General features: G+C 59.7%; 35 protein-coding genes. 16 read left to right on the top strand and 19 right to left on the bottom strand.

The window, feature by feature from the left end; all coding sequences use genetic code 11:
• Window positions 1-168 precede the first annotated feature (168 nt).
• Window positions 169-1,833 (bottom strand): energy-dependent translational throttle protein EttA, encoded by a 1,665-nt coding sequence (gene ettA, locus KGA85_RS24430; RefSeq protein WP_223459206.1) that lies wholly within the window; start codon window positions 1,831-1,833, stop codon window positions 169-171.
• Between the two features lie 482 nt (window positions 1,834-2,315).
• On the opposite strand from ettA, the gene KGA85_RS24425 reads away from it, so the two are divergent.
• Entirely contained in the window at window positions 2,316-6,194 is a 3,879-nt protein-coding gene (locus tag KGA85_RS24425; RefSeq protein ID WP_223459204.1) for a bifunctional diguanylate cyclase/phosphodiesterase, read from the top strand.
• On the opposite strand, the gene KGA85_RS24420 is transcribed toward KGA85_RS24425, so the two are convergent.
• Complete coding sequence (locus KGA85_RS24420) at window positions 6,181-8,532, bottom strand: glycoside hydrolase (protein ID WP_223543441.1); 2,352 nt, start codon at window positions 8,530-8,532, stop codon at window positions 6,181-6,183. The genes KGA85_RS24425 and KGA85_RS24420 overlap by 14 nt on opposite strands.
• Before the next feature lie 259 nt (window positions 8,533-8,791).
• Between KGA85_RS24420 and glyA the strand changes: the two genes are divergently transcribed.
• The 4 genes from glyA (at window position 8,792) to KGA85_RS24400 (ending at window position 13,095) form a co-directional block, all read left to right on the top strand.
• Window positions 8,792-10,045 carry a serine hydroxymethyltransferase gene (gene glyA, locus KGA85_RS24415; protein WP_223459200.1) on the top strand — a complete coding sequence of 418 codons (1,254 nt, stop codon included), beginning with the start codon at window positions 8,792-8,794 and terminating at the stop codon, window positions 10,043-10,045.
• Window positions 10,046-10,319: 274 nt separating this feature from the next.
• Window positions 10,320-11,633, top strand: coding sequence for a C4-dicarboxylate transporter DctA (locus KGA85_RS24410; protein ID WP_223459198.1), 1,314 nt, complete (start codon window positions 10,320-10,322; stop codon window positions 11,631-11,633).
• 48 nt (window positions 11,634-11,681) lie between these two features.
• Window positions 11,682-12,386, top strand: coding sequence for a FadR/GntR family transcriptional regulator (locus KGA85_RS24405; RefSeq protein ID WP_223459196.1), 705 nt, complete (start codon window positions 11,682-11,684; stop codon window positions 12,384-12,386).
• A gap of 25 nt (window positions 12,387-12,411) precedes the next feature.
• The gene (locus tag KGA85_RS24400) at window positions 12,412-13,095 is read left to right on the top strand and encodes a GntR family transcriptional regulator (RefSeq protein ID WP_223459194.1); all 684 of its coding nucleotides are present in this window, start codon (window positions 12,412-12,414) and stop codon (window positions 13,093-13,095) included.
• Between the two features lie 93 nt (window positions 13,096-13,188).
• On the opposite strand, the gene yjiA is transcribed toward KGA85_RS24400, so the two are convergent.
• The 3 genes from yjiA to KGA85_RS24385 form a co-directional block, all read right to left on the bottom strand.
• Window positions 13,189-14,163, bottom strand: coding sequence for a GTPase (gene yjiA, locus KGA85_RS24395; RefSeq protein WP_223459192.1), 975 nt, complete (start codon window positions 14,161-14,163; stop codon window positions 13,189-13,191).
• Window positions 14,164-14,325: 162 nt separating this feature from the next.
• On the bottom strand, window positions 14,326-14,523 hold the full coding sequence (locus tag KGA85_RS24390) for a YbdD/YjiX family protein (RefSeq protein WP_007895266.1): 198 nt from the start codon (window positions 14,521-14,523) through the stop codon (window positions 14,326-14,328).
• A gap of 15 nt (window positions 14,524-14,538) precedes the next feature.
• Window positions 14,539-16,605, bottom strand: coding sequence for a carbon starvation CstA family protein (locus KGA85_RS24385; RefSeq protein ID WP_223459190.1), 2,067 nt, complete (start codon window positions 16,603-16,605; stop codon window positions 14,539-14,541).
• Between the two features lie 161 nt (window positions 16,606-16,766).
• Here KGA85_RS24385 and KGA85_RS24380 point away from each other — a divergent pair, with 161 nt between their 5' ends.
• Window positions 16,767-17,135: a PilZ domain-containing protein gene (locus tag KGA85_RS24380; protein ID WP_223459188.1), complete on the top strand. Its 369-nt coding sequence runs from the start codon at window positions 16,767-16,769 to the stop codon at window positions 17,133-17,135.
• Between the two features lie 84 nt (window positions 17,136-17,219).
• On the opposite strand, the gene radA is transcribed toward KGA85_RS24380, so the two are convergent.
• Window positions 17,220-18,587: a DNA repair protein RadA gene (gene radA, locus KGA85_RS24375; protein ID WP_008004292.1), complete on the bottom strand. Its 1,368-nt coding sequence runs from the start codon at window positions 18,585-18,587 to the stop codon at window positions 17,220-17,222.
• A 638-nt stretch (window positions 18,588-19,225) separates the two neighbouring features.
• Between radA and mscL the strand changes: the two genes are divergently transcribed.
• A complete protein-coding gene (gene mscL, locus KGA85_RS24370) occupies window positions 19,226-19,639 on the top strand; it encodes a large-conductance mechanosensitive channel protein MscL (protein ID WP_008004290.1) in 414 nt (137 codons plus the stop codon).
• Window positions 19,640-19,686: 47 nt separating this feature from the next.
• Here the strand turns inward: mscL and KGA85_RS24365 are convergent, their stop codons facing one another.
• Window positions 19,687-20,463, bottom strand: a complete 777-nt coding sequence (locus KGA85_RS24365; RefSeq protein WP_223459186.1) for a ferredoxin--NADP reductase — start codon at window positions 20,461-20,463, stop codon at window positions 19,687-19,689.
• 303 nt (window positions 20,464-20,766) lie between these two features.
• On the opposite strand from KGA85_RS24365, the gene KGA85_RS24360 reads away from it, so the two are divergent.
• Together KGA85_RS24360 and KGA85_RS24355 are read left to right on the top strand one after the other, a co-directional pair.
• The gene (locus KGA85_RS24360; protein WP_223459185.1) at window positions 20,767-21,480 is read left to right on the top strand and encodes a helix-turn-helix transcriptional regulator; all 714 of its coding nucleotides are present in this window, start codon (window positions 20,767-20,769) and stop codon (window positions 21,478-21,480) included.
• Window positions 21,481-21,655: 175 nt separating this feature from the next.
• Window positions 21,656-22,780, top strand: a complete 1,125-nt coding sequence (locus KGA85_RS24355) for a methyltransferase (protein WP_223459183.1) — start codon at window positions 21,656-21,658, stop codon at window positions 22,778-22,780.
• A 64-nt stretch (window positions 22,781-22,844) separates the two neighbouring features.
• Here the strand turns inward: KGA85_RS24355 and KGA85_RS24350 are convergent, their stop codons facing one another.
• The 3 genes from KGA85_RS24350 to KGA85_RS24340 form a co-directional block, all read right to left on the bottom strand.
• A complete protein-coding gene (locus KGA85_RS24350) occupies window positions 22,845-23,012 on the bottom strand; it encodes a DUF2474 domain-containing protein (RefSeq protein ID WP_015096916.1) in 168 nt (55 codons plus the stop codon).
• Between the two features lie 100 nt (window positions 23,013-23,112).
• Complete coding sequence (gene cydB, locus KGA85_RS24345; RefSeq protein ID WP_223459181.1) at window positions 23,113-24,120, bottom strand: cytochrome d ubiquinol oxidase subunit II; 1,008 nt, start codon at window positions 24,118-24,120, stop codon at window positions 23,113-23,115.
• A gap of 3 nt (window positions 24,121-24,123) precedes the next feature.
• Window positions 24,124-25,560, bottom strand: a complete 1,437-nt coding sequence (locus tag KGA85_RS24340; RefSeq protein WP_223459180.1) for a cytochrome ubiquinol oxidase subunit I — start codon at window positions 25,558-25,560, stop codon at window positions 24,124-24,126.
• Window positions 25,561-26,087: 527 nt separating this feature from the next.
• Between KGA85_RS24340 and KGA85_RS24335 the strand changes: the two genes are divergently transcribed.
• Window positions 26,088-27,338: an MFS transporter gene (locus KGA85_RS24335; protein WP_223533658.1), complete on the top strand. Its 1,251-nt coding sequence runs from the start codon at window positions 26,088-26,090 to the stop codon at window positions 27,336-27,338.
• Window positions 27,339-27,344: 6 nt separating this feature from the next.
• On the opposite strand, the gene KGA85_RS24330 is transcribed toward KGA85_RS24335, so the two are convergent.
• Both KGA85_RS24330 and KGA85_RS24325 read right to left on the bottom strand, forming a co-directional pair.
• Complete coding sequence (locus KGA85_RS24330) at window positions 27,345-27,896, bottom strand: DJ-1 family glyoxalase III (RefSeq protein WP_223459176.1); 552 nt, start codon at window positions 27,894-27,896, stop codon at window positions 27,345-27,347.
• 68 nt (window positions 27,897-27,964) lie between these two features.
• Entirely contained in the window at window positions 27,965-28,411 is a 447-nt protein-coding gene (locus KGA85_RS24325) for a DUF4879 domain-containing protein (protein WP_223459174.1), read from the bottom strand.
• A 223-nt stretch (window positions 28,412-28,634) separates the two neighbouring features.
• Here KGA85_RS24325 and KGA85_RS24320 point away from each other — a divergent pair, with 223 nt between their 5' ends.
• Window positions 28,635-29,930: an NCS2 family permease gene (locus KGA85_RS24320; protein ID WP_223459172.1), complete on the top strand. Its 1,296-nt coding sequence runs from the start codon at window positions 28,635-28,637 to the stop codon at window positions 29,928-29,930.
• Window positions 29,927-31,006, top strand: a complete 1,080-nt coding sequence (trmA, locus tag KGA85_RS24315) for a tRNA (uridine(54)-C5)-methyltransferase TrmA (RefSeq protein ID WP_223459170.1) — start codon at window positions 29,927-29,929, stop codon at window positions 31,004-31,006. The genes KGA85_RS24320 and trmA overlap by 4 nt, the downstream gene beginning before the upstream one ends.
• A gap of 56 nt (window positions 31,007-31,062) precedes the next feature.
• Here the strand turns inward: trmA and KGA85_RS24310 are convergent, their stop codons facing one another.
• Together KGA85_RS24310 and KGA85_RS24305 are read right to left on the bottom strand one after the other, a co-directional pair.
• Window positions 31,063-31,509, bottom strand: coding sequence for a DUF2442 domain-containing protein (locus KGA85_RS24310; protein ID WP_223459169.1), 447 nt, complete (start codon window positions 31,507-31,509; stop codon window positions 31,063-31,065).
• Entirely contained in the window at window positions 31,506-31,934 is a 429-nt protein-coding gene (locus tag KGA85_RS24305) for a DUF4160 domain-containing protein (RefSeq protein ID WP_223459167.1), read from the bottom strand. Before KGA85_RS24305 ends, KGA85_RS24310 begins: the two co-directional genes overlap by 4 nt.
• 226 nt (window positions 31,935-32,160) lie before the next feature.
• Between KGA85_RS24305 and KGA85_RS24300 the strand changes: the two genes are divergently transcribed.
• From KGA85_RS24300 to KGA85_RS24290, 3 genes are all read left to right on the top strand, one after another.
• A complete protein-coding gene (locus KGA85_RS24300) occupies window positions 32,161-33,072 on the top strand; it encodes a LysR family transcriptional regulator (RefSeq protein WP_223459165.1) in 912 nt (303 codons plus the stop codon).
• Between the two features lie 140 nt (window positions 33,073-33,212).
• Complete coding sequence (aroQ, locus tag KGA85_RS24295; RefSeq protein ID WP_223459163.1) at window positions 33,213-33,653, top strand: type II 3-dehydroquinate dehydratase; 441 nt, start codon at window positions 33,213-33,215, stop codon at window positions 33,651-33,653.
• A 5-nt stretch (window positions 33,654-33,658) separates the two neighbouring features.
• On the top strand, window positions 33,659-34,513 hold the full coding sequence (locus KGA85_RS24290) for a shikimate dehydrogenase (RefSeq protein ID WP_223533660.1): 855 nt from the start codon (window positions 33,659-33,661) through the stop codon (window positions 34,511-34,513).
• A gap of 55 nt (window positions 34,514-34,568) precedes the next feature.
• Here the strand turns inward: KGA85_RS24290 and KGA85_RS24285 are convergent, their stop codons facing one another.
• The gene (locus KGA85_RS24285; protein ID WP_223533661.1) at window positions 34,569-35,246 is read right to left on the bottom strand and encodes a TetR family transcriptional regulator; all 678 of its coding nucleotides are present in this window, start codon (window positions 35,244-35,246) and stop codon (window positions 34,569-34,571) included.
• Window positions 35,247-35,348: 102 nt separating this feature from the next.
• Window positions 35,349-37,250, bottom strand: coding sequence for a 3-dehydroshikimate dehydratase QuiC (quiC, locus tag KGA85_RS24280; RefSeq protein ID WP_223534500.1), 1,902 nt, complete (start codon window positions 37,248-37,250; stop codon window positions 35,349-35,351).
• Window positions 37,251-37,756: 506 nt separating this feature from the next.
• On the opposite strand from quiC, the gene KGA85_RS24275 reads away from it, so the two are divergent.
• On the top strand, window positions 37,757-39,094 hold the full coding sequence (locus KGA85_RS24275; protein WP_223459148.1) for an MFS transporter: 1,338 nt from the start codon (window positions 37,757-37,759) through the stop codon (window positions 39,092-39,094).
• Window positions 39,095-39,156: 62 nt separating this feature from the next.
• Here KGA85_RS24275 and KGA85_RS24270 read toward each other — a convergent pair whose 3' ends face one another.
• From KGA85_RS24270 to KGA85_RS24260, 3 genes are all read right to left on the bottom strand, one after another.
• Window positions 39,157-40,035 (bottom strand): DMT family transporter, encoded by an 879-nt coding sequence (locus KGA85_RS24270; RefSeq protein WP_008052441.1) that lies wholly within the window; start codon window positions 40,033-40,035, stop codon window positions 39,157-39,159.
• Window positions 40,036-40,144: 109 nt separating this feature from the next.
• Window positions 40,145-40,960, bottom strand: coding sequence for a sugar phosphate isomerase/epimerase family protein (locus tag KGA85_RS24265; RefSeq protein ID WP_223533663.1), 816 nt, complete (start codon window positions 40,958-40,960; stop codon window positions 40,145-40,147).
• A 2-nt stretch (window positions 40,961-40,962) separates the two neighbouring features.
• The gene (locus KGA85_RS24260) at window positions 40,963-42,018 is read right to left on the bottom strand and encodes a Gfo/Idh/MocA family protein (protein WP_223459144.1); all 1,056 of its coding nucleotides are present in this window, start codon (window positions 42,016-42,018) and stop codon (window positions 40,963-40,965) included.
• Window positions 42,019-42,216: the final 198 nt, after the last annotated feature.

Below are 42,216 nucleotides of genomic sequence, written 5' to 3'. Positions count from 1 at the left end.
TTCGATTCACGCTTCCTCCCCACACTCGGTCGCCCTCATGCAGTTGCGCTTCACTTCGTTCGCTGTGGTCAGCTTACGACGGGACTTTCACCCGCAAGATTGCGCCCATGCTGGGCGCACAAAAAAACGGAGCCCGAAGGCTCCGCTCTTTATGCAACCAACCCGAAATCAGGCCAGCTTCTTGTAGCGTACACGATGCGGCTGGGCAGCCGCTTCGCCGAGGCGCTTTCTACGGTCGGCTTCGTACTCGGTGTAGTTGCCTTCGAAGAACACCGCTTGCGAGTCGTCTTCATACGCCAGGATGTGAGTCGCGACGCGGTCAAGGAACCACCGGTCGTGGGAGATCACAATGGCGGCGCCCGGGAAGTCCAGCAGGGCTTCTTCCAGGGAACGCAGGGTTTCAACGTCGAGGTCGTTGGACGGTTCGTCGAGCAGCAGGACGTTGCCGCCCTCTTTCAAGGTCAGGGCCAAGTGCAAGCGACCGCGCTCACCACCGGACAGGTCCTTGACGAACTTCTGCTGATCGCCGCCCTTGAAGTTGAAGCGACCGACGTAGGTCCGCGACGGGATCTCGTAGTTGCCGATGCGGATCTGGTCGGAACCGTCGGAAATCTGCTGGAACACGGTCTTGCTGCCGTCCAGGTCTTCGCGGCTCTGATCCACGCAAGCCAGTTGCACGGTTTCACCGACTTCGATACTGCCCGAATCCGGCGTTTCCTTGCCCATCAGCATACGGAACAGGGTTGACTTACCGGCACCGTTACCGCCGATCACGCCAACGATGGCGCCTTTAGGCATGGAGAACGACAGGTTGTCGATCAACACGCGATCGCCGTAGCCCTTGGTGACGTTCTTGAATTCGATGACCTTGTCGCCCAGGCGTGGACCGGCCGGGATGTAGATCTCGTTGGTTTCGCTGCGCTTCTGGAATTCCTGCGACTGCATTTCTTCGAAGCGTTGCAGACGAGCCTTGGATTTCGACTGGCGGGCCTTGGCGCCTTTGCGCACCCACTCCAGTTCTTCCTTCATGGCTTTTTCGTGGGCCGACTGCTGCTTGGATTCGGCAGCCAGACGATCGGACTTGGCTTCCAGCCAACCCGAATAGTTGCCCTCGTAAGGAATGCCCGCGCCGCGGTCGAGTTCCAGAATCCAGCCGGCAACGTTATCCAGGAAGTAACGGTCGTGCGTGATCGCGACCACTGTGCCTGGGAAGTCGTGCAGGAAGTGCTCAAGCCACGCAACGGAATCGGCGTCCAGGTGGTTGGTCGGTTCGTCGAGCAGCAGCATGTCGGGGGCGGACAGCAGCAGGCGGCACAGAGCCACACGACGCTTCTCACCACCGGACAGGAATTCAACCTTGGCATCCCAGGCCGGCAGACGCAGCGCATCGGCGGCGACTTCCAGCTGACGATCGAGGTTGTGACCGTCGCTGGCTTGCAGGATCGCTTCGAGCTTGGCCTGTTCAGCAGCCAGTTTGTCGAAGTCGGCGTCTTCTTCAGCGTAAGCCGCGTAGACCTCGTCCAGGCGCGCCTGGGCGTTCTTGATCACGCTGACCGCTTCCTCGACCACTTCACGCACGGTTTTGGTCGGGTCCAGGATCGGCTCTTGCGGCAGATAACCGATGTTCAGCTCCGGCATCGGGCGGGCTTCGCCGTCGAATTCGGTGTCAACGCCAGCCATGATTTTCAGCAGCGTGGACTTACCCGAACCGTTGAGGCCGAGTACGCCAATCTTGGCGCCAGGGAAGAAGGACAGAGAAATGTTTTTCAGGATTTCCCGCTTCGGCGGAACAACTTTGCCCAGCCGATGCATGGTGAATACGTATTGAGCCATGGAGAACCTAGGGTCAGTGACTGATGAATGATTGGAGCGCAGGCAATGCCCGGCCAGACCGTGCGCGTCGCTCGCTTGAGGCTATCAATACGTGCGCGCTGAAAAAGTCTGATTATGGGGGCGTTCTCAATTAGTTTCCACGCCGCGTTGTCGCCTTAAAGCGGACCAGGCAAGGCGCAGGCCGCTGGGAATGGTCGTTCCCTTTCCAAGGCCTGCAACGCAGCCTGGCCCGCTTTAAGGCACAACCCGAAGGGCCGGGCCTGCTGTTGTGCAGGCCCGGCGCGGTGCGGAAACTAATTGAGAACGCCCCCGGAGCTGGAACGCTCCCGCGTAACCGGCAAAGCTACCTTAATGACCGGTGGCAGTCCAGCCGACGGACAGGGGCTGGCACTTCGCCACAACTCAAGGCATGCTAGCCGCCCTTCGGGCGTCCGGCTTATAGTGCACGTCGCGCCAGTCCAGCCAAACCGCAGGATTACAGCTTGTCCAAAGTCCCTCCGCCTCTGACTTCCAGCGCGTCGGCCACAGCGCCCGGCTCTCCCCTGCGCGGGACCTTGAAGGGCACCTTGGCGACACTCGCATTATTGCTGCTGGCCCTGCTGTTCTGGCAGTTGCTCGACCAGTTGCGGGAAACCCAGAAGAACCAGCGTCAGTACACCATCGACTACGCCGCCGATCTGGCTGCGCAGGTCAGCCTGAACATGGCGCTCAACGCGCAGATCGCCCTCAACCTGTTGCCGATCGTCGAGCAACCGCAAGGCGCCGATGAACTGCAAGCCCTGCTGCGCAAGCTGCAACAGTCGCTGCCGGATCTGCGCAGCCTGGCGTTGCTCAGCCCCTCGGGAAGAGTCATCAGTGACAGCACTCCCGACAGCGATGACAGCGACTACCTGGGTGAACTGGTACGCCGCAGCCACGCCCAGTCGCACTACTTCAGCAACGCCACCGACGGTTCCGTGGTGCATTTATTGTTGCATCAGGCCAGCGGCAGTTCCCGAGGCTATTGGGTCTTGCGCCTGACACCCACCTTCTTTTCGTCCTTGACCAAGCAAAGCGAGGCCGGCCGCCGCCCGTTGTGGCTGGTTGAGAACCGCATCAATCATCAGATCATCAGCCGCGACGAAGCGCTGCCCTCGGTCAATCCGGGCACGCTGACCGAGGATGATGTCGCCAACAGCGTGCTGACCGTTGCGCTGAGCAGCAGCGATTGGCAACTGCGCGGCTTGTTCGACCGTCAGCGCGTGCTGGAAGAGCTGCTGCCGGCGTTCATCGGCAAATGCCTGCTGGGCCTGGCGTTTTCCATGCTGCCGTTCATCGCCTTGCTGAACACGCGCCGACGTCAGCGCCAATTGAGCGAAGGCCGCCGGCGTTATCAGGACATTTTCGAAGGCACCGGCGTGGCCTTGTGCGTCCTCGACATGTCCGGGCTCAAGGTCTTTTTCGACAAGGCACAACTGCAGGGCAGCGAACAACTGCAAGCGTGGCTGGCGATCCCGGATCAACGCCGGCAATTGCTCAAGGAACTGCGGATCACCGAGGTCAACCAGGTAGCGCTGCAACTGCTTAATGTCGATAGCGCCGACAAAGCCTGGCAACTGCTGATCGACGGCCATCCGCAGGACGGCACCGCCATCGGCAACCAGGTACTCGACGCGGTGCTCAACCAGCAGCAACAGCTTGAGCTGGAAATTAAACTGCAGGATGCCAGTGGTCGCGACCAGCACCTGTGGCTGGTGCTGCGCCTGCCGCAAACCCAGGACGACTATAACGCGGTGATCCTGAGCATCACCGACATCACCAGCCGCAAGCTCATCGAGTTGTCACTGCAGGAGCGCGAAGGGTTTTGGTCGGACGTGGTGCGCACCGTGCCGGATCACCTGTATGTGCAGGATGTGATCAGCCAGCGCATGATCTACAGCAACCATCATCTGGGCCAGACACTGGGTTACAACCGTACCGAACTGCACCAGATGGGCGAATACTTCTGGGAAATCCTCCTGCACCCCGAAGACGCCGACTATTACCACCGCTCCCGCCAGGTCCAGCGCCAGGCCGGCTATCGCCAGTTGATGCAGTGCCAGTTGCGCTTCCGCCATCGGGACGGCCAGTGGCGACGCTTCGAGATTCGCGAGCAGGCACTGGCGCGGGACAAGAACGATCAGGTCACGCGGATCATCGGCGTGGCCAAGGACATCACCGACCAGATCGAAGCCAGTGAGTCCCTGCGCGACAGTGAGCAGCGCTACCGGATGCTCGCCGAAAGCATCAGCGACGTGATCTTCTCCACTGACAGCCGCCTCAACCTCAATTACGTCAGCCCTTCGGTGCAAGCGGTGCTGGGTTACGACGCCGAGTGGATTTTCCAGAACGGCTGGCAATCGACCATCGCCAACCCGCAACAACTGACCGGCATCTACCACCTGATGGACCGGGTCAGTAAAGCGCTGGATCAACCGGACCAACTGGCGCTGTTACGCAGCCAGGTGCAAACCCAACTGTTCCTGTTCGATTGCCTGCGGGCCGACGGGCGCAAGATCCCGATCGAACTGCGTCTGGTATTGGTCTGGGACGAACAGGTTACGTTCGAAGGCGTGCTCGGCGTCGGCCGCGACATCAGCCAGCAACGCCGGGCCGAAAAAGACTTGCGCATGGCCGCCACGGTATTCGAACACTCGACCTCGGCGATCCTGATCACCGACCCGGCCGGCTACATCGTCCAGGCCAACGAAGCCTTCAGCCGTGTCAGCGGTTATGCCGTGGAGCAGGTCCTCGACCAGTTGCCGAACATGCTGACCGTCGACGAGCAGCAGGAAACCCATCTGCGTTACGTGCTCAAGCAATTGGGCCAGCACAGCACCTGGGAAGGTGAAGTCTGGCTCAAGCGCCGCAACGGCGAGCACTACCCGGCCTGGGTCGGGATCACCGCCGTACTCGACGACGAAGGCGACCTGGCCAGTTATGTGTGTTTCTTCAGCGACATCAGCGAGCGCAAGGCCAGTGAGCAGCGGATTCACCGCCTCGCCTACTACGACGCCCTGACTCACCTGCCCAACCGCTCACTGTTCCAGGATCGCCTGCACACGGCGTTGCAATCGGCCGAACGGCAGAAGTCGTGGGTGGTGCTGATGTTCCTCGATCTCGATCGCTTCAAGCCGATCAACGACTCCTTGGGTCACGCCGCCGGCGACCGCATGCTCAAGGAAATGGCCACGCGCCTGCTCGGTTGCGTCGACGATGACGACACCGTGGCGCGCATGGGCGGTGACGAATTCACTTTGCTCCTGCAACCGCGAGCCAACCGTGAAATCGCCCTGAACCGGGCGATCCATGTGGCCGAACAGATTCTCGCCAGCCTGGTGAAACCGTTCGTGCTCGAAGGCCGCGAGTTCTTCGTCACGGCCAGTATCGGCATCGCCCTGAGTCCGCAAGACGGCAACGAACTCAGCCAGCTGATGAAGAATGCCGACACCGCGATGTATCACGCCAAGGAGCGTGGCAAGAACAACTTCCAGTTCTATCAGGCGGACATGAACGCCAGTGCGCTGGAGCGTCTGGAGCTGGAAAGCGACTTGCGCCATGCCCTGGAACAGAACGAATTCGTGCTGTATTACCAGCCGCAGCTCAGCGGTGATGGCAAACGCCTGACCGGTGCCGAGGCGCTGCTGCGCTGGCGTCATCCACGCCGCGGGCTGGTGCCGCCGGGGGATTTCATTCCGGTGCTCGAAGAGCTCGGGCTGGTGGTGGATGTCGGCGACTGGGTGATCAGCGAAGCCTGCCGCCAACTCAAGGCCTGGCATCAGGCCAAGGTACGGGTGCCGAAGGTGTCGGTGAACATCTCGGCGCGGCAGTTCTCCGATGGCCAACTCGGCACGCGGATCGCCACCATCCTCAAGGAAACCGGCCTGCCACCGGCGTGCCTGGAGCTGGAACTGACCGAAAGTATCCTGATGTGCGAAGTCAGCGAGGCGATGCAGATTCTCGCCGGGCTGAAAAACCTTGGGCTGAGCATTGCGGTGGATGACTTTGGCACCGGTTACTCATCCCTGAACTACCTCAAGCAATTTCCCATCGACGTGTTGAAAATCGACCGCACCTTCGTCGATGGCCTGCCCAGCGGCGAGCAGGATGCACAAATTGCCCGGGCAATCATTGCCATGGCCCACAGCCTTAACCTGGCGGTGATCGCCGAAGGCGTGGAAACCCACGAGCAGCTTGATTTCCTGAGGGAGCACGGTTGCGACGAGGTGCAGGGTTACCTGTTCGGTCGCCCGATGCCGGCCAATCAGTTCGAGGCTCAATACAGTAACGATGCATTGTTCATGTTTGATTGTCCGCCGCCCAACCGTCTCAACGCGCCTTGAACACCGTACTCATTTCATGCACTCGCACAGGCTGCCCAGGTTCTTCGACACGCGCAGAGAGCGCAGGTAACATCGTACCTTCCACCACCATCGGCCCGCTGCTGAAGTTCGCGGTGATGCGCGTTCCATCCGCATAGCTTGATTGCTGGAGCGCGCGATCCTTCGACAACACCTTGAAATCCACCATCGCCACTCTGAACAGTCGCTCGTGCAGCGGGCGGAAGATACGGTCATAGGCCGCGATCACCGGCAGATCACGATCGAGCACTTCATCGGCGAGGTGATAAAGCGGCGGCACCATATACAACAGCTGCAGAAGTGCCGTCGCCTCCCACTCATTGCTGAACTTCAATGAGCCGTACTCCCAGTGATGGGTTGTCACGACGCTGTCATGCAAGGCGATCTGATAAAGCGGCAGGCGAAACCGTGGCGAGCGCACATAACGGGCGACTGAAGGCTTGAGCTGTACAGGCTTGAAGTAAAGACTGGGCGTTTCGTCGGGCCAGTAACGCCCTCGATAGTACGGCGAGCGTGAATCCTTCATATCAGGATCCATCCAGGCGAAGGGCTGTGTCGTCATGCCTTGGGCAAACGCGAATTGTGGGGCGTACCAGGACAACCCACCTTCCGTTCCGGTCACCAGGCCAAGTGCCTGGGTAGGATAGGCCAGCCTCTGGCGCACGCTCTGGCTGTCCTGCGACTCACTGGTCTCACGGCCGGGCGTATAGTCCTCACGCGGCGGGCCGGCGCCATCCACATCCAGAAAATAGCTGTTGAGCCCAGAGTTTTTTGCAATCGCATCGATGCGTTTTCGAGCATAGTCATGGACTGCACGAGCGCTGACATATACCCCCTTTCCAGCAAAACCGGTGACGATCTGGCCGTTTTTATCCCGGTAACCGGCATTCGCCAACTCGTCGCCCATCTGCGCGGTAGACCAGGTTTCCACAAGGTTTGAGGGGTGAGCGCTGCCATAGCTGTCGTAGACGCCGACCAGGTAACCCGCCGCCTTGGCTTGCTCAAGGGCTTCAGGGTGCCAAAGCGCCGTTCGCCACTCACTGACTCCCAGCCAGGCACGACGCAAACCTGCCGATTGCAGTGCGCTGACCAGGTCGGTCGACAGACCGCCCCCCCAACGCTGGTGGGGAGCCAACAGCGGACCGAAGGCCTGGTCCATGGCGATTCTCATATCCCGAGTCCACACAACTTCACCGCCAGGGTCATGTCCACCCGGCAGGGGTGTCACTTCAGGACGGGCAATCACTTTCAACAGTGCCGCGTTGAGCGCTCGAACCACCTCTTTTTTCAGCGATGGCTCAATATCGCCCTGGTTCCTCGCCCCCGCCTTGAACGCCATCTCGACGGTTTTGCGCTTTTCATCATCAAGTACCGCCCACAGTCGGCCCGCCAGTTGCGTGCCATCGCCTTTCTGGCGCTGGAACTGTTCCAGAAACGCTTGCCATTGAACAATGTCCGCGACTTTCAGTGGAGCGCTGCCCCATAGATAGATATGGGATGCCCCTCCTAACCGGGCGACCTCGGGTGTCATGGCAATCTTGTCGTTCAAGGAAACAAATTGGCCGTTTGCTTGCAGCCATCGCCGGTAACCATGCGCCCCCGCCAACGGATCCTGCAGGCCGGGCACAATACGCAGGGTATAAGCGGCATCGGGGGATAGGGAGGAGAAACTGTGAGTAAAACCAGGTCGTACACGATCAGCCCTGCGCTCTACATCAAACGTTGTATCCAGAGGTGTTTCCAACAGCCAGGTAACGGAAAGCCCCTCTCGCAACTCCGTCCAGAACGGCATGGAAAGAATACTCAGCACGCTTTCCGGTTCGTATCGACGCACCATCCAGTCAAGCCATCCGGGGTCGTCTGCCGGCACGTAACTGCCCTCGCCAAAAGGAAATGCATAGGCCTTGATGGCCCCGGGATCCGCGGTCCGAGGCCAGTTCAATACGGAGGGACCTCGTGACCGGACTGACACCCGTAATGCACCGAGCTCGATATTGGCTGTGACCTTGTAGTGGCCCGTGCCGGCAGCCACTTGCCATTCGCGATATGACAGCCGCTCAACCCTGATACCGCTGAAAGCCGGGGATGCCAATGCCAGGCGCTTGCCTTGTGAAGTCGTGAGCGAAATGGCCAACGTGTCCGGCTCAATTGCAAACTGCCCGGCGGGACTATCCAGCAGCACAGGGGCAACGTCCAAGGCGTACGTCGTACCGGGTACCATGCAAGCAAACACGATGCCCCAGACAGGGGCCATCCAACGACATGAGCAAGCATGCGCAAAAACAGGTGTGGTAGGTATCTGATTGGTCACGGGCTTCATCCATTGATTTCCTGTCCAATGTTCAGGGGCAAGACATTCGTCAGCTCAGCCTTCATCCCAGGCTTCCAGAACAAAGTGTGCCCCGCTAAAAACAAGGATGCCCAACTCGGCTCCGTGCTTCAGCGAAAATATGTGTCCCTATATTCTGCCGAGCACCGTGAATGCCACTTGTCTGCGACATGATGCCGTTTCATATGCCATCTAAAACCCATTGGGTTAGAATGCCCCCCTTTTCCGCCCCCGATCCCTGAGGACCGCCATGTTCAGCCGTGATTTGACTATTGCCAAGTACGACGCCGATCTCTTTGCCGCCATGGAGCAAGAAGCTCAGCGCCAGGAAGAGCACATTGAGCTGATCGCTTCGGAAAACTACACCAGCCCTGCGGTGATGGAAGCTCAAGGCTCGGTACTGACCAACAAGTACGCCGAAGGCTACCCGGGCAAGCGCTACTACGGTGGTTGCGAGTACGTAGACATCGTCGAGCAGCTGGCTATCGACCGCGCCAAAGAGCTGTTCGGCGCTGACTATGCCAACGTTCAGCCGCACGCTGGCTCCCAAGCCAACTCCGCGGTTTACCTGGCCCTGCTGTCGGCCGGCGACACCATCCTGGGCATGAGCCTGGCCCACGGTGGTCACCTGACCCACGGCGCCAGCGTTTCGTCTTCGGGCAAGCTGTACAACGCCATCCAGTACGGCATCGACGCCAACGGCCTGATCGACTACGACGAAGTCGAGCGCCTGGCCGTTGAGCACAAGCCAAAAATGATCGTGGCCGGTTTCTCTGCCTACTCGCAGATCCTCGACTTCCCGCGCTTCCGTGCAATCGCCGACAAAGTAGGTGCCTACCTGTTCGTCGACATGGCCCACGTGGCCGGTCTGGTCGCCGCTGGCGTCTACCCGAACCCGGTTCCATTCGCTGACGTGGTGACCACCACCACCCACAAGACCCTGCGCGGTCCACGTGGCGGCCTGATCCTGGCTCGCGCCAACGCCGACATCGAGAAGAAGCTGAACTCCGCGGTATTCCCGGGCGCCCAGGGCGGCCCACTGGAGCACGTGATCGCAGCCAAGGCGATCTGCTTCAAGGAAGCGCTGCAGCCTGAGTTCAAGGTTTACCAGCAACAAGTAGTGAAGAACGCCCAGGCCATGGCCAGCGTGTTCATCGAGCGCGGTTTCGACGTGGTTTCCGGCGGTACTGAGAACCACCTGTTCCTGCTGTCGCTGATCAAGCAGGAAATCTCCGGTAAAGACGCCGACGCCGCGCTGGGCAAAGCGTTCATCACCGTGAACAAGAACTCGGTGCCAAACGACCCACGTTCCCCGTTCGTCACCTCCGGCCTGCGCTTCGGCACCCCGGCTGTGACCACTCGTGGCTTCAAGGAAGCAGAGTGCAAGGAACTGGCCGGCTGGATCTGCGACATCCTGGCTGACCTGAACAACGAAGCGGTGATCGACGCCGTTCGTGAGAAGGTCAAGGCTATCTGCAAGAAGCTGCCGGTGTACGGCGCTTAATCAGCCCGCTAAACCGTAGCTATAAAAACCGGCCAGAGATGGCCGGTTTTTTTTCGCCCGTTTTTTTTATTCCGCCGGTGAAAGGCTCTAAACTGCGCTCACCAACCAACTGGTAAGACCGGTCATGCCAATTTTCTAATTTTTACTTGCGAACACCCAAAAATAACGCCTAGACTGCGCCTGCACTGGACATACCGGTAAGACCACAATAATTAAGTCCTGAATCTGATGTGCCCCGCACACGGAAGCCAGGACACCGACCAGGATTCCTCCCATGCTCAGATGGTGCTCGCGTTCAATCTTCCTCCAAGTGGTTCTCGGACTGGTGCTCGGCATCATCTGCGGGCTGACCCTTCCCGAATACTCCGCTCAGCTCAAACCGCTCGGTGACGGTTTTATCAAGCTGATCAAAATGCTCATCGGCCTGATTGTGTTTTGCGTAGTAGTTAGCGGCATCAGCGGTGCCGGCGACCTGAAAAAGGTCGGACGCATCGGCCTCAAATCGGTGATCTACTTTGAAGTACTGACCACCATCGCCCTGGTGATCGGTCTGGTGTTCGCCTTCAGCACCGGCATCGGCAGCGGCGCGAACATTCACCTGGAGCAGCTTTCCGCAGCCGACATGGGCGACATTGCCCAGCGCGGCCAGCACATGCACACCACCACACAGTTCCTGATGGAACTGATTCCGACTTCGGTGATCGGTGCCTTTGCCGATAACAATATCCTGCAGGTCCTGCTGTTTTCAGTGTTGTTCGGCAGTGCACTGAATCTGGTGGGCGAGGCGGCGTCGGGTATTTCACGGCTGATCAATGAACTCAGCCATGTGATCTTCCGCATCATGGGCATGATCGTGCGCCTGGCGCCGATTGGTGTGTTCGGTGCGATCGCCTTCACCACTAGCAAATATGGCCTGGACTCGCTGCAGCACCTGGGCAGCCTGGTCGGTCTGTTCTACCTGACCTGTACTGCCTTCGTGGCCTTGATTCTCGGCCTGGTGATGCGCCTCTCCGGCTTGAAGATGTGGCCGTTGCTCAAGTACCTGCGCGAAGAACTGCTGATCGTCATGGGCACTGCTTCGTCCGACGCTGTACTGCCACAAATCATGCGCAAGCTTGAGCATCTGGGCATCGGCAGTTCGACGGTCGGGCTGGTGATTCCAACGGGTTACTCGTTCAACCTCGACGGTTTCTCGATCTACCTGACCCTGGCCATCGTGTTCATCGCCAATGCCACCGGCACGCCGCTGGCGATGACCGACCTGCTGACGATTCTGTTGGTATCGTTGATCACGTCCAAGGGGGCCCACGGTATTCCGGGCTCGGCGCTGGTGATTCTGGCGGCCACCCTGACAGCCATTCCGGCAATTCCGGTGGTGGGTCTGGTGCTGGTGCTGGCCGTGGACTGGTTCATGGGCATCGGCCGGGCGCTGACCAACCTGATCGGCAACTGTGTGGCGACCGTCGCCATCGCGCGGTGGGAAAAGGACATCGATGTGGAGCGGGCGAACAAGGTACTTTCGGGCCAGGCGGGTTATACCTTCCAGCCGAGAAAACCGGTTGCTCAAGCGGCAGCCAAAGAATTCTGAATGACCGCCGTGCCTGCCGACCGCAGGCACGGCTCATGGAGCGAACTAGTGATTACCTCATCAACCGTCGTCAACTCAGTGGTAGAAAAACTTCGGGCCGCTTTGGCCCGAGGTCAGTGGCGCTCCGGCGAAATGCTGCCGGGGCAACGCGATCTGGCCGAACAATTGGGCATCAGCCGCCCGAGCCTGCGTGAGGCGGTCATTGTCCTGGAAACCCTTGGCCTGGTGCGTTCGATGCCGGGCAAAGGCGTGGTGGTGCTCGAAGCCAATCTCGCTGACAGCCAGACGCATGACAGTGCAGTGGCCGCAGCGAGCCTGGAAGACGTGCTGCAACTGCGCTACACCCTCGAGCCGTTCATCGTCGGCCTGGTGGCGCAGTCCATCAGCAGCAAGGAAGTCGGGCAGCTGCGCCTGACCCTGATGGACATGCGCGAAGCCCTGGAAGCCATCGACAGTGAAGCCGGCGTGAATGCCTACATCGCGTTCCACGAAGAATTGTTCACGCTCACATCCAACCCCATCTTCCAGAGCGTGGTCCAGCAGACCAGCAACGCCCTCAAACAGAGCGCCGAAGTGTTACGCAACTCCCCGGAGCATCTGGCTGAGCGCCTTGAAGAAAACGAGGCGGTGGTGCGGGCGATCCGCAGCAAGAACAGCGCCCAGGCCAGCGCCGAGATGCGTCGGCACATTTTGCGCGAAGGCCAGCGCATGGGCATCGAATTGAACATCCCGGAAGACAACCTCGGCAGTTGAAACCTCTTCGAACTGGAGATTGGCCATGAACAGCTTCGCCTCGCCACAAACGCTCGCCACCCTGCCCGTCCGCCCTTCGGTGGATGATCTGTATTCACGGGTCCTCGACGCCATTTTCGAACAGCGCATCCATTCGGCCAGTCGCTTTACCGAAGAAAGCCTGGCGCAGATGTTCGGTGCAAGGCGCAGCGACATGCGTGATGTGCTGACGCGACTGTCCCATCAGCAGGTCATCATCCTTCGGGTCAACCATCGTCCCCGCGTCGCCGAGCTTGATGTCGAGCAGACCCGGCAGACACTGCATGCCCGGCGCCTGGCCGAGATCATGTTGGTGCGGCTGGCCTGTCAACGACCCTGCGCGCAAGACCTGAAGCACCTGCGGACACTGGTCGAAAACGAGCGTCAATGCGTCGAGCGTGGCCGGGCGATTCGATTGTCGGGAGAGTTTCATCTGCAGTTGGCACAAATGGCGGGGAATGCACCGCTAGCGCATTTTCTTGAGAGCCTGGTACCGGTGACTTCGCTGGCAATTACGCAGTTTGATCTGCAGCAGAAGGATTATTGCGTGGAGCACATGGAGATTCTGGATGCGCTGGAGCGAGGAGATGCCGCGACGGCGCAAGTCGCGCTCAACCGGCATCTGGATTATCTGGAAGATTTGTTGCTGAGCCCTGCATCGGCAATGGGCCAAAACTGTGCCGCAGGTTAGATCGCTTTCGCGAGCAGGCTCGCTCCCACAGGGGGAGTGCACTTCAGCGAGTCTGCTCGCGATGCGGCTCAAGGCTCACTGCAACTTCTGACGTTACTCCGCCGCCACCCGCGCAAACCCCTCGCGAATCTTTTCCTCCGGCAAGTCATCGGCAATGAACACGATCACGCTCTCGCGCACGTCGTCCTCCGCCCACTCGGTATCCCAGTCGAAACCATAAAGCTTCAGCACCCCCTGAAACACCATGCGACGGGATTCGCCGAGGATACTCAACACGCCTTTGTAGCGCAGCAATTGCTTGCCATGCTCCTCCAGCAGCTCGTTCATGAACTCACTGAGCTTGTCGATATCCAGCGGTTTTTCAGTGCGCAGCACCAGGCTGGAAATGCGGTCCATGGATGGAGCTGCCTGGCTGACCGGGCGCAAACTCACGCCGCCACCGAGGTCGGCGTTGAGGTTGAAGCCGCGCACATCGAGCAACTCGGCCAGGTCGATCTTGCCGTGGTCAACCACGCGGATCGGGGCGCGACGGTTGATGCGGGTCAGGCGCTCGCTCAACGCGGTGAAGGTCGCTTCGTCCACCAGGTCACGCTTGCTCACCAGCAAGCGGTCGGCGAATCCGATCTGCGCCTGGGCGATGGTCTGGGTCAGGTGCAAGTCGGCATGCGCGGCGTCGACCAGCGTGATGATGCCGTCGAGGATATAGCGCTCACGCAACTCTTCGTCGATGAAAAAGGTTTGTGCCACGGGCGCCGGATCGGCCAGGCCGGTGCATTCGATCACCAGGCGGTCGAAGGCGATGTCGCCCTGGTCCAGACGCTCGAGCAACAGATAAAGCGCTTTGGTCAGGTCGGTGTGGATGGTGCAGCAGACGCAGCCATTGGACAGTGTCATCACTTGTACCGGCTCATCGCCCAACAACTGGGTATCGATACCGGCGTCGCTGAATTCGTTTTCGATCACGGCGATTTTCAGACCGTGCTCGGCCTTGAGCAGGTGACGCAACAGGGTGGTCTTGCCGGCGCCGAGGAAGCCGCTGAGGATCGTGACTGGGATGGGAGAGGACAAACTGGATCTCCTTTTTCACACAGTGAAAAAACAACACAAAACAAATGTGGGAGCGAGCTTGCTCGCGATAGCGGCTTAACATTCAACATCACTGTTGATTGACAGTCCGCCATCGCGAGCGAGCTCGCTCCCACAGGTTTTGCTGTTAACCCGCAATCCGGATCAACAGCACTTCGGCCCACCCTTGCCACCGTAACGGGCTTCCTGACGCTCCCGGAAGAACATCTCATAGCTCATCACCGGTTTGTCCGGGTGCTTGGTCTGCATATGCTCGACGTAGTTGTCGTAGTCGGGCATGCCGACCATCAGGCGCGCAGCCTGACCGAGGTATTTACCAAGGCGACTCAAGTCATTGAACATGCTGCAATCCTCTGGTTACGCATCCGGCAGCGCCTGGAATGGCGATTCTTTATCCGTACGCTCTTTTTTACCCCAGGCGGCAATACCGACCTTGAGTGCATAGAACAGGATGCTGAACACCACGAACAGGAACAGTGCGGTCAGCGTTGCGTTGGTGTAGGCGTTGAAGATCACGTGCTGCATCTGGGTGATGTCCTTGGCCGGGGCGAGGATCTGGCCGTTGGCCAAGGCATCGCTATATTTCTTGGCCAGCGACAGGAAGCCGATCGCCGGGTTGGCATCGAACAGCTTGATGAAGCCAGCTGTCGTGGTGCAGATCAACAGCCACACCGCCGGCAACATGGTGACCCAGACATAACGCTGGCGTTTCATCTTGATCAACACGACGGTGCCGAGCATCAGAGCGATACCGGCCAGCATCTGGTTGGAGATGCCGAACAGCGGCCACAGGGTGTTGATGCCACCCAATGGATCGATCACGCCCTGGTACAGCAACCAGCCCCACATGGCCACACAACCGCCAGTGGCGATCAGGTTGGCAGTCCAGGATTCGGTGCGACGCAGGGCCGGCACGAACGAGCCGAGCAAGTCCTGAAGCATAAAGCGACCGGCACGGGTACCGGCGTCGACTGCGGTCAGGATGAACAGCGCTTCGAACAGGATCGCGAAGTGGTACCAGAACGCCATGGTGTTTTCACCCGGCAGAACACTGTGCAGGATCTGCGCGATACCGACCGCCAGGGTTGGCGCGCCGCCAGCACGGGCCAGGATGGTGGTTTCACCAATGTCGTGAGCTACCGCTTGCAGGGCTTCCGGGGTAATCGCAAAACCCCAGTTGCTGACGGCTGTCGCAACGGCCACCACATCACCGCCGACCACGGCCGCCGGGCTGTTCATGGCGAAGTACACGCCTGGTTCGATCACCGACGCGGCGACCATCGCCATGATCGCCACGAACGATTCCATCAGCATGCCGCCATAACCGATGTAGCGGGCGTTGGTTTCGTTATCCAGCAGCTTCGGCGTGGTGCCGGAAGCGATCAGCGCGTGGAAACCCGAGACCGCGCCACAGGCGATGGTAATGAACAGGAACGGGAACAGACCGCCCTTCCATACCGGGCCGGTGCCGTCGATGAATTGGGTCAGGGCCGGCATTTTCAGCTCGGGCATGGTCACCAGGATGCCGATGGCCAGAGCGACGATGGTGCCGATTTTCAGGAAGGTCGACAGGTAGTCGCGCGGTGCCAGGATCAGCCACACAGGCAACACCGCTGCGACAAAACCGTAACCGATCAGCATCCAGGTGATCTGGATACCGGTAAAGCTGAACGCCTTGGCCCACACTGGATCCGCGGCAATCTGCCCGCCGAGCCAGATCGAACCGAGCAGCAACAGCACGCCGATCACCGAGATTTCACCGATGCGACCCGGACGGATGTAGCGCATGTAGATGCCCATGAACATCGCGATCGGGATGGTCGCCATCACCGTGAAAATGCCCCACGGGCTCTCGGCCAGGGCTTTCACCACGATCAGCGCCAGCACCGCGAGGATGATGATCATGATCAGGAAGCAGCCGAACAGCGCGATGGTGCCGGGGATGCGGCCCATTTCCTCACGGACCATGTCGCCGAGGGATCGGCCGTTGCGGCGGGTGGACATGAACAGGACCATGAAGTCCTGCACCGCACCGGCCAGCACCACGCCGGCAATCAGCCACAGCGTGCCAGGCAAGTAGCCCATCTGCGCCGCCAATACCGGACCGACCAAAGGCCCCGCGCCGGCGATGGCCGCGAAGTGGTGACCAAAAAGAATGTGTTTGTTGGTTGGAACGTAGTCCAGACCGTCATTGTTGAGCACAGCGGGAGTGGCCCGTCGCGCATCGAGTTGCATGACATTGCTAGCGATGAACAGACTGTAGTAGCGGTAGGCGACCAGATAGATGGCCACGGCAGCGACCACAATCCACAGGGCGTTGATTGCCTCGCCTCGGCGCAATGCCACGACACCCAGGGCGCACGCACCTACGATTGCCAGCACCAGCCAAGGCAAATGGCGTAGCGGGCTATTATTATTTTTCATTTTATTATTCCAGCCAGAGTGGACAAGAAAGACAGCCACCCCGAGTTTAGCGCTCCTGACGGCAAAGACCATACCCCGACATTGGTCTAGACACCTGCATGCGCTGGCATGCCTTTGATCATGCGGGTCTATAGTCAGCGTATATATCCGAGGATCGCGCCATGAGCGAGCCCCCTGCCGAACGTCGCCGCTTCAAACGTATTGCGTTCGATGTCCGAACCGAGCTGAGTCAGGGTGAGTCCACTTGGCCGGTGAAGTTGATTGATCTGTCGCTCAAGGGGTTGCTGATCGAGCGACCCGAACACTGGCAGGGCGATCGCCAGCAGGATTTCTCAGTGGATATTCATCTGAGCGATGACGTCGATATCGCCATGGATGTGCACCTGACCCACGAAGACCACGGCCAGCTCGGCTTTGTCTGCCGGCACATTAGCCTGGAATCCATCGAGTGCCTGCGACGATTGATCGAGCTCAACCTCGCTGACCCGCAGGAACTGGAACGAGAATTGGGTGCGCTGATCGAGATTTGACGGCCTGTCATCAATCCAATGTGGGAGCGAGCAAGTCGGATCGCCGCACCGCCGCTCCCACAGGTTTTGAGTTTCGTCCGTGAGTTACTCGAACAACGCGTCCAACGCCTGTTCCAGACGCGTGACGGCAATGATCTGCAACCCAGCCGGCGCCTCTTTCGGCGCATTGCCCTTGGGCACGATGGCCCGTTTGAAGCCGTGCTTGGCGGCTTCTTTCAAACGCTCCTGACCGCTCGGCACCGGACGCACCTCACCGGAAAGCCCGACTTCACCGAACACCAGCAGATCGTGGGGCAACGGCCGGTTGCGCAAACTGGACATCACCGCCGCCATCAACGCCAGGTCGGACGCCGTTTCCAGCACCTTGACCCCGCCGACCACGTTGAGAAACACGTCCTGATCATGGGTCGGAATGCCACCGTGACGGTGCAGCACCGCCAGCAACATCGCCAGCCGGTTCTGATCCAGCCCCAGCGTGACCCGACGCGGGTTGGCCAGGTGACTGTCGTCCACCAGCGCTTGTACCTCTACCAGCATCGGCCGCGTGCCTTCCCAGGTTGCCATCACCACGCTACCTGGGACTTCTTCCTGGGCCCGGGTCAGAAAAATCGCCGAGGGGTTGGAGACTTCTTTCAGACCCTTATCGGTCATGCCGAACACGCCCAGCTCATTGACCGCACCGAAACGGTTCTTTACCGCCCGCAGCAGACGCAGGCGCCCGTCGGACTCGCCTTCAAAATACAGCACGGTGTCGACCATGTGCTCCAGCACTCGAGGGCCAGCCAGCGCGCCTTCCTTGGTGACGTGGCCCACCAGGAAAATCGCCGTACCGCTCTGTTTGGCATAACGCACCAGCAACGCAGCGCTTTCACGCACCTGGGATACACCACCCGGTGCCGATTGCAGTTGCTCGGTAAAAATCGTCTGGATCGAGTCGATCACCATCACCTTGGGCTTTTCCTGACGGGCCGTGGCGATGATGGCTTCGATGCAGGTTTCGGTCATGACCCGCAGTTGATCCTGAGGCAACCCCAGGCGCCGCGCACGCATGGCCACTTGCTGCTGGGATTCCTCACCGGTGACATACAGCGCCGGCATGCTCTTGGCGAGGTTGCACAGGGTTTGCAACAGAATGGTCGACTTGCCGATGCCAGGGTCGCCACCGATCAGCACCACCGAGCCATCCACCAGACCACCACCCAGAACCCGGTCGAGCTCGCTGGAGGCAGTGGAGAAGCGCGGAATTTCTTCGACACTGACTTCGGCCAAGGTCTTGATCTGCGCCTGCTGGCCGGCCCAGCCGGTACGACCGCTGGGGGCTGCTGCCCCGCCGCTTTCCACCATGGTTTCGGTGAGCGTGTTCCAGGCCCCGCACTCACCGCACTGGCCGGCCCATTTGGGGAAGGTTGAGCCACACTCGGTGCAGCCGTACATGCGCTTGGCCTTGGCCATCGGAACTCCCGGAAAAAAACGCGATGATAGCTCAGCTGAAGCGCGCGAGTGCGGCCAGATACTTCGCAACCCTTTTGATGATTTCAATCAGTCCCATTAAACGCAGACATATTGATATACACTCACTTACAAGCCTTGTATAAGTTTTTTGTTTAACATAACCAATAAACCCTAGAGACAGACCTTACTGCACAACTTGAAAACCTATACAAACCTTATTCATTTACACACTTAATACACAACCCCAAAAACACCTACATAAAGCACGGTTATTAACTCAGGGGAACACGTAGCTTGTTAGCCCCAAAACCAACCAAATAGTCCACATCACTACAACTGCAATCGACTTTCAATACCGCCCGCTGACCACTAACTGCCCGATCAACTTTAACGTCCCGATTCAGTGATAGTCCCTCAACCTTGGCTCGCTCACACAAACGAAGCCAAATCGCTGAAAAACGTCGTATGCAAAACACCGCAGAAGACCTGGTCGCCCCACAGATGAGATCAATCGGTGAATTGTTCAACACCACCCAGGGCGATTGCTGGCAAGCACAGCAGGCAGTTGATTCGAGCAGGAAGCGATTTGCTGATTTACACTGCGTGCATCAACCTCATCTGTAACAAGGAAATAACCTATGGGCGTGCTCAATGAGTTCAAGGCCTTCGCGGTCAAAGGCAACGTGGTCGACATGGCCGTCGGTATCATCATCGGTGCGGCCTTCGGCAAGATCGTTACATCGTTTGTCGGCGACCTGATCATGCCGCCAATCGGGATGCTGATCGGTGGCGTGGACTTCAGTGATCTGGCCATAACGCTCAAGGCAGCGGAGGGTGCTACTCCCGCCGTGGTGCTGGCCTATGGCAAATTCATCCAGACCATCATCGACTTCGTCATCGTCGCCTTCGCGATCTTCATGGGTGTCAAGGCCATCAACCGCCTGAAGCGCGAAGAGGCCGTGGCCCCCAGCCTGCCGCCGGTTCCAACCAAGGAAGAAGAGTTGCTGGGCGAGATCCGTGACTTGCTCAAGGCCCAGAACAACCGGCCTTGACGGCATTAGCAAAAAATAAAACGGCGCCTTCGAGGCGCCGTTTTTTTTTACCAGAAGTTTTCCACCGCCACCTGGCCGGGTCGCCGGCTGAGGCTCAAGTGCATGTCCCGCTGTTTAAGCAGCTTGCGCGTGTCATCGATCATCTGCGGATTGCCGCACAGCATGACCCGTGAGTGCTCGGGCGTCAGCGCAACACCCGCGGCGCGCTCCAGTTCGCCGTTTTCAATCAGCGTGGTGATCCGCCCGTTCAATGAGCCGGGATGCTGTTCACGAGTGACCGTGGTGATGAATTGCAGTTTATGGGTGTACTCCGCCAGATACTCACGCTTCGCCAGCCCTGCGATCAGTTCCTGATAAGCCAGTTCCCGAGCTTCGCGAACGCTGTAGACCAGAATGATCCGCTCGAATCGCTCCCAGACTTCGAAGTCCTGGAGTATCGACAGGAACGGCGCGATGCCCGTGCCTGTGGCTAACAACCACAGATCGCGCCCATCGACAAACCGGTCCAGCGTCAGGTAGCCAAAGGCCTGGCGGTCGACCAGCAATGCATCGCCAACACCCAGCCGGCTCAGTTCGCTGGTGAACTCACCGCCCGGTACGACAATGGAAAAGAACTCGAGGAACTCGTCAAAAGGCGAAGACACCATCGAGTAGGCGCGCCATACCGTACTGCCGTCAGCCTTGGTAACGCCCAATCGGGCAAACTGCCCCGCCCGAAAACGAAACCCTGCATCCCGCGTGGCGCGCAGGGTAAACAGGTTCGGGGTCAGCGGATGAACCTCGAGCAAGGTCTGGCGCGTAAATTTTTCTTCGCTGACGGACATGGAAGTCTCCAATCAAAGATACCCCAGTGTCCCGCAAAGAAAGCAGCATAACCACCGACAATTTGTAGTGACATTAATCTGCACTAGGGACTGTTTACTAAATTCGACATACAACCATGATTATAAAATGCCATATGGCATTTTATAACTCATCGATCGCCTAAGAACCTGGAACACACTTTTCCAAGAGTTAAAAGAGCAAAATTGTCGAACCATAATCGTAGGAACTGTCCTACACTTCGTGGCGTGACGGATCTTGGATCCAATATTGCACCAGAAAGACAGGTTAATGGAGATCATTGTATGGAGATCTGGAAGGAGTCTCAGCTCAACCAATTGGCACACACACAAGAGATCAATACCGCCTATCGAATCGCGCTCAACTTCGCTAGAAACCTTGGATATAAATTTTGTGGCTTTTCAATTACTTCGAACTCAGTCGTGGCCGGCACCAGTTCGGTAAACCTGAACAATTTTCCCCATGAGTGGAACATTCAATATGAAAAAAACAATGCCACGCAAATAGACCCGGTAGTGGCGCACTGCAATCATTCAACATTGCCGGTTCTCTGGAGCGAAGAGCTTTTTTCCAGGACGCCATGGCTATGGCAGCAGCTGCAGCAACAAGGTTTGCAGCATGGCTGGTCCCAGGCGATCCACGATGAGGAAACCGGTCTGCGCAGTATTCTCAGCCTGGCCAGAAGCCATTGCCCGATTTCAGCCTATGAACTGTACGAGCATCTCGGATTCTCGGTGTTCATCAGTCGCCATTTGCACGCTCTGGCGATCGCAATGCAACCGAGAAAACCGGCTCGCCCTCAGGCTCCTCCCTTGTCACGGCGGGAACTCGAAGTATTAAAACTGTCGGCCGATGGCAAGACGGCCTATGAAATTGCCAGGATTCTCAATTTGAGTGAACGCACGGTCAACTTTCATGTGCACAGGGCTATCGAGAAGCTCGGTGTCAACAACAAGATTGCGGCAGTCATCGTCGCGGCCCGCTCCGGAGCCATCTGAAAGCGCCCGATTGCGGGAAAACCTGCGGGTAATCCAGGCAAAAAAAACGTACCATTTGCGGTCCCTCCTGAGTGATGACGTGTAGACCTCCACGACGCAGTTCACTCGGACGGCTCCGCCCGCTCCAACGCCTTAGGGCAGCGGGACATCCGTTGATTACCCAGAGCCCCGCCCCATGCCTTTGCTCGAAACACCCTTCGCCAGCCTCGACCTGATCCGCCAGCCCGAACAGCAGAACGAACCGCTGCAAGCTTTCGATGCGGCCGACGAATACCTGCTCAATCATCTGGCCGAGCAGCAGCCGGCGTCGGACACCCGGGTATTGGTGCTCAATGACAGTTTCGGCGCGTTGGCGGCCAGCCTGGCGGGCAAGGTGAAGGTGGTCAGCAGCGGTGATTCGTTCCTGGCTTTCCAGGGTCTGGAAAAGAACCTGGTGCGCAACGGCCTGGCGTTTGATGCGGTGCCGAGCGTACCCGCCAGCGAAGCCCCTGCCGGTCCGTTCGACTGCGTGCTGATCCGCGTACCGAAAACCCTGGCCCTGCTGGAAGAACAACTGATCCGCCTGCAAGGCCAACTGACACCTGGCGCCCAAGTGGTTGCCGCAGCCATGATCAAGCATCTGCCCCGGGCGGCGGGCGACTTGCTGGAGCGTTACATCGGCCCCGTGCAAGCCTCGTTGGCGGTGAAGAAGGCCCGGCTATTGATTGCCACGGCTCAAGACAAAACTCCAGCGGTGTCGCCTTACCCAACGCGATACCGACTCGACGAACCGGCCATCGAACTGCTCAATCACGCCAATGTGTTTTGCCGCGAAGGCCTGGACATCGGCACCCGGGCGTTTTTGCCACACCTGCCAAAAAACCTTGGCTCAGCGCGGGTCGCCGATCTCGGTTGTGGCAACGGCGTCCTGGCCATCGCCAGCGCCCTGCAAAATCCCGAGGCTCACTACACGCTGGTGGACGAGTCGTTCATGGCGGTGCAGTCGGCCGGCGAAAACTGGCGCGCAGCCTTGGGTGAACGGGAAGTGATCGTGCGAGCCGGTGATGGCCTGGCCGGCCAGGAACCGCAATCGCTTGACGTCGTGCTGTGCAATCCACCGTTTCACCAGCAACAAGTGGTGGGCGACTTCCTGGCCTGGCGGATGTTCCAGCAGGCCCGCGAAGCGCTGGTCGTGGGCGGCGCGCTGTACATCGTTGGCAATCGTCACCTGGGCTACCGCAGCAAGCTGGCGCGATTGTTCCGTGGCGTCGAGCAAGTGGCGGCCAATCCGAAGTTCGTGATCCTCAAGGCGCGCAAGTAACAGGCAAAAAAAACCCTCCGGTCGGAGGGTCGTAAATCCGTGCCTTGAGGCCACGGGAGAGATGTCAGTGCGTGGTCAGGCCGGCCGCGTTCATGAACAGACGCATCAGGCTGGCGACTATGAACAAGGCGCCCACGCTGCCGACCCAGATCAGGGCCAACCAGCCGAGCCGCTGCCACAGCGGCTTTTTTTCGGCTTCTTCAATGTCGTGCAGGGAATGTTTGCCGTTCATTGATAAATCCTCCGATGTAGATCGATGGCGTCTGTCAGGACGCCATCGTCGGAACGCCGCCCGGAGCAAGCTCGCTCCCACAGGTTCGCGGTGCACAGGGCTAGTGGTAGCCGTCTTCATGGGTGACCTTGCCGCGGAACACATAGTAGCTCCAGAAGGTGTAGCCCAGGATGAACGGGATGATGAACAGCGTGCCCACCAGCATGAAGCCCTGGCTTTGCGGCGGCGCGGCGGCGTCCCAGATCGAGATCGACGGCGGGATGATGTTCGGCCACAAACTGATGCCCAAGCCGCTGTAACCGAGGAAGATCAGCACCAGGGTCAGCAGGAACGGCGTGTAGTGCGCGTTGCGGGCCACGGCGCGGATCAGGCCGTACATCGTCACCAGCACCAGAATCGGCACCGGCATGAACCAGAACAGGTTCGGCATGGTGAACCAGCGTGCGGCGATTTCTGCGTGGGCCAACGGGGTCCAGATGCTGACGATGCCGATCACCGCCAGAAGTACGAAGGCCAATGGCCGTGCCAGGTCGTGCATCTGTTCCTGCAACTTGCCTTCGGTCTTCATGATCAACCAGGTGCAACCGAGCAACGCATACGCCACCACCAATGCCGCACCACAGAACATCGTGAACGGTGTCAGCCAGTCCAGTGAACCACCGGCGAACTGCCGATTGACCACCGGCAGCCCATCGATGAACGCGCCGAGTGCTACGCCCTGGAAGAACGTCGCAGTGACCGAGCCACCGATGAACGCCTTGTCCCACAGATGCCGCTTGTCGTCCCTGGCCTTGAAACGGAACTCGAAAGCCACGCCGCGGAAGATCAGCCCGATCAACATCAGGATCAGCGGCAGGTACAACGCCGAGAGCACCACCGAATAGGCCAGCGGAAACGCGCCGAACAACGCCGCGCCACCCAACACCAGCCAGGTCTCGTTGCCGTCCCAGACTGGGGCGACGGTGTTCATCATCACATCGCGATCCGTCTTGCCCGGAATGAACGGGAAGAGAATGCCGATGCCCAGGTCGAAACCGTCCATGACCACGTACATCATGACGCCGAAGATGATGATCACGGCCCAGATCAGCGGAAGATCAATACCCATGATTCAAATCTCCTTTGTCAGGCTGTGGCCGGCATCGGTGTGATCGTCGTCAGCGGCGGACAGCGGACGGGCCGGTGTGCGTTTCTGGCCGGGGCCTCCGTCGTTGGTTTCCTTGCCTTCGTCGATCTTCGGCCCCTTGCGCACCAGGCGCATCATGTAGCCAAGACCGGCGCCAAACAGCGCGAAATAAACCACGACAAACAGGATCAGGGTGATGCTCATCTGCACGAAGCTATGGTTGGACGACGCATCCGCCGTACGCATCAGGCCATAGACCACCCATGGCTGACGGCCGATTTCCGTGGTGAACCAGCCGGCGAGGATCGCGATCAGGCCGGACGGCCCCATCCACAATGCCAGGTACAGGAACGGCCGCGACGTGTAGAGGGTGTCGCGCTTGCGCAGCCACAGGCTCCACAAACCGGTGAAGATCATCAGGAAGCCCAGGCCGACCATGATCCGGAACGACCAGAACACGATGGTTGAATTCGGCCGGTCTTCAGGCGGGAACTCCTTGAGCGCCGGCACCTGTTTGTCCAGGGTGTGCGTGAGGATCAGGCTGCCCAGGTACGGGATCTCGACAGCGAACTTGGTTTTCTCTTCTTTCATGTCCGGCCAGCCGAACAGGATCAGCGGAGTCGCCTCGTTACCCTTGTTTTCCCAGTGGCCTTCGATCGCAGCGATTTTTGCCGGCTGATGCTCAAGCGTATTGAGGCCGTGGAAATCACCAATGACGGCCTGGATCGGCGCGACGATCAATGCCATCCACATGGCCATCGAGAGCATTTTGCGGATCGCCGGGTTGTCCTTGCCGCGCAGCAAATGCCAGGCCGCGGAGGAGCCGACGAAGAAGGCCGTGGCGACGAATGCAGCCGTGGCCATGTGCATCAGGCGATACGGGAACGACGGGTTGAAGATAACCGCCAGCCAGTCGGTGGGTATGACCTGACCGTTGACGATCTCGAAGCCCTGCGGGGTCTGCATCCAGCTATTGGAGGCGAGAATCCAGAACGTGGAGATCAATGTACCGATGGCCACCATCACGGTGGCGAAGAAGTGCAGGCCACGCCCGACCTTGTTCCAGCCAAACAGCATGACGCCGAGGAATCCGGCTTCGAGGAAGAATGCCGTGAGCACTTCATAGGTCAGCAACGGCCCGGTCACGGAACCGGCGAAGTCCGAGAAGCGGCTCCAATTGGTGCCGAATTGATAGGCCATTACCAGGCCGGAAACCACCCCCATGCCGAAGTTGACGGCAAAGATCTTCGACCAGAAATGGTAGAGGTCACGGTAGGTGTCGTTATGGGTTTTCAGCCACAGGCCTTCGAGTACTGCCAGGTAACTCGCCAGGCCGATGGTGATGGCCGGAAACAGGATGTGGAACGAGATGGTGAACGCGAACTGAATTCGGGCGAGATCAAGTGCCTCTAAACCGAACATAAGTCTTCCTCTGTCAGGTAGTACGGCTGCTGGCTGGAAGCCTGCACCCACGGCCCCCACGGGTATGGAGTGTGGCGAATCTCTGTTTGTTCTTTTTTTGCACGCATCACAACGCAGGGAGTCTGGCCTTGCGGCCGCCGGATCAATTCCTTTTGTGGGTTTTGATCTGGATCAATCAACGTTGAAAGAGTAGTCCCAATTTCGGGGATGAACCGCGTGGTCTTTTGCCGCGTGACAAGTTGCCTCACGGCTATCGAAATGGCCTGAAATAAATTGCCCGTGGCGAGGGAGCTTGCTCCCGCTCGGCTGCGCAGCAGTCGTCATAGCAATGAATGCCATTCACATGAAAGAGCGAACCTGCTGAGATTAGGGCTGCTTCTCAGCCCAGCGGGAGCAAGCTCCCTCGCCACAAGGTTTTCGGCGTTTGAAAAATCGATGTCTGGCTAACTATTTTTTTGTCACGGCAACTTTCTGTTACAGGTTGGTGATAATCTCGCCGTTCCCCTCTCCCCCAGATTTCCCCGCAGATGCCCAGCCAAGAGCCCTTGCTGTTACGTCACCATCGCCCTTTTCTCGCGTTCTGGCTGGCCCGGGTATTTACCGCCAGCGGCTTCCAGATGCTCACCGTGGCCATCGGCTGGAACCTGTATCAATTGACCGGCAACGTGCTCGACCTAGGTCTGGTCGGCCTGGTCGAGTTCGCCCCGCGCGTGCTGTTCATGCTGCACACCGGGCACGTCGCCGACCGCTATGACCGGCGCAAGGTTGCGGCGATCTGCCAGTTCCTGCAGGCATTGATCGCCCTGTCGTTGGCCATCGGCAGCGCGACCGACCATGTCACCCGGGAAATGATCTTTATCCTGGCCTTCCTGCTCGGTGCCGCTCGTTCCTTTGAAATGCCGACCACCCAGGCGCTGTTGCCAAGCATCGTGCCCAGCGCGCTGTTTCCCCGAGCGGTCGCCGCCGCACAATCGGCCCAGCAATCAGCCACCATCGTCGCCCCGGCCCTCGGCGGTTTGCTCTACGGCTTCGGCAGCGTCTGGGTGTATGGCCCGACGGTGCTGCTGTATGTCATCGCCTGTTCGCTGATGCTCAACCTGCCGGCCCGGCAAACCCCGCTGAACAAGGGCAAGGCCACTCTGGATTCGCTGCTGGCGGGCATTCGCTTTATCCGCAGTCGTCCGGACATTCTCGGGGCGATCTCCCTCGATCTGTTCGCGGTGTTATTGGGTGGTGCGACGGCACTGCTGCCGGTGTTCGCCAAGGACATTCTGCTGACCGGCCCGTGGGGCCTCGGCCTGTTGCGCTCGGCACCGGCAGTGGGTGCGCTGCTGATGTCGCTGTTCCTGGCGCGGTTTGCCGTGGAGCGCAACGTCGGGCGGGTGATGTTCACGGCCGTAGGCATCTTCGGCGTGGCAACCATCGCCTTCGGCCTGTCGACCTCGTTCTGGTTTTCCCTGGCGGTGCTGGTGGTATTGGGCGCGGCAGACATGATCAGCATGGTGATTCGCGCATCTTTCGTACAACTGGAAACACCGGACGAAATGCGCGGCCGGGTCAGCGCCGTGAACGGTTTGTTCATTGGAGCCTCGAACCAGTTGGGTGAATTCGAATCAGGCCTGACCGCCCATTGGTTCGGCACTGTGCCAGCCGTAGTCTTGGGCGGGATCGGAACGCTGGTGGTGACCGGGGTGTGGGTCAAACTGTTCCCGACACTGGCCAGCCGCGATCGCATGCACGTGGCTAAAGATGAAGAGAAGGAAGAGGCGAAAGTCTGACACTCTCTAAACGAGCAACTCCCCCGCCACTGCCATACGAGTGGCTTTACCGCAGAGTTGCTCCACCAGCGCCAGGGCAAACGCCAAAGCGGCGCCTGAGCCTTGGGCCGTGACGCAGTTGCCGTCGACCACCACCGGTTGATCGACAAAAGTACAGCCCGACAGTTGATGACTGGCCGAGGGCAGGCAGGTCATGCGCCGTTGACGCAATACGCCAAAGGCCTGCAGCGCCACGGCGGGCGCTTCGGCGATGCCGGCGAACAGGCGACCGGCTGCCGCCTGATCCATGATCAATTGTTGCAGGGGTTGGTGGGCTGCCAGGTGCTGCGAACCCACCGCACCACCGGGCAAGGCAATCAGGTCGAAGGGTTGCGCCAGCAAGTCCACCAGCATCGCATCGGAAGTCAGGCGAGTACCGCGGGCGCAGGTGAGCATGCGCCGCCCTTCGATACTGGCCACCACCACTTCTACTTTGGCGCGGCGCAGCACGTCGATCAGGGTCACGGTTTGCAGGTCATCGGTGCCCTCGGCGAGGGCAATCAAGGCTCTAAAGGTCATCAGATGCTGTCCACAGAATGATCTTTTAAGCGTAGACAGCTTTCCCGCCCCTTGTTCGAGACCTGTGGTTACTTGATGTAAAGCTGCGTCGACATCGTGTTGCCGGGCGCGTTGATCGAGGTATTGCTGAAGGTCAATGTGCCTTCCTGCTTGCCCGCCAGATCAAGAGCGTACAAATAGCCGACGGTTTTTTCCCCGGGGGTGCAACTGGTCAGGTTGCCGTTCTTGAACGCGCAAACCGGTGTCCGTGTGCCGTTCACCTCGAAACCATCGAGGGCGACATGGGCCTCACGCCCGTAGCCCACTTCCAGCACATACACCGTGATGTTCGGGCCATTGTGATCGCAACGCGTCCGGGTTTGCCCTTCGTCGATGTTCTCGACACCACAGGACGGCGACGCGACCTTGAGTACCTTCAATTGCGTCAGTGGCGGGGCCGAGGCCGCCACGGTCGTTTGAGCCCCGAGAAACAACGCCATCCATACACCGAAGGCGGCAACCAGACGCTTTTTCATGCAGGACCCATCCACCCCAAAAAAACCAGCGCGCAGTATGGCGCACTTGGCTTTGTCGCAAAACATCGACGACGATCACCGCCAAAGCAGCCATATTCCCAAGCTACTGGTATGATGCGCGGCTTTTTCCGGCCCACAGTAATTTCCAGGCGCGTTCTGCTGCCTGTGCTTTGCTGTTGAGGTCGATACATTCACGGCGCCCGGCGCGCCACGGGGAGCAGACATGCTGGAAAGGCTGTTTCAACTCAAGGCACACAACACCAACGTGCGGACCGAGATTCTGGCGGGCGTCACGACCTTTTTGGCCATGGCCTACATTCTGTTCGTCAACCCGAGCATCCTCGGCGAGACCGGCATGGACAAGGGCGCAGTGTTCGTCGCCACCTGCCTGGCCGCCGCCATCGGCTCGACGACCATGGGCCTGATCGCCAACTACCCGATCGCCCTTGCTCCGGGCATGGGCCTGAACGCCTTCTTCACCTACACCGTGGTCCTGCACATGGGCCATACTTGGCAAGTGGCGCTGGGTGCGGTGTTCATCTCGGCGGTGTGCTTCTTCCTGCTGTCGATCTTCCGCATCCGTGAATGGATCATCAACAGCATCCCGCTGCCTCTGCGCTCGGCGATTGCCGCCGGTATCGGCCTGTTCCTGGCGCTGATCGCCCTGCACAACGCCGGTATCGTGGTCAGCAACCCGGCGACCATGGTCGGCCTCGGTGACCTGAAACAACCGGCTCCGATCCTCGCTACCCTCGGTTTTGCCCTGATCGTCGCCCTCGAAGCCCTTGCCGTGCGCGGCGCGGTGCTGATCGGCATTCTGGTGGTGACCATCGTTTCCATCGTGATGGGCTTCACCCCGTTCGGCGGCGTGATGTCGATGCCGCCATCCCTGGCCCCGACCTTCCTGCAACTGGACATCAAGGGCGCGCTGGACATCGGTCTGGTCAGCGTGATCTTCGCCTTCCTGTTCGTCGATCTGTTCGATAACTCCGGCACTCTGATCGGCGTCGCCAAGCGCGCCGGTCTGATGCGCAAAGACGGTCACATGCCGAAAATGGGCCGCGCGCTGATCGCCGACAGCACCGCAGCCATGGCCGGTTCCCTGCTGGGCACTTCGACCACCACCAGCTACATCGAGTCCGCTGCTGGCGTGAGTGCCGGTGGCCGCACCGGCCTGACCGCCATCGTGGTCGCGTTCCTGTTCCTGCTGGCGCTGTTCTTCTCGCCACTGGCCGCCAGCGTTCCAGCCTTCGCCACCGCGCCGGCACTGCTGTTCGTCGCCGTGCTGATGACATCCGGTCTGGCCGAAATAGACTGGGACGACATTACCGTCGCCGCGCCGGTGGTGATCACCGCGCTGGCGATGCCGTTTACTTACTCCATCGCCAATGGCATCGCCTTCGGTTTCATTTCCTGGACTGCCATCAAGCTGATGTCCGGTCGCGGCCGTGAGCTGAACCCGGCGCTGGTGATCCTGTCGATTCTGTTCGTGATCAAGCTGGGTTGGTTCAACGCATGACTTTTGATTCCCAGGCCTACGCCGTTCAGCTCGAAGAAAAGGTCACGCGCTTGCGTGACCTGCTGGCCCCGTTCGATGCACCGGAGCCCGCCGTTTTCGATTCGCCGCTGAAAAACTTCCGCCTGCGCGCCGAGTTCCGCCTGTGGCGCGAGGCCGGCGAGCGTCACTACGCGATGTTTTCCCAGGAAGACAAACGCACGCCAATCCTGATCGAAGAGTTCCCGATTGCCAGCCTGCGCATCAACCAGCTGATGCCGCAGCTGAAGGCCGCGTGGCAAGCCAGTGCGCCCCTGAGCCACAAGCTGTTCCAGGTGGAGTTCCTGACCACTCTGGCCGGCGACGCGATGATCACCCTGTGCTATCACCGCCCGCTGGACGAGCACTGGCATACGGCGGCGTCGAAACTCGCGGCCGACCTGAACGTCAGCATCATCGGCCGCTCCAAGGGCAAACGCGAAGTCATCGGTCACGATTACGTGGTCGAGAAGCTGGAAGTCGGCGGCCGCACCTTCAGCTATCGCCAGCCTGAAGGCGCGTTCACCCAGCCCAACGGCACGGTGAACCAGAAGATGCTCAACTGGGCATACGATGCGCTTGGCGATCGCTCCGATGATTTGCTGGAGCTGTATTGCGGCAACGGCAACTTCACCCTGCCGCTCGCCACCCGCGTGCGCAAAGTGCTGGCCACCGAAATCAGCAAGACCTCGGTCAACGCGGCGCTGAGCAACCTCAGCGAAAACGCTGTGGATAACGTCACCCTGGTGCGCTTGTCCGCTGAAGAGCTGACCGAAGCCCTGAATGAAGTGCGCCCGTTCCGGCGCCTGCATGGCATCGACCTCAAGAGCTACGAGTTCGGTAGCGTGTTCGTCGACCCGCCCCGTGCCGGCATGGACCCGGACACCTGCGAGCTGACCCGGCGCTTCGACAACATCCTGTACATCTCCTGCAATCCGCAGACCCTGGCAGCCAACATCGCCCAACTGCACGACACCCACCGCATCACCCAATGCGCGATGTTCGACCAGTTCCCATGGACCCATCACATGGAATCCGGGGTGATGCTGACCCGGCGTTGATGGCGCCTGCCAGGCACAAAAAAGCCGTCTTCTCGACGGCTTTTTTGTGGGCACACTTACAAGACAACATCGACTTTGCGCGGGCGCCCGCCTTTCCTGCCGTTGGCCCGCGCGGCTTCAGACTTTGCGGCGCTGCTCTGGCGACCATTGCGCGAAGCGACGACCGAGGCCGCCATGGCCATCAGCGGCTTGCTCGCAGAAATCATCCCGGCGATAGATACATGCAGGTCTTTGCTTTCATGGCACAGTGCAGTACCCGCGTAACCGACAGTCAGACTGGCGAAGTCCCCGCCCTCAAAATCATCGAACTCCGGATAGTTGGCCACGGGCAACAATACGCCGCTGCCGTCTTCGAAGCTGACAGCCAGACAGGGGGCCTGGTAGGTAACCGCTGTCGCCTGCAGGCTATTTTTTCTACGTAATTCGCCACGTTCAATGGCTTTGTCCAGGCTACTTTCCGTTACGGGATTATCGGCCTGAACCTTGGCTTTTATCGTTTTCATAACTCGATCTCCACACCTTCCTGTGCGCCTATCAGGGACAGCAACGTCTTGTTCGATTCAGGTTCGTAGCAAGCCGATCCAATCATGTTGGTGGTACTGACAACCCTTTTCACCACAACGACTTCGTTGCTTTGCCAGTCCCACAATTGATTATCAAGACAAGCCGTTTGTAACTTTCGCCACCAGATGCCCCGGGCGCGCCGCAAATGGGCAGGTTGCTGGAGCGATTGGCGCAATCCCTCAAGCACCGCCAACGGTGGCCGACGCGAAAGCGGAACTACATCCCAGAGCTCGACACCGTTGTGCCAAAAGCTGAACCTGAATCTCGCACTCCACGTACCCGCCTCCACATGCGCATGGGGCGGACAATGCTCGTCTCGCAACATGATCACTACCGACAGTCCCTTGTGATTGCATATCTTCATGCTAACCCATCCGTTAGGTTAATGAATCCGAGGATTCGACATTCTCTGGAAAACCCGACCGCTGGCATTGGCCGTAGAATCATTTCTTGCGTCCTCAGACTAGCGTCCAGGCGTTACCCGGCCCTGCGGAACACCGCGCGCAATGGTAAGAAATCCTTTCATTACGGCTCTAGCACCTGATAAATACTGATCCAGCTCCTTCATCTGATCTCCGGTGTAATCAATCATGCAGCGACAATTCGAAGATCTTCAGTTGGGCAGCATTGAGCTGTTTTGCCTGGCCGCCGAAGCCGGCAGTTTTACTGCCGCGGCGCTGGTGGCAGGTGTCACCCCCGCGGCCGTGAGTCGTTCGGTGTCGCGCATGGAGGAACGCCTGGGCGTGCGTCTGTTTGCGCGCACCACCCGCAGCGTGAAGCTGACCGACAGTGGTCGCCGCTATTACGAGGAGTGCCGCCTTGCCCTGGCACAACTGGTCGAGGCCCAGCGCGAGGTGATGGGCCAGCAGCAAGTGCCGTCCGGTACCTTGCGCATCAGTATTCCGACCACCTACGCGCATCATCGAATCCTGCCTTTGTTGCCCGAATTTCGGGCGCGCTATCCGGCGGTGAAGGTCGAGTCGCACATCAGCAATCGCAACATCGATTTCGTCGGCGAAGGCTACGACATGGCGATTCGCGTGCGAGCCATCCCGGATTCCGGCCTGATCGCCCGACCGCTGGAAGATGCCGCCCTGGTGATGATCGCCAGCCCTGATTACCTGAAACGGGCCGGCACTCCGCAAACCCTCGACGACCTCGAAAACCACGAGTGCATTCAGTACGAATTGCCCAGCAGTGGCCGGCGCATTGCCTGGTTGTTCAACGATGAAGGCGTGCCCCGGGAGATTCTGGCCGAAGGCAGCCTCAGCTGTTCCGACGATGTGCTGGGCGGTGTCACCTTGGCCAAACACGGGGCGGGGTTGTTTCAGACCTACCGTTTTATCGTGGAAAAGGAACTGGCCGACGGCTCGCTGCTGGAAGTGCTCAAGCCCTATGGCGGGCGGTCGCGGCCGTTTACCTTGCTGTACCCGCAAAGTCGGCATGTACCGCTGCGCTTAAGGGCGTTCATTGATTTTCTGGTGGAGCATTTGCCGCGCTGAACACCGAAAGTGTCCGATCACCGCCCACAAACCGCCAGCGTGCCTTCACTCCAATTGACCAAATTAACTAGTTAGTACAATTTATCTCCACAGGCCGAGATCCTCGGCCGATTCCAAAAATAATAAGTGGAGAGATTCCGATGTCCCCTATCGTTCTGGTGCTCAACGGCCCGAACCTGAACCTGCTTGGCACCCGTGAACCGGCGACTTACGGCCACGAAACCCTGGCAGACATTTCGGTCCTGTGCGCACGTACCGCCGAAGAATTCGGTCTGGCAGTGGAGTTTCGCCAGACCAACCATGAAGGCGAATTGCTCGACTGGATTCACGCCGCCCGCGGTCGCTGCGCCGGGATCGTCATCAACCCTGCCGCGTGGACCCACACCTCCGTTGCGATCCGCGACGCCCTGGTCGCCAGCGAACTGCCGGTGATCGAAGTCCACCTGTCCAACGTGCACGCCCGCGAACCCTTCCGCCACCACTCGTTCGTATCCGCCATTGCAACGGCGGTGATGGCCGGTTTTGGCAGTCATGGCTATCGCCTGGCGTTGGAACACTTCAGTCATCGTTTGAAAGGGTGATCGCCGTGACTCAGAACCACGTGATACTGGCCGGGCTGATTGGCGCCGGCATCCAGGCTTCCCGCACACCGGCCATGCACGAGCATGAAGGCGATGCCCAGGGGCTGCGCTACCTGTATCGCCTGATCGATCTTGATCAGTTGAAACTCGACAGCAACGCCCTGCCCGACCTGCTGATGGCTGCCGAGCGCATGAACTTCACCGGGCTGAACATCACCTTTCCATGCAAGCAGGCGATCATCCCGCTGCTCGACGAACTGTCGCCGGAGGCCCGCGGTATCGGTGCGGTCAACACGGTGGTGCTCAAGGATGGCAAACGCATCGGCCACAACACCGACTGCCTGGGCTTTGCCGAGGGCTTTCGCCGGGGCTTGAAGGGCGTTGCCATTGAACGTGTCGTACAGATGGGCGCCGGCGGCGCAGGTGCGGCGGTGGCCCACGCGTTGTTGAGCGAAGGCGTACAACAGCTGAGCATTTTTGACGTGGACATCCGTCGCGCCCAGGATCTGGCCGACAATCTCAATCAGCATTTCGGCGTCGCTCGAGCGGTGGCCGGGTATGACCTACCCAGCGCCATGGCCCAGGCTGACGGCCTGGTGAACACCACACCGATGGGCATGAAAAAGCTGCCGGGCATGCCGGTGCCGGTGGAGTTGCTGCGGGCCGAATTGTGGGTGGCGGAGATCGTCTACTTCCCGCTGGAAACCGAACTGCTGCGCAACGCCCGCGCCCTCGGTTGCCGGACGCTGGACGGCGGCAACATGGCGGTGTTTCAGGCGGTGAAGGCGTTCGAGTTGTTCAGCGGCGTGGTACCGGATGCCCAGCGGATGCTTGAGCATTTCCAGAGCATGAATGACTGAAAAGCTTCGCGGGCAAGCCACGCTCCCACAGGATCGTAGCTTGCCCGCGATGGATTCAGGTCTGCAGGTAGCGCAATACCGACTCGCAAATCATCTCCCGATGACGCTGCTTGATGCATTCGTCCGGCAGGTCGATCTGAAAAATCTCACCAAAGGTGTGGCGGTTCGAGACGCGATAGAAGCAGAACGAACTGATCAGCAGATGCACATCCAGCGGATCAAGACCGGTACGGAACAGCCCTTGCTCGGCACCGCGACGCAGAATCTCGCCCAGTGAATCGAGGATAGTGTTGTTCATCGCCTTGATCGCATCGGAGCGCTTCACGTACTCGGCGTTGTGAATGTTCTCGATACTGACTATGCGCACGAAATCGACGTTGCGATCATGGTGATCGAAGGTGAACTCCACCAGCCGCCGAATGGCTTCGACCGGCGCCAGCTCCGCCAGGTGCAGGCGATTTTCGGTGTTGCGGATATCGCCGTAGAGTTTCTCCAGCACCTCGACATAGAGCTGCTCCTTACTGCCGAAGTAGTAATAGATCATGCGCTTGGAGGTGTGGATGCGCTCGGCGATGGCATCGACGCGAGCCCCGGAAAGCCCCTGCTGGACGAATTCGACAATCGCCTCCTGCAGGATGTTTTCGCGGGTCTTTTCCGGGTTGTTCTTGCGACTCTTGCGCGGCTCGGCACCAGGTTCTACGGAGGCTGCGGGGAGTTCTGAGGTCATTGTCATTGCGGGCTCACGGCCATCACTGCACAGGCTGGCGATTATGGGCTGCGCGGCACGGTGAAGGAAGCCGCGCAGCCCACGTTTAATCCCGCGTTTACGAATTTCCTACAACTTCGCCTGGCGCAATGCGCCGCTACGGGATTTGGCCATGGCCGCCAGGCGCACCGCGACGTTGGCCGCGCCGTAGCCGGCATAACCGTTTTTACGCTGGATGATCTCGAAGAAGAATCGCCCCTCGAACGGCTCGGTGTACACATGAAACAACTCACCGCCCTGGGCGTCGCGGTCGTACAACACGTTGTAATAGGCCAGTTCGCTGAGGAACTCGTCGTCGAAATCGAATCGCGCCGCCAGGTCATCGTAGTAGTTGAGCGGGATATCCAACAGCGGCACGCCCGCCTCTTTTGCACGACTGACCTGAGCAAAGATGTCATCACAATCAAACGCGATGTGATGCACACCGGAACCGCGATAACTCGACAGCGCGTGGGAGATCGCGGTGTTGCGGTTCTCGGAAATGTTCAGTGGCAGGCGGATCGAACTGTCCCGGCTGCGCAGGGCACGGCTCTTCACCAGACCGTAAGGATCCGGCAGTACGACTTCATCGTCCGCCTCGAAATCCAGCAGGCTCTTATAGAACAGCACCCAGCTGTCGAGGCTGTCGGCCGGCAGCGCCATGGCCATGTGGTCGATGCGCTTGAGGCCACCGCTGACCGGCGCATCCGTCAGCAGATTGAAGTCGGTGCCGTAGACGTCGGCATCCTGGTCCACCAGATAGATCAGGCTGCCATCCGGCGCACGCACGGCGGCGAGTTCCAGTTCATTCGGGCCGACCAGCCCGCGATAAGGCTGGCCCTTGTAGGCCACGGCTCGGGCCAGCGCGCTGGCGCTGTCCTTGACCCGCACGGCGGTAGCGCACAACGAAGGGCCGTGGGCCTCAAAGAAACTGTGACCGAACGAGTAAGGTTCGGAGTTGAGGATCAAGTTGATATCACCCTGGCGCATCAGGCTGACACTCTTGGAGCGATGCTGCCCGGCCTTGACGAAACCCAGTCGCTCAAGCCAATGGGCGAGCTTGGCGCCGAGGCTTTCGTCCACGGCAAACTCCAGGAACTCGATGCCGTTGTACTCGCTGGCCTTGGGCGTTTCGAACAGAATCTCGGGGTTGCCCGCAGGCTTGGCTTCCTGCGCCAGGCGCTCGCGGGTTTTCTCTTCCAGATACAGCAACGAACGCAAGCCGTCGGCGGCGTTGGCTCGTGGTGGCGCGGCGCGGAAACCGTCGTTGAAGATCTCCAGCGACAAAGGCCCGGTGTACCCGCTCTTGATGATCGGCGCGAGGAACCCCGGCAAGTCGAATTCACCCTGGCCCGGGAAGCAGCGAAAATGCCGGCTCCACTCCAGCACGTCCATGGCCAGGATCGGCGCGTCAGCCATTTGCACGAAGAAAATCTTGTCGCCGGGAATCTCGGCGATAGCACTTGGATCGCCCTTGAGCGACAAGGTGTGAAAGCTGTCCAGCAACACGCCGAGGCTTGGGTGATCGGCCTGACGCACGATGTTCCACACCTGTTGCCAGGTGTTCACATGCCGGCCCCAGGCCAGCGCTTCGTAACCGATGCGCAGGCCACGTGCCCCGGCGTGCTCGGCCAGCAGTCGCAAGTCGTCGACCAGGATCTGCTCATCACCGATGGACTCGGCCGAGGCATTGCTGCACACCAGCACCAGGTCAGTGCCCAGCTCCTGCATCAGGTCGAACTTGCGCTCGGCGCGTTCCAGGTTGCGCGACAGGCGATCGCGGCGGCAGCCTTCGAAATCGCGGAACGGTTGAAACAGCGTGATGGCGATCCCGAGATCGGCGCACATCTGTTTAATTTCCCGTGGACTACCGTCGTAGTAGAGAAGGTCGTTCTCGAAAATCTCGACGCCGTCGAACCCGGCGGCGGCAATGGCTTCGAGTTTTTCCGGCAGGGTACCGCTCAAGGATACGGTGGCAATGGAACGCTGCATGTTTCGGCTCCCGGTGGAGGCTTCGGCTACAGGGAATTTGCGCCGCTTTTAAAAGAGTGAACCGATTATTGAGCCGGTCGGTGCATTGAGCAATTTAAAGTGTACTACCCAGTTAGTTTTGCGTGCGATTATCGAACACAATGGCCGATAGCGAATTGACGACTTTTTGTTCACTGCGCAACATCAACACCACATTGGGTCCGGTCTTGAAATCGTCGGCCCCGGTCAACAAAACCCAGAACACCACATAAAAATTTCAAAAAACGGGTATACGCTCATGCGCTCATTCAACGCCTTGCTCACTCGCTCCACCGTCATTACGCCTTGCCTGGCGCCCATCCGAACCCCGCGCACCGCCGGCACAACCGTGCCCGCTCGCTGAATATCCCGTCAGCCGACGAACACAGCCGATCAGCCCTTTCGCGCACGCCGCGACAGACCGATTGATCACGCGCCCTTGAAGTCACGACGAGCCCCGCTTGTCAGTCATTGAACGGATGGCACACATGATTCCTTCTCAAAGCTCTCGCATGGCACCTGCCATGAGCACCGCCACCGGCGGTATCGGCGACAAGATTCGCGGCGCCATGGCAGTCGGCAAAACCCGTTGGGGCATGCTGGCACTGGTGTTTTTCGCCACCACCCTGAACTACATCGACCGCGCTGCCCTGGGGGTGATGCAGCCGATCCTGGCCAAGGAAATGAGCTGGACGGCGATGGACTACGCCAACATCAACTTCTGGTTCCAGGTCGGTTACGCCATCGGCTTCGTGCTGCAAGGCCGCTTGATCGACCGGGTCGGCGTCAAGCGCGTGTTCTTCTGCGCCGTGCTGCTCTGGAGCCTGGCGACCGGCGCCCACGGCCTGGCCACTTCGGCGGTCGGCTTCATGGTTTGCCGATTCATCCTCGGCCTGACCGAAGCGGCGAACTATCCGGCCTGCGTGAAAACCACACGCCTGTGGTTCCCGGCCGGCGAGCGCGCCGTGGCCACCGGCATTTTCAACGCCGGCACCAACGTCGGTGCGATGTTCACCCCGATGCTGCTGCCACTGATCCTGCACGTCTGGGGCTGGCAGGCCGCGTTCCTGTGCATGTCGGCACTGGGCGGGATCTGGCTGGTGCTCTGGGGCCTGAAGTACTTCAACCCGGAAGACCACCCGAGCGTCAAACAGTCGGAGCTGGACTACATCCAGAACGAAGTCGAACCGGAACAAACCCGCGTGCCGTTCTCGAAAATCCTGCGCATGCGCGGCACCTGGGCCTTCGCCCTCGCCTACTCGATGACGGCGCCGGTGTTCTGGTTCTACCTGTACTGGCTGCCGCCGTTCCTCAACCAGCAATACAACCTGGGCATCAACGTCACCCAGATGGGTATCCCGCTGATCATCATCTACCTCACTGCCGACTTCGGTAGCGTTGGCGGCGGCATCCTCTCCTCGTTCCTGATCGGTCGCGGCGTCAACCCGATCAAGGCGCGACTGATGTCCATGTTCCTGTTCGCCTGCTGCATCATCGGCGTGATCATGGCCGCCGGCTCCAGCAACCTGTGGGTCGCGGTGTTCGCCATCTCCTTGGCCATCGGCGCGCACCAGGCCTGGACCGCGAACATCTGGAGCCTGGTGATGGACTACACGCCCAAGCACATGATGAGTACGGTGTTCGGCTTCGGCGGCATGTGTGCGGCGATTGGCGGGATGTTCATGACCCAGTTGGTCGGCCACATCCTGACCGTCACCAACAACAACTACACCGTGCTGTTCACTATCATTCCGGCGATGTACTTCATTGCGCTGACCTGGATGTACTTCATGGCACCGCGCAAGATTCCGAAAGTAGAAGACTGATGTTCCCTCGGCGCAGGCCCGATCTCGGGTCTGCGCTTTTTTTGTCTGCGTTTTGCCGCAGCTTAGCGGCGACTTTGCTGCCAGGCTGCCGCCAACCCGCTGCAGCAGATCACGGCAATGCCGAGCACGGTGGTCAGTGTCGGTGTATGGGAAAACAGCAGCCAGCCCAGCAGGCCGGCGAAGATAATCTGGCAATAGCTGAACGGCGCCAGCAGTGCCGGTGCCGCGAGGCGGAAAGCCTGGGTCAGGAACAGGTGAGCCGTCATCCCGCAGGCCCCCAGCGCCAGCATCATCGCGCCATGCACCAGGTTCGGCGTCTGCCAGAAGAACGGCACCAGCGCACTCATCACCAGCGTGTTGCACAAGCCGGCGAAGAAGTTGCTGGTGGTCGGGCTGTCGATCTCGCTGAGCTTGCGCGTCAGCAGTTGATAGAAGCAGAAAAACAGCGCCGAGCAGAACGGCAGCAACACCGCCGGGGTAAACAGATCACCCCCGGGGTGAACGATGATCAGCACTCCGCTAAAACCGAAAATCACCGCCAGCCATTGCCCTCGCGTCACGCGCTCGCCAAGCAGCGGTACCGACAGCGCGGTGACCAGCACCGGAGCGAGGAAGTTGACCGACGTGGCCTCGGCCAGCGGGATGTACATCAGCCCCGTGGTGAAAAACAGACTGGTGCCCAGCAGGCACAACGCCCGGATCACCTGCAGTAACGGCCGTTTGGTACGCAGCACCCGCAGCCCGGACTGCGGCAGGAAAATCCCGGCCATCAGCAAGGTGTGAACCACGTAGCGCGCCCAGACCACCATGACAATGGGATAGAAACCGGAGAGGTACTTGGAAAAGGCGTCGTGGCTGGAAAACAGGAAGGTTGCGACAACGATCAGCAGGATCCCTTTGAAGGGCTGATTGACGCCGGAAAGCGGGGTGCTGACGGTCATTGGGTTTCCTTACTTGAAGTCAAAAGCATCACGGGCAAACCACGCTTCCACCCAGTCAGCATAGAACCTGTGGGAGCGTGGCTTGCCCGAGATAGGTGCGCAGCACCGATTACAGCCGCGCCAACAATTCCCGGGTTTTATCCAGCGCCATCTGCGCCCGGTCCAATCCACTCACGCCCTGCTCCAGCAACTGCACGGTGGGAATCTCCAGGCTCAATGGAATGTCAGCCGGCAAACCGCGCAACAACCCCGGCAGGTCACAATCGCCATCGCCGGGGAAACGCCGTTCGTTGCGCGCCTGGCGCAAGATCTCCGCCATGTCGGCCGGCCGAGGTCCTGCGACGTCACACAACTGTGCATACCGTAACCGTGAGGGGGCAACTTTGACCAGTTCTTCCAGCCGCGATCCAGAGCGGTCGAAGTGGAAGGCGTCGACCAATACGCCGCCGTTTTCACGCCCGGCGTTTTCCACGATACGTGTGGCTTGTTGAAGATTGCGCGCATCGGTCCAGGGCATGAACTCCAGGTGCGGGTGCAGCCCATAGGCTGCCGCCAGATCACAGAGCTCGGCAAAATGCTGCGTCAGCCGCTGTTCGTCAGGATCGTTACCGGCCACCAGCAACTCACTGGCGCCGAACTCGGCACCCACAGCGAGGATTTTCTCGAAATCGTCGACGACGGTTTCCGGCTTGAGCCGCAGGATTTCGACGTCCAGCACCCGAATACCGGTATCGCGCAGACGCGCCAGGGTCTGGCGCCGCAATTCGTGGTCGGCCACCAAGGCAAAATGGTGCTCCTCCGGGGTCGCCGGTACCAGACGCAAGCCGACATGACTGTAACCGGCCCGCGCGGCGACCTCGACCATATCGGGCGGTGACAACTCAAGCACGGTCAGGCTGGCCAGGGAGAAGATACGTTCGCTCATGCTCAACCCTCGATCAAGGATGGCGTGCAGGCACGCCCGGTTTCGGCGGCTTCGCGGATGGCTTCGATCAGCGCCAACGTACGCGCGGCATCGGCGGCACTCACCAGCGGCTCGACCTCCCGGCGCGCAACGCGCACGAAGTGCTGCAACTGCAAACGCAGGGCTTCATCGGCACTGAAGCTTTCCTGGGTTGCCAGCAACGATTGATGCCAGCCGCCATCGACTTCGTTGTAGTGCCAGCGTTTTAGCTGCGGAATGCTCAGCGCCCCACCTGTCCCGGCCAGCAAGTAGCACGGTTGATCAGGATGACGCGGATACACCGGGTTTTCCCCCGAATCCAGCTCCCAGCTCCAGGGCGCAGCCACCGCATCGGAGCCGGTCAGGCTGCCCAGTGCACCGTTGTCGAATTGCAGCAGTACTGCCGCGCAATCTTCGTTGGCAAACCCGCGAATGGCATTGCTGGTGATGGCCTGAACCTGACGCACTTCACCGCACAAATGCCGCAGCAGATCGAGGTCGTGGATCAGGTTGGTCAACAACATCCCCGCACCGGCCTCGCGGCGCCAGGGTGTTTCAAAATAGCTGTCGGGCTTGCGCAACTGCCAGAGCGCCGTGACCGTGGTCAACCGACCCAATGCGCCGCTGTGGATAAGTTCGTGGGCGCGGACGATCAGCGGATTGTGCCGGCGGTGATGTCCGACCAGTACCGGAACGCCACTCGCCTTCGAGGCAGCCACCAGTTCTCTGGCTTCATCCAGGTGCACGCCCACCGGTTTTTCCAGCAATACCGGCACGCCGGCCGCGAGGCAATCGAGGGCCGTGCTGACGTGCAGGGTGTTCGGGTTGGCGACGATGACAGCGTCTGGCTTCGCCTGCTCCAGCATCTGACGATGATCGGCGAAACAGGCTACGCCCCATTCAGCCGCAAGACTGGCCGCCTGCGGTCCGGGATCGGCCACGGCGCACAACGTCGCTTCAGTCAGGGATTGCAGATGCTGGTAGTGCTGCTGGCCCATGTTGCCAGCACCGATCAGGGCGATGCGAAGTGGCGAATTCAAGATGCGGTCCTCTTGTGAGTGTTATTGGAGCGATGAATTCCAATAATTTAGAACCTGGTTCCAGATTCTTACACAGACCTGTCCTGAAAGTGTTCGAACAGCGCACAGCTTCTCAAGTTGAACGCTGTTCAAAATGTGGGAGCGGGCTTGCTCGCGAATGCGGTGTGTCATGCGATCTGGATGGCGACTGGCACACTG

Origin of the sequence: Pseudomonas sp. GL-B-12 (assembly GCF_019955895.1) — a bacterium.
Classification (GTDB): Bacteria; Pseudomonadota; Gammaproteobacteria; order Pseudomonadales; family Pseudomonadaceae; genus Aquipseudomonas.
The sequence above is the reverse complement of the archived record's forward strand: the minus strand, read 5'-3'. Positions and strand labels throughout refer to the sequence as shown.

Bases quoted from the DNA above. Each gene is read 5' to 3' on its own strand.
- KGA85_RS24380 (WP_223459188.1), top strand. From the start codon at position 16,767: ATGAGCGAGCCCCCTGCCGAACGTCGCCGCTTCAAACGTATTGCGTTC.
- KGA85_RS24320 (WP_223459172.1), top strand. From the start codon at position 28,635: ATGCTGGAAAGGCTGTTTCAACTCAAGGCACACAACACCAACGTGCGG.
- KGA85_RS24365 (WP_223459186.1), bottom strand. From the start codon at position 20,463: ATGTCCGTCAGCGAAGAAAAATTTACGCGCCAGACCTTGCTCGAGGTT.
- quiC (WP_223534500.1), bottom strand. From the start codon at position 37,250: ATGCAGCGTTCCATTGCCACCGTATCCTTGAGCGGTACCCTGCCGGAA.
- KGA85_RS24385 (WP_223459190.1), bottom strand. From the start codon at position 16,605: ATGAAAAATAATAATAGCCCGCTACGCCATTTGCCTTGGCTGGTGCTG.
- KGA85_RS24400 (WP_223459194.1), top strand. From the start codon at position 12,412: ATGAACAGCTTCGCCTCGCCACAAACGCTCGCCACCCTGCCCGTCCGC.
- trmA (WP_223459170.1), top strand. From the start codon at position 29,927: ATGACTTTTGATTCCCAGGCCTACGCCGTTCAGCTCGAAGAAAAGGTC.
- KGA85_RS24330 (WP_223459176.1), bottom strand. From the start codon at position 27,896: ATGACCTTTAGAGCCTTGATTGCCCTCGCCGAGGGCACCGATGACCTG.
- KGA85_RS24325 (WP_223459174.1), bottom strand. From the start codon at position 28,411: ATGAAAAAGCGTCTGGTTGCCGCCTTCGGTGTATGGATGGCGTTGTTT.
- mscL (WP_008004290.1), top strand. From the start codon at position 19,226: ATGGGCGTGCTCAATGAGTTCAAGGCCTTCGCGGTCAAAGGCAACGTG.
- KGA85_RS24310 (WP_223459169.1), bottom strand. From the start codon at position 31,509: ATGAAAACGATAAAAGCCAAGGTTCAGGCCGATAATCCCGTAACGGAA.
- radA (WP_008004292.1), bottom strand. From the start codon at position 18,587: ATGGCCAAGGCCAAGCGCATGTACGGCTGCACCGAGTGTGGCTCAACC.
- KGA85_RS24390 (WP_007895266.1), bottom strand. From the start codon at position 14,523: ATGTTCAATGACTTGAGTCGCCTTGGTAAATACCTCGGTCAGGCTGCG.
- ettA (WP_223459206.1), bottom strand. From the start codon at position 1,833: ATGGCTCAATACGTATTCACCATGCATCGGCTGGGCAAAGTTGTTCCG.
- KGA85_RS24305 (WP_223459167.1), bottom strand. From the start codon at position 31,934: ATGAAGATATGCAATCACAAGGGACTGTCGGTAGTGATCATGTTGCGA.
- KGA85_RS24265 (WP_223533663.1), bottom strand. From the start codon at position 40,960: ATGAGCGAACGTATCTTCTCCCTGGCCAGCCTGACCGTGCTTGAGTTG.
- KGA85_RS24340 (WP_223459180.1), bottom strand. From the start codon at position 25,560: ATGTTCGGTTTAGAGGCACTTGATCTCGCCCGAATTCAGTTCGCGTTC.
- KGA85_RS24335 (WP_223533658.1), top strand. From the start codon at position 26,088: ATGCCCAGCCAAGAGCCCTTGCTGTTACGTCACCATCGCCCTTTTCTC.
- KGA85_RS24355 (WP_223459183.1), top strand. From the start codon at position 21,656: ATGCCTTTGCTCGAAACACCCTTCGCCAGCCTCGACCTGATCCGCCAG.
- KGA85_RS24300 (WP_223459165.1), top strand. From the start codon at position 32,161: ATGCAGCGACAATTCGAAGATCTTCAGTTGGGCAGCATTGAGCTGTTT.
- glyA (WP_223459200.1), top strand. From the start codon at position 8,792: ATGTTCAGCCGTGATTTGACTATTGCCAAGTACGACGCCGATCTCTTT.
- KGA85_RS24270 (WP_008052441.1), bottom strand. From the start codon at position 40,035: ATGACCGTCAGCACCCCGCTTTCCGGCGTCAATCAGCCCTTCAAAGGG.
- KGA85_RS24360 (WP_223459185.1), top strand. From the start codon at position 20,767: ATGGAGATCTGGAAGGAGTCTCAGCTCAACCAATTGGCACACACACAA.
- cydB (WP_223459181.1), bottom strand. From the start codon at position 24,120: ATGGGTATTGATCTTCCGCTGATCTGGGCCGTGATCATCATCTTCGGC.
- KGA85_RS24285 (WP_223533661.1), bottom strand. From the start codon at position 35,246: ATGACAATGACCTCAGAACTCCCCGCAGCCTCCGTAGAACCTGGTGCC.
- KGA85_RS24275 (WP_223459148.1), top strand. From the start codon at position 37,757: ATGATTCCTTCTCAAAGCTCTCGCATGGCACCTGCCATGAGCACCGCC.
- KGA85_RS24410 (WP_223459198.1), top strand. From the start codon at position 10,320: ATGCTCAGATGGTGCTCGCGTTCAATCTTCCTCCAAGTGGTTCTCGGA.
- KGA85_RS24420 (WP_223543441.1), bottom strand. From the start codon at position 8,532: ATGAAGCCCGTGACCAATCAGATACCTACCACACCTGTTTTTGCGCAT.
- aroQ (WP_223459163.1), top strand. From the start codon at position 33,213: ATGTCCCCTATCGTTCTGGTGCTCAACGGCCCGAACCTGAACCTGCTT.
- KGA85_RS24350 (WP_015096916.1), bottom strand. From the start codon at position 23,012: ATGAACGGCAAACATTCCCTGCACGACATTGAAGAAGCCGAAAAAAAG.